This is a genomic window from Neorhizobium populisoli (assembly GCF_019430945.1).
GTDB lineage: Bacteria > Pseudomonadota > Alphaproteobacteria > Rhizobiales > Rhizobiaceae > Neorhizobium > Neorhizobium populisoli.
In genome coordinates this window covers 614,595-670,143 of the sequence record NZ_JAHYCB010000003.1, presented here as the reverse complement: position 1 = coordinate 670,143, position 55,549 = coordinate 614,595, and the positions used below count along the sequence as shown (strand labels likewise).

General features: G+C 61.5%; 54 protein-coding genes and 1 pseudogene (2 of these 55 only partly in view). 28 read left to right on the top strand and 27 right to left on the bottom strand.

From position 1 onward, the window contains the following. Both acuI and KX729_RS11120 read right to left on the bottom strand, forming a co-directional pair. Positions 1 to 442 carry the start of an acrylyl-CoA reductase (NADPH) gene (gene acuI, locus KX729_RS11125; RefSeq protein ID WP_219742486.1) on the bottom strand. Its footprint begins 554 nt before the window's first position, so only the first 442 of its 996 coding nucleotides appear in the window; the start codon lies at positions 440 to 442; the stop codon falls past the left edge of the window. A gap of 26 nt (positions 443 to 468) precedes the next feature. After that, on the bottom strand, positions 469 to 1,224 hold the full coding sequence (locus KX729_RS11120) for a FadR/GntR family transcriptional regulator (protein WP_219742485.1): 756 nt from the start codon (positions 1,222 to 1,224) through the stop codon (positions 469 to 471). A gap of 232 nt (positions 1,225 to 1,456) precedes the next feature. Here KX729_RS11120 and KX729_RS11115 point away from each other — a divergent pair, with 232 nt between their 5' ends. From KX729_RS11115 to KX729_RS11105, 3 genes are read left to right on the top strand one after another with little or no spacing between them, the layout of a single operon-like run. Next, positions 1,457 to 2,884: an FAD-binding oxidoreductase gene (locus KX729_RS11115; RefSeq protein ID WP_246617518.1), complete on the top strand. Its 1,428-nt coding sequence runs from the start codon at positions 1,457 to 1,459 to the stop codon at positions 2,882 to 2,884. After that, positions 2,885 to 6,364 carry an indolepyruvate ferredoxin oxidoreductase family protein gene (locus tag KX729_RS11110; RefSeq protein WP_219742484.1) on the top strand — a complete coding sequence of 1,160 codons (3,480 nt, stop codon included), beginning with the start codon at positions 2,885 to 2,887 and terminating at the stop codon, positions 6,362 to 6,364. It begins immediately after the preceding gene. A gap of 34 nt (positions 6,365 to 6,398) precedes the next feature. Then, positions 6,399 to 7,361 carry a nucleoside hydrolase gene (locus KX729_RS11105; protein WP_219742553.1) on the top strand — a complete coding sequence of 321 codons (963 nt, stop codon included), beginning with the start codon at positions 6,399 to 6,401 and terminating at the stop codon, positions 7,359 to 7,361. A 180-nt stretch (positions 7,362 to 7,541) separates the two neighbouring features. On the opposite strand, the gene KX729_RS11100 is transcribed toward KX729_RS11105, so the two are convergent. The 4 genes from KX729_RS11100 to KX729_RS11085 are packed head-to-tail and all read right to left on the bottom strand — an operon-like array spanning position 7,542 to position 12,615. Continuing rightward, entirely contained in the window at positions 7,542 to 9,650 is a 2,109-nt protein-coding gene (locus KX729_RS11100; protein WP_219742483.1) for an acetate--CoA ligase family protein, read from the bottom strand. Between the two features lie 10 nt (positions 9,651 to 9,660). Further along, positions 9,661 to 10,470 (bottom strand): enoyl-CoA hydratase/isomerase family protein, encoded by an 810-nt coding sequence (locus KX729_RS11095; protein WP_219742482.1) that lies wholly within the window; start codon positions 10,468 to 10,470, stop codon positions 9,661 to 9,663. Between the two features lie 55 nt (positions 10,471 to 10,525). Further along, on the bottom strand, positions 10,526 to 11,455 hold the full coding sequence (locus tag KX729_RS11090; RefSeq protein WP_219742481.1) for a pseudouridine-5'-phosphate glycosidase: 930 nt from the start codon (positions 11,453 to 11,455) through the stop codon (positions 10,526 to 10,528). Between the two features lie 50 nt (positions 11,456 to 11,505). Further along, entirely contained in the window at positions 11,506 to 12,615 is a 1,110-nt protein-coding gene (locus KX729_RS11085) for a carbohydrate kinase (RefSeq protein WP_246617517.1), read from the bottom strand. Between the two features lie 114 nt (positions 12,616 to 12,729). Between KX729_RS11085 and KX729_RS11080 the strand changes: the two genes are divergently transcribed. The 5 genes from KX729_RS11080 (at position 12,730) to KX729_RS11060 (ending at position 17,625) form a co-directional block, all read left to right on the top strand. Then, a complete protein-coding gene (locus KX729_RS11080; protein WP_219742479.1) occupies positions 12,730 to 13,704 on the top strand; it encodes an isopenicillin N synthase family dioxygenase in 975 nt (324 codons plus the stop codon). An 85-nt stretch (positions 13,705 to 13,789) separates the two neighbouring features. Next, complete coding sequence (locus KX729_RS11075; protein ID WP_219742478.1) at positions 13,790 to 14,827, top strand: ABC transporter substrate-binding protein; 1,038 nt, start codon at positions 13,790 to 13,792, stop codon at positions 14,825 to 14,827. Positions 14,828 to 14,938: 111 nt separating this feature from the next. Further along, positions 14,939 to 15,982: an ABC transporter ATP-binding protein gene (locus KX729_RS11070; protein ID WP_219742477.1), complete on the top strand. Its 1,044-nt coding sequence runs from the start codon at positions 14,939 to 14,941 to the stop codon at positions 15,980 to 15,982. Next, positions 15,979 to 16,839 carry an ABC transporter permease gene (locus tag KX729_RS11065; RefSeq protein ID WP_219742476.1) on the top strand — a complete coding sequence of 287 codons (861 nt, stop codon included), beginning with the start codon at positions 15,979 to 15,981 and terminating at the stop codon, positions 16,837 to 16,839. The genes KX729_RS11070 and KX729_RS11065 overlap by 4 nt, the downstream gene beginning before the upstream one ends. 3 nt (positions 16,840 to 16,842) lie before the next feature. Then, entirely contained in the window at positions 16,843 to 17,625 is a 783-nt protein-coding gene (locus KX729_RS11060; RefSeq protein WP_219742475.1) for an ABC transporter permease, read from the top strand. 315 nt (positions 17,626 to 17,940) lie between these two features. Here KX729_RS11060 and KX729_RS11055 read toward each other — a convergent pair whose 3' ends face one another. Continuing rightward, positions 17,941 to 19,092 (bottom strand): DSD1 family PLP-dependent enzyme, encoded by a 1,152-nt coding sequence (locus KX729_RS11055; protein WP_219742474.1) that lies wholly within the window; start codon positions 19,090 to 19,092, stop codon positions 17,941 to 17,943. A gap of 115 nt (positions 19,093 to 19,207) precedes the next feature. Between KX729_RS11055 and KX729_RS11050 the strand changes: the two genes are divergently transcribed. The 3 genes from KX729_RS11050 (at position 19,208) to KX729_RS11040 (ending at position 21,111) form a co-directional block, all read left to right on the top strand. Next, on the top strand, positions 19,208 to 19,819 hold the full coding sequence (locus tag KX729_RS11050) for a LysE family translocator (RefSeq protein ID WP_219742473.1): 612 nt from the start codon (positions 19,208 to 19,210) through the stop codon (positions 19,817 to 19,819). A gap of 96 nt (positions 19,820 to 19,915) precedes the next feature. Then, positions 19,916 to 20,281 (top strand): nuclear transport factor 2 family protein, encoded by a 366-nt coding sequence (locus KX729_RS11045; RefSeq protein ID WP_219742472.1) that lies wholly within the window; start codon positions 19,916 to 19,918, stop codon positions 20,279 to 20,281. Continuing rightward, the gene (locus KX729_RS11040) at positions 20,278 to 21,111 is read left to right on the top strand and encodes a helix-turn-helix domain-containing protein (protein ID WP_219742471.1); all 834 of its coding nucleotides are present in this window, start codon (positions 20,278 to 20,280) and stop codon (positions 21,109 to 21,111) included. Before KX729_RS11045 ends, KX729_RS11040 begins: the two co-directional genes overlap by 4 nt. A gap of 9 nt (positions 21,112 to 21,120) precedes the next feature. On the opposite strand, the gene KX729_RS11035 is transcribed toward KX729_RS11040, so the two are convergent. Both KX729_RS11035 and KX729_RS11030 read right to left on the bottom strand, forming a co-directional pair. Next, complete coding sequence (locus KX729_RS11035; protein ID WP_219742470.1) at positions 21,121 to 23,079, bottom strand: HAMP domain-containing methyl-accepting chemotaxis protein; 1,959 nt, start codon at positions 23,077 to 23,079, stop codon at positions 21,121 to 21,123. 388 nt (positions 23,080 to 23,467) lie between these two features. Then, on the bottom strand, positions 23,468 to 24,076 hold the full coding sequence (locus tag KX729_RS11030) for a TetR/AcrR family transcriptional regulator (protein WP_246617516.1): 609 nt from the start codon (positions 24,074 to 24,076) through the stop codon (positions 23,468 to 23,470). A 258-nt stretch (positions 24,077 to 24,334) separates the two neighbouring features. Between KX729_RS11030 and KX729_RS11025 the strand changes: the two genes are divergently transcribed. Genes KX729_RS11025 through KX729_RS11010 form a run of 4 tightly spaced genes read left to right on the top strand, consistent with a single transcriptional unit; the run spans position 24,335 to position 28,396 of the window. Further along, positions 24,335 to 24,838, top strand: coding sequence for a (2Fe-2S)-binding protein (locus tag KX729_RS11025; protein ID WP_219742468.1), 504 nt, complete (start codon positions 24,335 to 24,337; stop codon positions 24,836 to 24,838). Then, positions 24,838 to 25,851: an FAD binding domain-containing protein gene (locus KX729_RS11020; protein ID WP_219742467.1), complete on the top strand. Its 1,014-nt coding sequence runs from the start codon at positions 24,838 to 24,840 to the stop codon at positions 25,849 to 25,851. Before KX729_RS11025 ends, KX729_RS11020 begins: the two co-directional genes overlap by 1 nt. Beyond that, positions 25,848 to 28,136 (top strand): xanthine dehydrogenase family protein molybdopterin-binding subunit, encoded by a 2,289-nt coding sequence (locus KX729_RS11015; protein ID WP_219742466.1) that lies wholly within the window; start codon positions 25,848 to 25,850, stop codon positions 28,134 to 28,136. The genes KX729_RS11020 and KX729_RS11015 overlap by 4 nt, the downstream gene beginning before the upstream one ends. A gap of 29 nt (positions 28,137 to 28,165) precedes the next feature. Next, a complete protein-coding gene (locus KX729_RS11010; RefSeq protein ID WP_219742465.1) occupies positions 28,166 to 28,396 on the top strand; it encodes a hypothetical protein in 231 nt (76 codons plus the stop codon). Positions 28,397 to 28,432: 36 nt separating this feature from the next. Here the strand turns inward: KX729_RS11010 and KX729_RS11005 are convergent, their stop codons facing one another. Further along, the gene (locus KX729_RS11005; protein WP_219742464.1) at positions 28,433 to 29,380 is read right to left on the bottom strand and encodes a LysR family transcriptional regulator; all 948 of its coding nucleotides are present in this window, start codon (positions 29,378 to 29,380) and stop codon (positions 28,433 to 28,435) included. 69 nt (positions 29,381 to 29,449) lie between these two features. Between KX729_RS11005 and KX729_RS11000 the strand changes: the two genes are divergently transcribed. Beyond that, entirely contained in the window at positions 29,450 to 30,091 is a 642-nt protein-coding gene (locus tag KX729_RS11000) for an NADPH-dependent F420 reductase (RefSeq protein WP_312990803.1), read from the top strand. 2 nt (positions 30,092 to 30,093) lie between these two features. Here the strand turns inward: KX729_RS11000 and KX729_RS10995 are convergent, their stop codons facing one another. After that, positions 30,094 to 30,768: a sulfite oxidase-like oxidoreductase gene (locus KX729_RS10995; protein WP_219742462.1), complete on the bottom strand. Its 675-nt coding sequence runs from the start codon at positions 30,766 to 30,768 to the stop codon at positions 30,094 to 30,096. Positions 30,769 to 30,847: 79 nt separating this feature from the next. Here KX729_RS10995 and KX729_RS10990 point away from each other — a divergent pair, with 79 nt between their 5' ends. Genes KX729_RS10990 through KX729_RS10980 form a run of 3 tightly spaced genes read left to right on the top strand, consistent with a single transcriptional unit; the run spans position 30,848 to position 33,572 of the window. Beyond that, a complete protein-coding gene (locus tag KX729_RS10990) occupies positions 30,848 to 32,020 on the top strand; it encodes an aminotransferase (RefSeq protein WP_219742461.1) in 1,173 nt (390 codons plus the stop codon). A 26-nt stretch (positions 32,021 to 32,046) separates the two neighbouring features. Further along, positions 32,047 to 33,306 (top strand): DUF763 domain-containing protein, encoded by a 1,260-nt coding sequence (locus tag KX729_RS10985; protein ID WP_219742460.1) that lies wholly within the window; start codon positions 32,047 to 32,049, stop codon positions 33,304 to 33,306. A 56-nt stretch (positions 33,307 to 33,362) separates the two neighbouring features. Beyond that, positions 33,363 to 33,572 carry a hypothetical protein gene (locus tag KX729_RS10980; RefSeq protein ID WP_219742459.1) on the top strand — a complete coding sequence of 70 codons (210 nt, stop codon included), beginning with the start codon at positions 33,363 to 33,365 and terminating at the stop codon, positions 33,570 to 33,572. A 109-nt stretch (positions 33,573 to 33,681) separates the two neighbouring features. On the opposite strand, the gene KX729_RS10975 is transcribed toward KX729_RS10980, so the two are convergent. From KX729_RS10975 to KX729_RS10960, 4 genes are read right to left on the bottom strand one after another with little or no spacing between them, the layout of a single operon-like run. Beyond that, complete coding sequence (locus KX729_RS10975; protein WP_219742458.1) at positions 33,682 to 35,298, bottom strand: 5-guanidino-2-oxopentanoate decarboxylase; 1,617 nt, start codon at positions 35,296 to 35,298, stop codon at positions 33,682 to 33,684. Next, complete coding sequence (locus tag KX729_RS10970) at positions 35,288 to 36,490, bottom strand: pyridoxal phosphate-dependent aminotransferase (RefSeq protein WP_219742457.1); 1,203 nt, start codon at positions 36,488 to 36,490, stop codon at positions 35,288 to 35,290. Before KX729_RS10970 ends, KX729_RS10975 begins: the two co-directional genes overlap by 11 nt. A gap of 19 nt (positions 36,491 to 36,509) precedes the next feature. Then, positions 36,510 to 37,148 carry a TetR family transcriptional regulator C-terminal domain-containing protein gene (locus KX729_RS10965; RefSeq protein ID WP_219742456.1) on the bottom strand — a complete coding sequence of 213 codons (639 nt, stop codon included), beginning with the start codon at positions 37,146 to 37,148 and terminating at the stop codon, positions 36,510 to 36,512. A gap of 2 nt (positions 37,149 to 37,150) precedes the next feature. Then, positions 37,151 to 38,023, bottom strand: a complete 873-nt coding sequence (locus KX729_RS10960; protein WP_219742455.1) for a dimethylarginine dimethylaminohydrolase family protein — start codon at positions 38,021 to 38,023, stop codon at positions 37,151 to 37,153. A 212-nt stretch (positions 38,024 to 38,235) separates the two neighbouring features. Here KX729_RS10960 and KX729_RS10955 point away from each other — a divergent pair, with 212 nt between their 5' ends. The 4 genes from KX729_RS10955 to KX729_RS10940 are packed head-to-tail and all read left to right on the top strand — an operon-like array spanning position 38,236 to position 41,380. Then, positions 38,236 to 39,009, top strand: a complete 774-nt coding sequence (locus KX729_RS10955; protein ID WP_219742454.1) for an ABC transporter ATP-binding protein — start codon at positions 38,236 to 38,238, stop codon at positions 39,007 to 39,009. Between the two features lie 42 nt (positions 39,010 to 39,051). Beyond that, positions 39,052 to 39,831 carry a transporter substrate-binding domain-containing protein gene (locus tag KX729_RS10950; RefSeq protein WP_219742453.1) on the top strand — a complete coding sequence of 260 codons (780 nt, stop codon included), beginning with the start codon at positions 39,052 to 39,054 and terminating at the stop codon, positions 39,829 to 39,831. A 15-nt stretch (positions 39,832 to 39,846) separates the two neighbouring features. Further along, positions 39,847 to 40,560, top strand: coding sequence for an ABC transporter permease (locus KX729_RS10945; protein WP_219742452.1), 714 nt, complete (start codon positions 39,847 to 39,849; stop codon positions 40,558 to 40,560). 4 nt (positions 40,561 to 40,564) lie between these two features. After that, positions 40,565 to 41,380: an ABC transporter permease subunit gene (locus KX729_RS10940; protein WP_219742451.1), complete on the top strand. Its 816-nt coding sequence runs from the start codon at positions 40,565 to 40,567 to the stop codon at positions 41,378 to 41,380. Here KX729_RS10940 and KX729_RS33490 read toward each other — a convergent pair whose 3' ends face one another. From KX729_RS33490 to KX729_RS10930, 3 genes are all read right to left on the bottom strand, one after another. Further along, a complete protein-coding gene (locus KX729_RS33490) occupies positions 41,381 to 41,935 on the bottom strand; it encodes an MFS transporter (RefSeq protein ID WP_246617515.1) in 555 nt (184 codons plus the stop codon). 44 nt (positions 41,936 to 41,979) lie between these two features. Next, positions 41,980 to 42,612, bottom strand: a complete 633-nt coding sequence (locus KX729_RS33485) for a YbfB/YjiJ family MFS transporter (RefSeq protein ID WP_246617514.1) — start codon at positions 42,610 to 42,612, stop codon at positions 41,980 to 41,982. A 330-nt stretch (positions 42,613 to 42,942) separates the two neighbouring features. Then, complete coding sequence (locus tag KX729_RS10930; protein ID WP_219742450.1) at positions 42,943 to 44,304, bottom strand: LLM class flavin-dependent oxidoreductase; 1,362 nt, start codon at positions 44,302 to 44,304, stop codon at positions 42,943 to 42,945. Between the two features lie 101 nt (positions 44,305 to 44,405). Here KX729_RS10930 and KX729_RS10925 point away from each other — a divergent pair, with 101 nt between their 5' ends. The 3 genes and pseudogenes from KX729_RS10925 (at position 44,406) to KX729_RS10915 (ending at position 46,607) form a co-directional block, all read left to right on the top strand. Continuing rightward, positions 44,406 to 44,960 (top strand): helix-turn-helix domain-containing protein, encoded by a 555-nt coding sequence (locus KX729_RS10925; protein ID WP_246617513.1) that lies wholly within the window; start codon positions 44,406 to 44,408, stop codon positions 44,958 to 44,960. 75 nt (positions 44,961 to 45,035) lie between these two features. Then, positions 45,036 to 45,647: pseudogene (locus tag KX729_RS10920) on the top strand (flavodoxin family protein). Between the two features lie 243 nt (positions 45,648 to 45,890). Further along, positions 45,891 to 46,607 carry a phosphoribosyltransferase gene (locus KX729_RS10915; RefSeq protein WP_246617512.1) on the top strand — a complete coding sequence of 239 codons (717 nt, stop codon included), beginning with the start codon at positions 45,891 to 45,893 and terminating at the stop codon, positions 46,605 to 46,607. A gap of 3 nt (positions 46,608 to 46,610) precedes the next feature. On the opposite strand, the gene KX729_RS10910 is transcribed toward KX729_RS10915, so the two are convergent. Next, positions 46,611 to 47,378, bottom strand: a complete 768-nt coding sequence (locus KX729_RS10910; RefSeq protein WP_219742448.1) for an endonuclease/exonuclease/phosphatase family protein — start codon at positions 47,376 to 47,378, stop codon at positions 46,611 to 46,613. Positions 47,379 to 47,458: 80 nt separating this feature from the next. On the opposite strand from KX729_RS10910, the gene KX729_RS10905 reads away from it, so the two are divergent. Beyond that, positions 47,459 to 48,400, top strand: a complete 942-nt coding sequence (locus KX729_RS10905) for a putative bifunctional lysylphosphatidylglycerol flippase/synthetase (RefSeq protein WP_219742447.1) — start codon at positions 47,459 to 47,461, stop codon at positions 48,398 to 48,400. On the opposite strand, the gene KX729_RS10900 is transcribed toward KX729_RS10905, so the two are convergent. The 3 genes from KX729_RS10900 to KX729_RS10890 form a co-directional block, all read right to left on the bottom strand. Then, positions 48,380 to 49,879: a phospholipase D-like domain-containing protein gene (locus KX729_RS10900; protein ID WP_312990769.1), complete on the bottom strand. Its 1,500-nt coding sequence runs from the start codon at positions 49,877 to 49,879 to the stop codon at positions 48,380 to 48,382. The two genes, KX729_RS10905 and KX729_RS10900, sit on opposite strands and share 21 nt — an antisense overlap. 87 nt (positions 49,880 to 49,966) lie before the next feature. After that, on the bottom strand, positions 49,967 to 50,167 hold the full coding sequence (locus tag KX729_RS10895) for a hypothetical protein (RefSeq protein ID WP_219742445.1): 201 nt from the start codon (positions 50,165 to 50,167) through the stop codon (positions 49,967 to 49,969). A 285-nt stretch (positions 50,168 to 50,452) separates the two neighbouring features. Next, positions 50,453 to 50,623, bottom strand: a complete 171-nt coding sequence (locus tag KX729_RS10890; RefSeq protein WP_219742444.1) for a hypothetical protein — start codon at positions 50,621 to 50,623, stop codon at positions 50,453 to 50,455. Positions 50,624 to 50,786: 163 nt separating this feature from the next. Between KX729_RS10890 and KX729_RS10885 the strand changes: the two genes are divergently transcribed. Further along, positions 50,787 to 51,299 (top strand): ferritin-like domain-containing protein, encoded by a 513-nt coding sequence (locus tag KX729_RS10885; RefSeq protein ID WP_219742443.1) that lies wholly within the window; start codon positions 50,787 to 50,789, stop codon positions 51,297 to 51,299. Between the two features lie 52 nt (positions 51,300 to 51,351). On the opposite strand, the gene KX729_RS10880 is transcribed toward KX729_RS10885, so the two are convergent. From KX729_RS10880 to KX729_RS10860, 5 genes are all read right to left on the bottom strand, one after another. Beyond that, a complete protein-coding gene (locus KX729_RS10880; RefSeq protein WP_219742442.1) occupies positions 51,352 to 51,564 on the bottom strand; it encodes a hypothetical protein in 213 nt (70 codons plus the stop codon). A gap of 238 nt (positions 51,565 to 51,802) precedes the next feature. Beyond that, positions 51,803 to 52,018: a hypothetical protein gene (locus KX729_RS10875; RefSeq protein WP_219742441.1), complete on the bottom strand. Its 216-nt coding sequence runs from the start codon at positions 52,016 to 52,018 to the stop codon at positions 51,803 to 51,805. Positions 52,019 to 52,107: 89 nt separating this feature from the next. Next, on the bottom strand, positions 52,108 to 54,276 hold the full coding sequence (locus tag KX729_RS10870) for a glycoside hydrolase (protein ID WP_219742440.1): 2,169 nt from the start codon (positions 54,274 to 54,276) through the stop codon (positions 52,108 to 52,110). Further along, the gene (locus KX729_RS10865) at positions 54,203 to 55,270 is read right to left on the bottom strand and encodes a glycosyltransferase family 2 protein (protein ID WP_219742439.1); all 1,068 of its coding nucleotides are present in this window, start codon (positions 55,268 to 55,270) and stop codon (positions 54,203 to 54,205) included. The genes KX729_RS10870 and KX729_RS10865 overlap by 74 nt, the downstream gene beginning before the upstream one ends. Then, positions 55,267 to 55,549 carry the 3' portion of a glycosyltransferase family 4 protein gene (locus KX729_RS10860; protein WP_219742551.1) on the bottom strand. The gene runs 842 nt beyond the window's last position, so 283 of the gene's 1,125 nt are visible here — the last part of the coding sequence; the start codon falls outside the window, past its right edge; the stop codon is at positions 55,267 to 55,269. Before KX729_RS10860 ends, KX729_RS10865 begins: the two co-directional genes overlap by 4 nt.

Sequence of the window (55,549 nt, the reverse complement as noted above, 5' to 3'; positions counted from 1 at the left end):
TCGAGCCCCATTTTTCCAGCGCATCAACGCAGAGTGCCGAGGTGTAACCGGCGGTGCCGATCGCCATGGCCTGTTGCATAGAAAAAGCATCCGGCAGCGGGATCAGCCATTCGGCCTTGACGCGCTGGTAGCGGCCATAGGTGCCCCATTCGGTTTCCGAGAGGCCCCAGCCGTTCAGCACCACCTTGTCGCCGGGCTTCCATTCCGGCGAGCGGGATTCGACGACGGTGCCGGAAAGGTCGATGCCGGCGATCATCGGCATGCGGCGGGCAATGCGACCCTTGCCGGAAATGGCGAGGCCATCCTTGTAGTTCAGCGTCGAATAAGCGATCTCGACGAGGACGTCGTTGTCCGGGAGTTCTGCGATCGAGATGTCGCGGAACACGCCTTTCGGCTTGCCGTCGATGGCGTCGATCACCATGGCTCTGAAGGTCTCTGTCATGAAATCTCTCCCGGTTTTATGATGGTTCAGGCGGAGGCTGGTGTGGCCTCGCGTTTGGCACGCGCTTCAAGCACGGCCGAATATGTTTCCCGCACATAGGCGAGCAGACGGGCCAGAGCATCGGCGGCCTTGGCCGCATCGCGATTGCTTATGGCATCGAGGATTTCCTGATGCAGCGATGCGACCTGCCGGCGCTCGCGGACGCGGAAGACGATCATGTTGGTGATCGGGATGAAGGCCTCGATCACCGTGTACATCATCAGCTTCATCGGGCCATTGCCGGTGGATTCCACCAGCGCGCGGTGAAAGCGCACGTCGGAGGCACAGAAATCCTCGTCGCTGATCGCCTCGTCTTGCTGCACGGCGATTTCCGCCTGCATGGCGGCAAGATCAGTTTCGCTGCGGTTTTCGGTGGCGAGGCGGCAGCAGACGGTTTCCGTTTCCAGCCGAGCGGTGATGATCTCTTCAATATCGAAGGCGCCGATGCCGACCAGCAGTGTGGCGGCACCGGTGATCGCCTTAGACAGGCCTTCCGGATCTGGTCGCTTGACGAAATTGCCGCCGGTCGGGCCGCGCTTGGAGTGGATGAGGTTCTGGGCGGCAAGGCGTTTCAGTGCTTCGCGCACAGTCGGGCGGGAAATACCGAAGCTTTTGGCCAGGTCTTCCTCGGTCGGCAGGCGCTCATCCACCTTCAGGCGGCCATCCATGATCGCCGAGCGGATATTGTCGGCCACCTGTTTGGCAATGCCCGTGCGGACAACCTCGTCATATTTGAGGATCATGTCGTTGCCTTCCCCAAAGCGTGCCGGCCTGTTCCGGCCGTATCTCCCATACAAGTCATGCCACGCCCTAATCCGAAAAGCTATCGCTATTTAAATATAGGTTTGACAAATAGAAGATTGGGAATAACGTCTCTTGCAAAGCCGCCAAGGCAAGGGGAAGAATATGCGCGAAATGGCTGAGGCCCGGCATGATGCCGTGGCCGATCACGCCCGTACAAATGGGAGGGTATCCTTGTCCGATCGCGCATCGTCCGACCGCGTAAACCAGTTGCTTAAAAGCCTTGAAGGCAAGCTCGATTCCGCGGCCATTCTGCTCGGAGATGCGATTTCCGAAGGGTATGCGGCCGATGCGACGGCCAAGGGGGCGATGCCGCTTGCGGTGCTGCGCCCGCGCAATACGCAGGATGTTTCTGTCATTCTCGCCGCCGCCAATGCGGTCGGTCAGCCGATCGTGGTGCAAGGCGGGCGCACGGGCCTGTCCGGGGCTTCGCGGCCGGAGGCGGGTGAGGTGTCGCTGTCGCTGGAGCGGTTGAACGGCGTGGACGCGATCGACAAGGCGGCGCAGACGATCATTGCTGGGGCCGGCACGCCGATGCAGATCATCCAGCAGGCGGCAGATCACGAAAACCTCTATTTCGGCGTCGATATCGGCGCACGCGGCACGGCGACAGTCGGCGGCAATATCGGCACCAATGCCGGCGGTATCCGCGTTTTGCGGTACGGCATGTACCGGGCGCAGGTGATGGGCGTCGAGGCGGTGCTGGCGGATGGCACGATCATCTCGTCGCTCAAAGGCCTGCCGAAGGACAATTCCGGTTATAACCTCAGCCCGCTGTTCATCGGTACGGAAGGCACGATCGGTGTGGTCACCCGCGCCTGCCTGAAACTGCATCCGAAGCCGAAGATCGAGCGCAATGCCTTCGTGGCGCTGCCTTCGCTCGCGGCGGTGCAGGAGCTTCTGGCACGTCTGCGCGTCGAGCTTTCCGGTCTGCTGTCTGCGTTCGAGCTGCTGTTTCCGAACATTTACGAGAAGACCGTCAATTACATGGGCATCCGCCCGCCGGTGGAAACCGGTGCGGGCATGTATGCGATGATTGAGATCCAGGGCCAGTCGCCGGATCAGGACAATGAGCGTTTCGAGGCAGCCCTTGCGCAGGCGATTGAAGATGGGCTGGCGACGGATGTCGTGCTGTCCAACTCGATGCGAGAATCGCAGGCGCTCTGGGCGATCCGCGACGGCATCAACGATTTCCTGTTCAGCAATGGCGTGCTGATCGGCTTCGATATTTCCGTGCCGCTCGGCCGGATGCAGGAATTCTTGGACACGGTGAAGGTGCCGATCGACGCGATCGATCCCGAGAACCAAACCTATATTTTCGGCCATATGGGCGACGGCAACCTGCACTATTGCATGTTCACCGATCACTATGAGGCGATCGCCGAAGTGATCTTCTCCGGTATCCAGAAGGTCGGCGGCGGGGTTTCGGCCGAACATGGCATCGGCACGGACAAGAAGCACTATCTGAAATACGCCCGAAGCGAAGCCGAGATTGCCACGATGCGGCGGATGAAGACGGCGTTCGACCCCAATTATATCCTCAATCGCGGCCGTGTCTTCGAGGCGCCAGCCTCGTTCGGCGGGGCGCTGGAGCAGCACTAGATGTCCATTCACCCGACACCGGATACCCTTTCCCAAGATCGCAAGATAAGTCTTGATGATCGCTATACGCTGGAAAAGGGCCGTATCCTGGTGTCGGGCACGCAAGCGCTGATCCGCCTGCCGATGATCCAGCGGAGCCGAGATCTGACCAAGGGGCTGAATACGGCGGGTTACGTTTCCGGCTATCGCGGCTCGCCCTTGGCGAGCTTCGACCGTGAGATGGGCAAGGCGAAAAAGTATCTCGACGCGGCGCATATCAAGTTCCAGCCAGGCCTCAACGAGGACATGGCGGCGACCGCCGTCTGGGGCACGCAGCAGACCGGCATGTTCCAGGGCGCGCGTTACGACGGCGTGTTTGCCATGTGGTACGGCAAGGGGCCGGGCGTCGATCGCAGCATGGACGTGATCCGGCATGCGAATGCCGTCGGCACCGATCCGAATGGCGGCGTGCTGCTTCTTGTCGGCGACGATCACGGTGCGGTGTCCTCGACGCTGCCGCATCAGAGCGAGCACAATCTGATCTCCGCCATGGTGCCGCTGCTCTCGCCAGCCGGTGTGGGCGAATATGTCGAATACGGGCTGCTTGGCATTGCCATGAGCCGCTATTCCGGTGCCTGGATCGGTTTCAAATGCCAGACGGAAATCGTCGAATGTTCGGCGACGGTGGATCTCGATCCTGAGAGTCCCAAGATCATCGTTCCGGATGAGACGTTTGCGCCGGATGGGCTGTCGCTGCGCTGGCCGGACGGGCCGCATGCGATGGAGCTTCGGCTGGAGCGGAAGATGCTGGCCGTGCAGGCTTTTGCGCGCGCCAACAAGATCGATCGCTCTATTTGGGGTGGGGATGGTCGGGTAAAACTCGGCATCGTCTCGACCGGAAAATCCTGGCTTGATCTGATGGGTGCGCTGGCGTTGCTCGGCATCGACGAGGTTCGCGCGAGGCAGCTTGGCATCCGGCTTTACAAGGTCGGCATGGTCTGGCCGCTGGAGCCACAGGGCATTGCGGAGTTTGCGGCCGGCGTTGATGACGTGCTGGTGGTGGAAGAGAAGCGCTCTATCCTCGAAGACCAGATCAAGGCGCAGCTCTTCAACCTGCCGGATAGCCAGCGTCCTCGCGTGTTCGGCAAGGTTGGCGAAACGAATGAAACGCTGCTGCAGGCGATCGGTGAGATCAACACGCTCTCCGTCGCCCGCGCCATTCTCTCGCGGCTTGGTGTGCTGGATGACGATCTGGCCGCCAAGGCGCGTTTCGTGGATGAGATGACGGCGGCGCTTGGCCTAGAGGCGACGGCGTTGAAGCGCGAGGCGTATTTTTGTTCCGGCTGTCCGCACAGTGTTTCCACCCGCCTGCCGGCCGGTAGTCGTGCCTCTACCGGTATCGGCTGTCACATGATGATCATCGGCAACGAGGATCGCAACACCTCGACCTTTACCCAGATGGGGGGTGAGGGCGGGGCGTGGATCGGGCTTTCGCAATTCACCGACGAGAAGCATATTTTCGTCAACATGGGCGACGGCACCTATTTCCATTCCGGCCTGCTCGCCATCCGCGCCGGGATCGCCGCGAAGGTGAATGCCACCTACAAGATCCTTTATAACGACGCCGTCGCGATGACCGGCGGACAGAAGCATGACGGTGACGTCACGGTGCCCGGCATTGTCGGGCAGATGCTGGCGGAAGGGGCAAAGCGCGTCGTGGTTGTCGCCGAGCGGCCGGAAGTCTGGCAGGGCAACCTGCCGCGCGAAGTTTCCGTCCATCACCGTGATGAGCTGGATGCCGTGCAGCGGGAGTTGCGGGAAATTCCAGGCGTTACCGTGCTGATCTACGATCAGGTCTGTGCCGCCGAAAAGCGCCGCCGCCGCAAGCGCGGCGCGTTTCCGGTTTCCGACAAACGCGCGTTCATCAACGAACTGGTCTGCGAAGGATGCGGCGATTGTTCCGCCGTTTCCAACTGCATCTCGATCGAGCCGCAGGAAACCGAGTTCGGCCGCAAGCGGCGGATCAACCAGTCCAGCTGCAATACCGATCTGTCCTGCATCAAGGGTTTCTGTCCGAGCTTCGTCACCGTCGAAGGCGGCAGTGTCCGCAAGCCGGCGGTGAAGTCGAAACAGGTGAAGATGGACGATCTGCCGTTGCCAGTGTTCACGACGGATTTTTCAAAGCCCTACAGCATGCTGCTCGCCGGCATCGGTGGCACGGGTGTCATCACGGTCAGCGCAATCCTCGCTCAGGCGGCGCTGCTCGACGGTTTGGCGCTGGTGACGCTGGACCAGACGGGATTGGCGCAGAAAAACGGCTCCGTCGTGTCGCATATCCGGCTGGCGAAGGACCCGGCGCAGATCAACGCGGCGCGGGTCGGGCCGGGCGAGAGCGATCTGGTGCTTGGCTTCGATATCGTCGTGGCGGCGCAGAAGAATTCGTTGGCCTCGTTTGCCAGGAACAGGACGCGGGCGGTGATCGACGATCATTTCGCGCCGACCGCTTCCTTCGTGAAGGACACGACAATCGATTTCCGGCAGGAGGCGACGCTGAAATCGCTGCGCCGTGCGGCGGGCGACGAGGCGGTGGAGACCGTTGCGGCGACCGATCTGGCGACGGCGCTGATGGGCGATGCGATTGCCGCCAACATGTTGCTGCTCGGCCATGCCTGGCAACGCGGGCTGGTGCCGATCAGCCTTGAGGCGATCGACAAGGCGATCGAGCTGAACGGTACGGGCATCGCCATGAACCGCGCCGCTTTCGGCTGGGGTCGGCGGGCGGCTGTGGATGTCGCGGCCGTTGCGCGCGAGGCCGGTCTTGTGAAGGCGGAGCCGAAGGCCGACATGCCGGAAGAGATTGTTGCGAAGCGCGTTGCTTTCCTCACCGATTATCAGGATGCGGCTTATGCCAAGCGTTATGCCGATCTGGTTGTCGTTGCCCAAAATGCCGAAACGTGCTTGCGCGGCATGACCGGATTTGCCGAAGCGGTGGCGAAAAACGCCTTCAAGCTGATGGCCTACAAGGACGAATACGAGGTTGCCCGGCTGCATAGGGATCGCAGCTTTGAAAAGAAGCTTGCCGAGCAGTTCGAGGGTGATTTTAGGATCAAGCACCACCTCGCGCCGCCGCTTTTCTCGCGCAAGATCGATGGGCGCACCGGCCATCCGGCCAAGATCGCCTTTGGCGGCTGGATCAGATCTGCCTTCGCAGTGCTGGAAAAGCTGAAATTCCTGCGCGGCACTGCCTTCGATCCGTTCGGCCGCACCGCCGAGCGGCGCATGGAGCGGCAGCTGATCGAGGATTATTTTGCGCTGGTGGCCGAGCTTTCGTCCGGACTGGAAGCCGGCAATCATGCGCTTGCCGTCGAACTCGCCGGCCTGCCGGATATGGTTCGCGGTTTCGGCCCCGTCAAACTCTCCTCCGTCGAACGGTTCGACAAGCGTAAGGCCGAGCTTCTGGCCAAATTGCGTGCCAGCGAACCGATGACTCATGTAGCCTGAATTCCCGAAAGCGAGTTTCCTTAAAATGACCGGCATGACCCAGAAGATCATCATCGACACCGATCCCGGCCAAGACGACGCGCTGGCCATTCTGCTGGCGCTGGGAAGTCCGGAAATCGACGTGCTGGGCATCGTCGCGGCGGCCGGCAACGTGCCGCTGTCGCTGACCAATGTGAACATCCGCAAGGTTTGCGAGCTTGCAGGCCGGCCGGATGTCAAGGTGTTTGCAGGCTGCAGCCAGCCGATGTCGGGCACATTAGTCACGGCAGAATACGTGCATGGCGCGACCGGCATGGATGGCGCCGACCTGCCCGATCCGGTGATGCCGCTACAGGAGCAGCACGGCGTCGATTTCATCATCGAGAAGCTGATGACCGAGCCTACCGGCACGGTGACCGTCTGCACGCTCGGGCCGATGACCAATCTCGGCAAGGCGATTACCAAGGCGCCTGAAATCGTCGGCCGCATCAAGCAGGTCGTATTGATGGGCGGCGGCTGTTTCGAAGGCGGCAACATCACGCCGGCGGCGGAATTCAACATCTATGTCGATCCGCAGGCGGCGGCCGTGGTGTTTGGGTCGGGCGTGCCGATCGTGATGATGCCGCTCGACGTGACGCACAAAACGCTGACGACGCGCGCCCGTGTCGATGCCTTCCGGGCGATCGGCGGGCATTTTGCCGAGGTTCTGGTCGGTTGGCTGGATTATTTCGAGCGTTTCGACGTAGCGAAATACGGCAGCGAGGGCGGGCCGCTGCATGATCCGAACGTGATCGCCTATCTGTTGAAGCCGGAGCTTTATTCCGGCCGGCTCTGCAATGTGGAGATCGAGACGGAATCCGAACTGACCAAAGGCATGACGGTTGCCGACTGGTGGGGCGTGACCGGCCGGCCGAAGAACGCGATGTTCATGCGGGATGTGGATGCGGATGGGTTTTATGCGCTGCTGACGGAGCGGCTGGCGGGGATTGCGGCGCGGCGGGCGGCTGCGTCTGCTTGATGCTTCGCCAAGCCTTTTCTCTGCGTCATCTCTGTGCTTGTCACAGAGATCCAGCCCGCTCAAGTCTTTGAGCTGAAAAGAGTCTTTCGCCGGGCAGACGCGCGTCGGCTGGATTCCTATGACAAGCAAAGGAATGACGGAGAATGGGACGAGCGTCTCCCTCCAACAATGACGTCGGCTCTATTGCTGAGTATTTCTTGGAATGATCAGCGCATCCAGCACCCGCACGCTCTTATCTTCCGGCAATACCGCGACCGGATTAAGATCGATCGCCTCGATATCGTCGCCGTACTTCGCCGCAAGATCCGAGAGCTTAACCAGCAATTCGGCCAGCGCCTTGCGATCGGCTTTTGGTGCACCGCGATAGCCTTCCAGCAGCGCGGCCAGTTTTGTCTCGCCGATCATTGCGTCGGCGCGGGCGAGGTCGATGGGCAGCAGGTCGAACGCACTGTCCTTGACCAGTTCCACCATCACCCCACCGATGCCGACCACGAGGCCAAAACCGAAGGGGTCGTGGCGGACGAGGCCGACCAAGGCTTCGACGCCGTCCGAGATCATTTCCTGCACGGAGACGCCGCGCAGATCGGCACCCGGGGCGTATTCATGGGCGCTCGCCATGATCGTCTCGAAGGCGGTGCGGGCCTCGGCTTCGGAAGAGATACCGAGCTTCACACCACCGGCTTCGGTCTTGTGAAGGATATCCGGAGATTCGATCTTCATCACCACTGGGAAGCCGAGCCGGGTTGCGGCTTCGGCGGCGGCATTGGCCGTGGTGACGAGCTCTTCCTTCGGAACGGGCAAGCCTTCGGCGGCAAGCAGGGTCTTGGCTTCGCGCTCGGTGAGGGCATCGGCGGGCAGGGATTTCGTTTCCGGAGCGGTTCTGCCGGGCCATGAGACGGTTCGATCCTGAGCGATCAGGCTGGCAATCGCGGTCAGCGTGCTTCTCGTTCCTCGCAGAACCGGCACGTTCGGCAGTTTTGCCTCGACGTCGGAATGATGGCCGGAGGAGAGGTTGCTCATGAAAACGACGGGGGCTTTGCCGGTCTCGGCATAGGTGGAAATTGCCTCTGCGATGCCGAGATATTCGGAGGCGCAGAGGTCGTCGAGGCCGGCGGGCGCGTCCTGCGCGGCGACGATCAGGCCGATCGACCGGTCGTCGGCGAGGGCATGCAGCACGTCGCGGTAGATATCGCCATTGGCGAAGACAACGCCCGTTGTGTCGAGCGGGTTCTGAGGTGTCGCGAAGGGCGGCAGCAGGGTTTTGATCTTGGCCATGGTTTCCGGCTGCAGGTCGGGCAGCGACAGGCCGGTTTCATCGGCAATATCGGAGACATGCGCCACACCGCCACCGGAGACGCCGACGATGGCAACGCCGGGTTTGATGGGGCGCTGCTTCAGGTTCAGGCAGAGTGTTGCCGTTTCCATGAAACCGTCCATGTCCGGCACTTCGATAATGCCGACCCGCTTGAAGAAGGAGCGATAGGCCTCGTTGCTGCCGGCGAGCGAGCCGGTATGGGCTGCAGTCGCCTGTGCGCCGCGGGCGGAGCGGCCGGCGCGCAGAGCGATGACCGGTTTGCCGGCGGCGTGCATCTTTTCCATCGCGGCAGCCAGTTTTTCCGGTTCGCGAATGGCTTCGAGTACGATGCCGACGGCGCTGGTGGCTTCATCGGTCGCCAGGAATTCCAGATAGTCGGGAATATCGGTTGCGGCGCTGTTGCCGGAAGAGACGATATGGCTCAGCCCGAAGCGGCCGGTATTGCCGAGCGCGATAGCGCTGGCGCCGGAATGGGAAAGGATCGCGAAGCGGCCTTTTTCCAGATTGGTCGACAGGCTTGAGGAATAGAGCGCGGCGCCCGAGCCTAGGTTGAAGAGGCCAAGGCAGTTCGGGCCGCAGATCGCCATGCCGTAGCGGTCGGCGATTTCGATCAATTGGCTTTGGCGTTCGCGGCCGGCTTCGTCCAGTTCGGCGAAACCGGAAGCGAGCACGACGGCGGCTTTGACGCCGATGCTGCCGGCTTCTTCAAGCGCTGAGATGACCTTATCGGCGGCGATGCCGATGACGGCGACGTCGGGAGGCGTGTCGAGGGCGGAAAGGGAGGGGGCGGCCTGGTAGCCGAAGACATTTTCAGCCTTCGGATGAACCGGGATGATCTTTCCCTGATAACCAAAGCGCATCAGGTTTTTCATCACGTAGCTGGAGGAGGCGTCGGCGCGCTCGGTGGCGCCGACGACCGCGACGGATTGCGGTGCCATCAAAGCCCGCATCGAATGGATCGTGTTTGCGGGCATTGGTGCTTCCTTAGTCGAGACCCTTGAAGGGGTTGTCGCGGAAGGCGAGGTATTCCTTCAGCGACATCTTTGCGAGGTTGGCCATCCAGTCGCGGCCCTGCTTGGTCACGTGAAGGGCGGCGATCGCCTCGATATTGTACTGGAAGGACGGCATCAGCCCGGCGACCATCTGTTGGTTGTTGATCGAGGCCTTGGTGTATTTCAGTGCCGGCAGCGGCATGCGGGCGAGCTTGCGGGCCAGGTTCTCGGTCTTTTCCTTCAGCTGATCGGCAGGAACGACCTTGTTGATCAGGTGCATGCGCAACGCCTCGTCGGCATCCACCATGTCGCCGGTGAACATCAGCCAGCGCACGTCGCGGGTGGCGAGCAGCCAGGGCATCATCAGTGCCGGCGGGCCGGAATTGTGGCGTACTTCCGGCTCACCGAACTTGGCGTTATCGGCGGCGATGGCGAGGTCGCAGGACATCATCAATTCGAGAGCCCCGGCCAGAGCGTAACCGTTGACTGACGCAATGACCGGGATCGGGGCGCGCCAGATGTTGAGCAGCGCCTCGGCATTTTCGGTCATATCCTCGCGCCAGAAATCGATATCGACATCGAAATCGCCGCCCTGCAGGTCATAACCGGAGGAAAAGGCGCGGCCGGCGCCGGTGATGACCAGCGCGTTGACATCCGGATCCTCCACGGCGCTTTTCAGCGCCGCGTCGATCTCGCGGATCACCGTCTTGTTCATCGCGTTCATCTTTTCGGGGCGATTGATGGTGATCGTCGCGAACTTGTCAGTCTTGTCCTTCTCGTAAAGGATCGTTTCGTACGTCATGGCAGTTCCCCTTTTATTGAATGACTTGCCCTGATTTCGGAACTGATCGTCCGGCCTATTTGCCGGACTTCTTCAGCTCCGCATAAGCGACGGCCATTTTGGCGGCCAGCCGGGCATTGTTCTTTACCAGTTCGATATTGGCCTTCAGGCTTTCGCCCTTGGAAAGCTCGTTGATGCGGGCGAGCAGGAAGGGCGTCAGCTCCTTGCGGCCGATGCCCTTTTCGTCGGCTTCGCGCACGGCATCGTTGATGGTGCCGTCGATGAATTCCGGGGTGAGGGCGGCCGCTTCCGGGATCGGATTGGCGATCATCAGGCCGGTGTCGGTGCCGAGCTTGTGGTGCAGGAACATGGCCTCTGCGATCTCTTCCGGCGTGTCGAGCCGATGGTCGGCCTTGTAACCGCTTTTACGGGTGAAGAAGGCCGGGAAATCCTCGGTGCCGTAAGCGATGACGGGCACGCGCTGGGTTTCGAGGAATTCGAGCGTCTTGGCGATGTCGAGGATCGACTTCACACCGGCGCAGACGACGGTTGTTCTGGTGCGGCCGAGTTCGGTCAGGTCGGCAGAAATGTCGAAGGTCTGTTCGGCGCCGCGATGCACGCCGCCGACGCCGCCGGTGGCGAAAATCTCGATGCCGGCGAGATCGGCAAGCAGCATGGTGGCGGACACGGTGGTGCCGGCCGACTGTTTCTTGACCATGGCGACAGCGAGGTCGCGGCCGGAAGCCTTTACCACGCCCTTGGCCTGGGCGAGAGCGTCCAGTTCATGGCGTTCGAGGCCGACGCGGAGTTCACCGTCGATGACGGCGATGGTTGCCGGGATCGCGCCGTTTTCGCGGATCACGGCTTCGACGCCAAGCGCGGTTTCGAGATTGGCCGGGTAGGGCATGCCGTGGGTGATGATTGTCGATTCCAGCGCCACGACCGGGCCGTCGGCGGCGATGGCATCGGCGACTTCGCGGCTGAGCTTGGGTTTCAAAAGGGTCATCGGGGTATTCCTCAAGTGTTATTTTGGAAGCATTTTTCTGGCCCGGGCGCTTATCCGGCGAGACGGTGCATATTGGCTTCCAGGAAGCGTTCGGAAAGTTCGGTATGGACGCTGGCCGTGCTTTCGATCGTCAGCGTGCCGAGCAGCGCGCCGGTGCGGGCGGCGGTGTAAATGTCTTCGCCATTCAGGATGCGGTGCAGCGTGCCGGCGATCATCGCGTCGCCTGCGCCGGTGATATCGACCGGCGTGGCGCGCACGGCGTTGAAAGTGCGCACACCTTCGATGCCGGCTACGGCGATACCGCGCGGACCCATGGTGACGACGGCCTCGCGAGCGCCGGCGGCCTGCAGGGCAAGGGCCGCTTCCTTGGCGTCGTCGATCGTCTCATGCGCCTTGCGATGCAGGACGGCATTCGCCTCGTCGATATTCATGAACAGAAGATCGATGCCGGAAAGGTCTTTTGGCAGGCGGGCGGCCTTGGGCGTCGAGACGGCGTCTATGGCCAGCTTGAAACGCGCTCCCTGGCGCTTGGCGATCAGGGCGGCCAGCGTCTCTGCCGGCACGTTGGTATCGCAGAAAACCCAGCTGGCGGCGGCGAGATGTGGCCAGATGCGCTCGAAATGGGTGGGCAGAAGCAGGTCGAAAATGCCCATGTCGGCAATGCCGAGCACGAGGTCGCCCTTGGTGTCGAGGATCGCCGCGTATTCCGCCGTCGGGCGCTCGGTCGTGGTGACCATCTGGCTGATATCGATGCCGCGGTCGCGCATATATTTGAGCAGCGCGTGTCCGCCTTCGTCATCCCCGACGATCGAGACGAAGCTCGTCGTGGTGCCGAGAAGGGCGAGGTTTTCCGCCACGTTGCGGGCAACGCCGCCCATGGAGCGGATGCCATCAACCGGATTGGAGGTTTCGAAAACCAGATCCGCCTTGGCGCGATATTTCCGGTCCAGCACCGCGCCGCCGATGCAGACGGCCCGGGTTTCCGCCGGCATCAGGTAGCCGCGGCCGAGGATATAACCCTTCTGCATGAGCTGGACGATATGCGCTGCAACCGTAGAGCGCGCCAGACCCAGCTGGCTGGCGATTTCCTGTTGGCCGGCGAACGGGTTGTCCCTGATGATCGCCAGGACCGCAGCTTCCTGGGGGGCGAGGTCATCCATCTTGAGTTGTCTTTCCGGCAAAGCACGCCTTAAAACTTTCGTTATTTTTGATATGGACAACAACAGATGTTTTTGTCAACATCTGTTTGTCAGATGACGTGATGGAGGTGTGCGATGTCGAATTCGAGTGCCAACCCCGTATCATCCGGAGCCGCCGTTCCCGGCATTCCGGTCATCGATGTCGGTCCCTTCATCAGACAAGAAGCCGGCGCTGCTGCTGTGGTGAAAGCCATCGAGACCGCCTGCCGCGATACCGGTTTCTTCCTCGTCACCGGCCACGGCGTTTCGCCGGAGATCACGTCCCGGCTCTACAATCTGGCCCGCGCTTTCTTCGACGAACCACAGGACTGGAAGAAGACGATCGGCCGCGGAACTGGCGTGAACGGCGGCGTCGCCTTCTCGCCGATCGCCGAAGAGGCGCTCGCTGCGACGCTCGGCATCAAGACGCCGGGCGACTACAAGGAAAGCCTGAATTTCGGGCAGAACCTGCCGGGCGATGCCTGGCCGAGTGTACCGGCCGGGCTGGAGCAGGCGTTTCGCGACTATTTCAAGGAAATGGAAACGCTGTCGAAGCACATGCGCCGCATCTTCTGCCAGGCGATCGGGCTCGACCAGGATTATTTCGAACCGTCCTTCGAAAATCACGGGTCGGCGCTGCGGGTGATCAATTATCCGGAACAGAGCGAAGCACCGCTGCCGGGCCAGATGCGCGCCGGGGTGCATACCGACTACGGCTTCATGACCATTCTGCGCTCCGAAGCTTCCGCTGGCGGCCTGCAGGTTCGCAACCGCGAAGGTGAGTGGCTGGATGCGCCATCTATTGATGGCGCCTACGTGATCAACATTGCCGATGCCTTCATGCGCTGGACGAATGACGAATGGGTTTCGACCCCGCATCGCGTCGCCAATCCGCCGAGTGGGTTCAAGGGTACGGCGCGCCGTCAGTCGATCCCGTTTTTCCTCAATCCGTCGAAGGAGACGGTGATCGAATGCCTGGCCCCGTTCGTAAAAGACGGAGCAAAATACGAGCCAATCACCTATGGCGAGTATATCGACCTGAAGACGAAACAGGCTTTCTCGAAAGGCTGAGGACGCACTAATCTGAAACAACGCAAGGGCTGAAGCGGAATACCGCCAGCCCGACCGATCAAGGATCGAAAAAAGGGGAACTGCCATGATGGATTTGACAAGGCGGCAGACGCTCGCCGGAATGGGTGCATTCGCTGCGGCCGGTATGATGGGCCTTCCCGCGCGGGCGCAGCAGAAAACGCTGGTCGTGCCGACGCTCGGCGGGGTTTGGGAACAGTATTGGCGTTCGACGGTGGGGCCAGCCTTCACCAAACAATCCGGTGCCGCGGTGACGCTCGATGTCGGCAACGGTCGCGTTTTCGGCGCCAACCTGCGCGCTGCCGGCGTCGCCAAGCCGCCCTATTCGATCGTGATGACCAATGAGGTCTTCGCTTCCGGCCTGCGCAAGGAAGGTTTCTTCGAAAAACTCGACCTCACCAAGCTGCCGAACTATGCGGACCTTTATCCGCTCGCCAAGAAGACGGATGGCTGGGGCGCGATCGGTGCCGTTTCTCCGATCGGCATCGGCTACCGTACCGATCTCGTGAAGACGCCGCCGAAGAGCTGGAAGGATCTCTGGAGCAATCCGGAATTCAAGGGCAAGATCGGCCTCTATAATTTCGCTAACAGCGCCGGCAAGATGGAATTGCTGCTGTTCTCGAAGATCTTCGGCAAGGACCAGTATGATGTCGATGCCGGCTTTGCGGCGCTTGCCAAGCTCGGTTCGGTGATTCAGGTCGACTTCAACCTCTCGACCGGTCTTGCTTCCGGCGAAATCGTCGTGGCGCCGTTCGATTTCGGCGAGATCGCCCGCCTCAAGAAGCAGGGCCTGCCGGTCGATTGCATCATTCCGGAAGAGGGGATGATCATGTTCGACCAGACGATCAACATCCTCGCCAACGCGCCGGAAAAGGAACTGGCCTATCAATACGCCAACTTCCTGCTGTCGCCCGAAGTCCAGACGATGATGGCGAAGGAGTTCTTCGTCTCTCCGACCAATTCCAAGGTGGCGATCCCGGCCGATCTCAAGGCCGACGTGCCGATTTCCGGCGCCGATATGGACAAGATCCTCACCTGGGACTGGAATTTCGTCAACGAAAAGCAGGGCGAACTCGCCGAACGCTGGGCGAAGACCATCAAGTGATTACTCCGCTTGATTTTCTCCAGACGTCTTTCCCCCGCTGCGGTCATGGCTCGTCGTCCCAATCGACGGGCTGTGGTCGGCTTTTTGGGCACGAATTGAAAGTGGAATTCCATGACAGAGGTTAGCATCGAAAAGCTGACCAAGGACTACGGGCAGGGTCCCGCGGTCAACGCCATCTCGCTGAAGATCGCCGAGGGCGAGTTCATCTCGCTGCTTGGGCCTTCCGGTTGCGGCAAGACGACGACATTGAAAATGATCGCCGGGTTCGAAGATGCGACCGCGGGTGCAATCCGCTTCGATGGGCGCGATGTGGTGCATGTGCCGGTCGAAAAGCGCGATATCGGCATGGTCTTCCAGAACTATGCGCTGTTTCCGCATATGACAGTGGAGCAGAACCTCGCCTTCGGGCTGGAGATGCGCAAAATCCCCAAGCCGCAAATCCGCGAGAAGATCGCCAAGGTGCTGGATATGGTGCAGCTCGCCGGTTACGCCGAGCGTTATCCGCGCCAGCTTTCCGGCGGTCAGCAGCAGCGTGTGGCGCTTGCCCGCGCATTGGTCATCGAGCCGAAAATCCTGCTGCTCGACGAGCCGCTCGCCAATCTGGATGCCAAGCTGCGTGAGGAGATGCGGGTCTTCATTCGCGACCTGCAGCGGCGCGTCGGGATCACGACGGTCTATGTGACGCATGATCAGGCGGAAGCCATGACCATGTCCGACCGCGTCGTCGTGATGTTCGGCGGGCGTATCGCGCAGATGGGCACGCCGTCCGATATCTACGAGCGGCCGGCCAATCTGGAGGTTGCCGAATTCGTCGGGCAGGTGAATATAGTTCGCGGCAAGGTCGGCGGCGGGATGGTTTCCACGGCTTTTGGCGATGTGCCGGTGACCGGTGGGCATGCCGATGGCACGGAGCTGATGCTGGCGCTGCGGCCGGAAGCCGTCGAGCTTCTGCCGGTCAATTCCGGTGCTGCCGGCGTGCCGGCCAAGGTTCTTTCCAGCTATTATTCCGGCAGTCTGGTGGATTACCGGCTGGAGCTTGCGGGTGGTGCGACGGTCAACGTGCAGACCTTTCCGCGCACACGGTTTGCGGATGGGGAGCAGGTGCTGGTGCATGCGCCGGCTGAGCGTTTCTGGCCGTTGGGAAGTGCCGCATGAATGCCGCTCCCGCCAAAAAGGGTCTCGGACCGCTCTTGCTGATCGCGCCCGCTGCGGTGCTGATCGGCGTGTTCCTCGTGCTGCCCTATCTCAATATCGTGGTGATGAGCTTTCGCATGCCGGGGCAGGGCACGCCCTATGCGCCGGGCTTTACCTTCGGCAATTACGGCAAGTTCTTTGCCGACAGCTTTTACATCATGCAGGTGGTCAACACGCTGTGGATCGGCTTCCTGACGACGTTTCTCTGCCTGGTGCTGGGTTATCCGGTTGCGTGGCAGCTGGCGCGGGGCAATTCGGCGTTTCGGGCTCTGGGATACGCACTGGTTCTGTCGCCGCTGCTGGTCGGCATCGTCATCCGCAGTTACGGCTGGACGATCCTGCTCGGCAATAACGGCATCATCAACCGGACGCTCTCGAGCTGGGGCGTGATCGATGGGCCGTTGCCGCTGATGTATAATGCGCTCGGCATCATCATCGCGCTGGTGCATGTCTTCCTGCCATTCATGATCCTGCCGATCATGAGCGCCATTCAGGGCATCGATCCCTCGCTGGAATTGGCGGCACGATCGCTCGGTGCCTCCAAGCTCACCGCGTTTCGCCGTATCACGCTGCCGTTGTCGCTGCCTGGCATGCAGGCGGGCTGCATCCTCGTGTTCGTGCTGTCGCTCAGCGCCTATGTGACGCCGTCACTGATCGGCGGCCTGCGCGTGAAAACCATGGCGGTGACGGTGGTCGATGCCTTGATCGATACGTTCCAGTGGCCTTTCGGTTCGGCCATGGCGCTGATGCTGTCGGTTACCGGCGCGGTCGTGGTGATCATCTTCGGGCGGCTGACCGTCATGAAATGGAAGGCTTGAGCCATGTCGAAACCCTTCCTCACCCTCTATTGCCTGATCATCTACGCTTTCCTGCTGGCGCCGATCGCGGTCGTCGTGATCGCCTCGTTCAACTCCGGCGCGTTCCTGACCTTCCCGCCGCAGGGCTATTCGTTCCGCTGGTATGTGGTGTTCTTCAACAACGAGGTGTTCATGCGGGCAATCCGCACCTCGCTGGGGATCGCGGCGATCACAATGGTGATTTCCGGTATCATCGGCACGATGGCGGCGATGTTCTATGTCAGCCACGCGGGGCGGCTGAAGGAAACAGTGCGCATCGCGATGCTGGCGCCGCTGCTGCTGCCGGAGGTGCTGACCGCGATCGCGCTGCTTTTCTTCGTCTATTCGGTCGGCATCGGCACGCAGACCATGTTCGGCATGGTCGTGGGCCATGTGCTGATCACGCTGCCGTTCATGTTCATCAACGTCTCTGCCTCGATGGAAAGCTATGATCCGTCCTGGAGCATGGCGGCGCAGAGCCTCGGGGCAGGGCGGTTCACCCGCTTCCGGCGGATCATGCTGCCGCTGATCAAGCCGGGCGTCATCGGCGGCTGCCTCTTCGCCTTCATCATCTCTTTCGATGTCTTCACCATTTCCTTCCTGCTGAAGGGCGTGGGCATGTCGACATTGCCGATCCAGCTTTTCGATTATCTCAGGACGAATTTCACGCCGGAAGCGGCGGCCGTTTCGACCTGCTCGATCGTGCTGACGATGGCGGTAGTAGTTATTTCGGAGAAGGTGCTGGGGTTGAGGATTCATCGGTTTTAGGGCGCCGGATGAGAGCTGCGCCCTATTGGCTTTTCTGCATCTTCTCCCGTTCTTCCGGCAGAGCTATCACATACGGAATGCGTAAGGTGCGTAGGGCTCCGAATGATCTCCCCCCTTGAGGGGGAGATGTCACGATAGTGACAGAGGGGGGTATCGTCGGTTCTACAAATTCAGTGCCCAGCGGATGTGAGACACCCCCCTCTGCCCTGCCGGGCATCTCCCCCTCAAGGGGGGAGATAGGCTAGGCGCGCCGTCGCAATCTCCATGGACTATCGCCTTCCGCGTATGGGTAGGGGCAGTCACCTGGCGTGAAGCTCAATAAACCTTCCCACGTGCCGTCACCGGCCAAAGCACCTCCACCCGACCATCCCTCACCCCGACATACCAGTCGTAGAGATTGCAGGTCGGATCACAGTGTCCCGGCACGAGGCGGAGCTTGTCGTTGAGCTTCAGCGCGTCGTTCGGGTCCTCGATCTTGCCGTGCTCGTCGGAAGCACCGACGAATTTCAGGTCGGAGCGGTCAAAGACGCTCGGCAGGCCGCTGTCGATCGAGTGAGCCTTCAGGCCAGCATCGCAAACGGCGCGGCCGGAAGCGGGTTTGCTCATGATCGAGGTCAACACGAACAGCGCGTGTTCGAAGCCGCCGACGGTGCCGTTGCCTTCGTCGGTGCGGACGCGGGCATAATCGGCATCCATGAAGATGTAGGAGCCCGGCTGGATTTCGTTATAGAGGCCGGAAGCGGCCTCGATCGGATGCGTGCCGGTGCCGGCGCCGGTGACGATCTTCGGCTCCAGGCCGGCTTCTTTCAGCAGATCGGCAGTCAGGCGAGCCATGCCGGTGGATTTATCGATCGCTGCGCGGCGGTCGGCGGGGTCATAAATGTGCTGCGCGCTGCCGTGATAGGCCTGGATGCCGATGAAGGCGATGTTGGGGGCGGCAGCCACCACCTTGGCCAGTTCGACGGCCGGGGCGCCGGCCTCGACACCGCAGCGGCGGGCGCCGCAATCGATTTCCACCAGAACGTCCAGTGTCACGCCATGCCGGCCGGCGGCTTCGGAGAGGGTCGGGACGACCGCGGCGTCATCGACGCAGACGGCGACCTTGGCGAGTTTTGTCAACCGTGCCAGCCGGTCGATCTTCTTCGGGTCGGAGACTTCGTTGGCGACCAGCACATCCGTGACGCCACCCCGTACCAGCGCTTCGGCTTCCGAAACCTTCTGGCAGCAGATGCCCACCGCGCCGCCCTTTTCCATCAGGTAGAGCGCGATATCCGCCGATTTATGCGTCTTGGCATGGGCGCGCAGTTTCACGCCCATCTTCTCCGCATAGTCCCTCATTCGGGCGACGTTGCGCTCGAAGGCGTCGAGATCGATGATCAGGGCCGGCGTCTGAATGTCGTCGATCGAGGCGCCGATTTCGGCCGGTACGTCGAAGCCGATTTCAAGGTCTTTGGGGGAAGCGGTCATGGGGAATATCCGTGATGTGATGCGCCGACGATAGGGGGCTTGCCGGATGCAGGCAATCCCTGCAATCTCCGCAGCATTCGCGTCCGTCCTCCGATAATCCTCGAAAGGATCGTCCATGACCCCCGAATTCCTGATCACGTCCCTGATCGTCGTCGCGTCACCCGGAACCGGCGTGCTGATAACGCTCGCCGCCGGTCTTTCCCGTGGTGCAAGGGCGAGCCTCATCGCCGCCTTCGGCTGTACGCTCGGCATCCTGCCGCATATGGCGGCAGCGATTTCCGGTCTTGCCGCGCTCCTGCATGCCAGCGCGCTCGCCTTCGAATTCATCAAATATCTCGGCGTCGCTTACCTTCTCTACATGGCCTGGCAGGTGCTGAAGGAGAAGGGCGCTCTGACCGTCGAGACGGACAGTGTGCCGAAATCCAATATGCAGGTCATAGTGTCTTCGGTGCTGGCCAATGTGCTCAATCCGAAACTGTCGATCTTCTTCTTCGCTTTCCTGCCGCAGTTTGTCGGCAAGGACGAAGCGACGCCGATCCTGCAGATGACGGAACTCAGCCTCGTCTTCATGCTGATGACCTTTGGTGTGTTCGTGGTCTACGGCCTGTTCGCGTCCTCCGTGCGCAACCAGATCATCTCCCGCCCGGCGATCCTCGCCTGGATGCGCCGCACGTTTGCCGCAGCCTTCGTGTTGCTCGGTGCCCGGCTGGCGCTGACGGAGCGTTGATAACATTCTATTACCTGGCGCGTAATTGAGACGGCGCGCCGGCTCCCGCATGATCGCCTTGTTCTCAGAAAACGAGACGACAACAGGAGATAAGACATGACCGACACGACCACACATGCCAAACGTTATATCGCCATCTGGAACGAAACGGATGTCGCGCGCCGCAAGGAAATGATCGCCGATGCCTGGACGACGGATGCTGTCTATGTCGATCCGCTGATGCGCGGCGAAGGCCATGATCAGGTCAATGGGCTGGTCGAGGTCGTGCAGAACCGCTTTCCGGGTTTTCGCTTCGAGCTGCTCGGCACGGCCGACGGTTATGGCGACAACCTTCGCTTCTCCTGGGGTCTCGGCCCGGCCGGTGCCGACCCGATCATCAAGGGCACAGACTTTGCCGTGCTGGAAGGCGGCCGGCTGAAGGCGGTGCATGGTTTCCTCGATCTGGTGCCGGCTGCCGCATGACGACGCTGACCGCCGCTCTTCCGAAAAGCCGTCCGCTCGGTGATTTCCTGCGCGACTGGCGCCGCCGTCGGCGCATGAGCCAGCTCGATCTGGCGCTGGAGGCGGACATCTCGCAGCGCCACCTGAGCTTCATCGAGAGCGGCCGGTCAGCGCCCAGCCGCGATATGCTTCTGCATCTGGCGGAGCGGCTTGGCGTGCCGCTTCGCGAACGAAATCCGATGCTGATTGCGGCGGGTTTCGCGCCGGTCTTTACGGAGCGAAAGCTCGACGATCCGGCACTGGCGCCGGCGCGTCGGGCGATCGATATGGTGCTGAAAGGGCATGAGCCGTTTCCGGCGCTGGCGATCGACCGACACTGGACGGTCGTCGCCATGAACGCCGCTTTGCCCCCATTGCTGACCGGCGTCGAAGATAAGTCGCTGCTCGAAGGACCGGTCAACGCCTTGCGGCTCAGCCTGCATCCGCAGGGACTGGCGCCCGATATTGCCAACCTTCGCGAATGGCGCGACCATCTGTTGGAGCGGCTGCATCAGCAGATTGCGGCAACGGGCGATCCAGTTCTGCGCAGGCTGCTCGATGAGTTAGCGGCCTATCCGGTGCCGGAAAACGCGCAGAAGCCCAGCCGGGATTTCGCCGGCATCGCCGTGCCGATGGAGCTTCGTACCGAGAGAGGGCTTCTGTCTTTCATCTCGACCACGACCGTGTTCGGCACGCCGGTGGATGTAACGCTGTCGGAGCTTGCGGTGGAATCCTTCTTCCCCGCCAATGACGAAACGGCCCGGCTGCTGCGCGAGATGGCAGAGGCCGGGCCGTCGAAAATCAGCGAATAGTTTAGCGGATCAGAATTCCGTCCACTGGTTCTCTGCCGTCGCGGCTGCAGCGGCACTGCCGCCGAAGGACTTCGTGACGCGCTGGGCAAGCCGGCGGGCTGGGGATTCCTGCGGGGCGGCATTGCGGCCGGCAGGAGCCGGAGCCGAGCCATAGGCCGGGCGCTGGGCGTTGAAGCGCTGGCCGCTTTCGGCAAGTTTGAAGCGCTCGATCAGTTCGCGCAGCTTGGTGCTTTCGGTGGCGAGGTTGGCGCCGGCGGCGTTGGTCTCTTCCACCATCGCGGCGTTCTGCTGGGTCACCTGGTCCATCTGGTTGACGGCCGAGTTGACTTCGGCGAGGCCGACCGACTGTTCGCGGGCGGCGGTGGCGATCGCGTTGATATGCTCGTTGATCGTCACGACATGGCCTTCGATCGTCTTCAGCGCATCACCGGTTTCGCGCACCAGCTTCACGCCGTTCTGAACCTCGACGCCGGAATTGCGGATGAGGTCCTTGATTTCCTTCGCCGCATTGGCGGAACGCTGTGCGAGTTCGCGGACTTCCTGGGCGACGACGGCAAAACCCTTGCCGGCTTCACCGGCGCGTGCCGCTTCGACGCCTGCGTTGAGGGCGAGAAGGTTGGTCTGGAAGGCGATCTCGTCGATGACGCCGATGATGTTGGAAATCTGGCCGGACGACTGTTCGATGCGCTGCATGGCATCGACCGCGTTGGCGACCACCGTGCCGGACTTGGCGGCACTGGAATTGGCTTCGAGAGCGATCGCCTTCGCCTCGTCGGCGCGCTTCGAGGAGTTGGAGACGTTGGCAGTGATCTCGTCGAGCGCGGCGGCGGTCTGTTCCAGCGAGGCGGCCTGCTGTTCCGTCCGCTTGGAAAGATCGTCGGCGCTCTTGCTGACTTCACGCGAACCGCCGTCGATCGAGCCGGCGGAGGTCGAGACTTCCGAAAGGGCGGAGCCGAGGCGGGAGACGGCAGCGTTCAGGTCCTCACGCAGCGCTTCGAAATCCGGTGCGAACGGTTCGGTGAGCTGGAAGGCGAGGTCGCCGGAGGCGAGACGGCGCAGACCGGCGGCGAGGCCGGAAGTCGCTTCCTGCAGGCGGCCCTGGGCAGCGGCTTCAGCCTCTTGCTGAAGGTTGACGCGGTCGGCTTCCGCCTGCGTACGGGCGGCTTCGGCTTGCCTCTGCAGATCGTGGTTGGAGATCGCGGCCTGGCGGAAGACTTCGACAGCGCCGGCCATCGCGCCGACTTCGTCCCTGCGGCCCGCGAAGGGGATCTCGGTTACGGTGTCGCCGGCAGCGAGGTTGCTCATCGAGGCGGTGATTTTCTGGATCGGGCGTGCAATGCCGGTCAAAACATAGATGGCCGAGCCTGCAATCAGCACGAAGACCACACCGAGGATGACTTCCATGGTGACGAGTGCAGAGGCGTAGGTGGTTTTCGCCTTGATCGTTTCGTCCGCTGCCTCGTCGGTATTCGTCTTCACCAGCTTGTTCACGGCTTCCATGACCGGCTGGATGGTGATGCGCATCTTTTCCATCTCGACGCGGGCGCGAGCATCGGAAGCCTTGCGCGAGAAGCCGAGCATTCTTTCGCCGGCCTGCTGATATTTGTCGACGCCGCCCTGGATCTTGTCGATAAACTGCTTTTCCTCATCCGAGGAGATCAGCGGGCGATAGACATCAAGCGCCTTTTTCAGCGTCTCGGACTGCTGAGCTATCAGCTTTTCGGCGGCTTCCATGCCGAAATCCGAGGTCGTGGTCAGATGTCCCATATAGGCCACCGTCATGCCGAGGATCGCGGTCTCGATATTCTTCGAGGCTTGCACGCTCGGCAGCGAATTCTCGGAAATCGTATCTAGATTGCCGGCGACGTTCGACAGCGAGGAAATGGCTGCCCAGGCGAGAACGGCGATCAACGCCGCAATCGCGCCGAAGACGGCGATCAGCGAGCTGCGGATGGAAAGGCGGGACATGATGCGGCTCCGGAATGGTGAAGCCAAGGCGGTTGGCTTCGCGTTTCTCACGCCGAGATCTGATATCCGGCCGTGCGGGGAGGTGAGCCAGCCTCATGCCAACCCTTGGCGCCACACCGGACGGTAGAGGCGCGATGGTTGCGGAAGCTAGGCGAAACTGTTTAACGACAGCTTGCCATTTTGATATTATAAAACGCATTTTGTTGAAATTTTAAGGGAAGATCGCAAAATCCCGGTTCGGGTATCTCTTTCATTTAAAAGAGCAATATTCGGACCAGCGAGGTTCGAGTAGCAGGATACCTGTTATTTGACGGATGATTGAGAATTCGTTCAGTCGCGATGCGAAATCTAGCCATCGCTCACTACCCAAAGCTGAATGGAAACCGGTTTATTTTCCGGCCCTGAGCCCGTCCATCAGGAGGCCGATCAGCCGCAGCGAGCGGTCGCGCCATTCGGGCGAATCCGGGATCGAATAGATGCTGGCGAGCGCGTGCATGACGTCGGCCGTATCCATGTCGCTGCGGATATAGCCCTGTTGGCTCGCCGTCTTCAGCAGGCTGTCGAGCGCGCCGCGCATATTGCCGAAACCTTCGGCAAACAGCGAGGAATTGCTGGTCATCAGGATGCGCAGGCTGTTCGACATGCCACGCTTGGTGGCGATGTAACCGACGAAACGGCGCATCCACTCTTCCAGCGCCACATCCGGCGAATGTTTTTCGGCGAGTTCGCGAGCGGCTGCGGCAAGGCTTTCCAGCTCTCGGCGATAGACGACTTCGACCAGATGTTCGCGGGTCGGAAAATGCCGGTAGAGCGTGCCGATGCCGACGCCTGCCTGTCGCGCGATATCTTCCAGCGAAGTCTCGACGCCCTTTTGCGGAAACACGACGGCGGCCACCTCGATCAGCTTGTCGCGGTTGCGGCGCGCATCGGCACGCAGCTTTGTCGGTTCGGCTGCGGTTGCTGCTGTTTCAGTCGTTTTCGGCTCGGCCGAGTCCAAAATCACGGCTCCTTCGGGATCGGGGCTTGACGAATTTCGCCAAGCCATTAGTTTAATCGGAGGCGCCTCCGTTTATTTGGAGTGCCTTCCTCTTCTTAATCCAGAAGTCTGCAGGATGTCATTCCTAAAGTCAGTCGGGCCGAAACGCACTCGGCGCGTCCTTCGGAGAAAGACCAATATAGCGCTTGGTCGACCGTAGACCAGACCTAGTTATACCTGAGATATCTCATTCTCGTGAAAATGGCAGGAGCTTGATCCATGACACGAACCATCCATCTTTCGCTCGACATCAATGGCGAGCGGCGCGAGCTCGATGTCGAGCCGCGCGTCACGCTGCTCGATGCGCTGCGCGACCATCTGGCTTTGACCGGCACCAAGAAGGGCTGCGACCAGGGCCAGTGCGGCGCCTGCACCTGTCATGTGGACGACAAGCGCGTGCTCTCCTGTCTCACCCTGGCGGCCCAGGTCGAGGGCCGTCAGGTGACCACGATCGAGGGACTGGCAGACGAAAATGGCGTGCTGCATGCCGTCCAATCCGCCTTTATCGAACATGACGCCTTCCAGTGCGGTTATTGCACGCCGGGCCAGATCATGTCGGCGGTTGCCTGCATCCGCGAAGGCCATGCGGGTTCGGACGCGGAAATCCGCGAATACATGTCCGGAAATCTCTGTCGGTGCGGGGCCTATAACAACATCGTCGTGGCGGTTCGCGAGGCTGCAAAAGCCGTCTCCGCGCCGGCAAGAATGGTGGAGGTGGCCTGATGCGCGATTTTTCCTATCTCCGCGCCGCTTCCACGGAAGAAGCAAGCCAAGCCGCGCGTGAGGCCGGCGCCATGCTGCTGGCCGGCGGCACGACCCTGCTCGATCTCGCCAAATGCGGTGTGGCCGAGCCTGATACCGTGATCGATATCACTCACCTTTCCGGTCTCGGCGGCATTGCCGTCGATGCAAACGGCGCGATGATCGGCGCGCTTGCCAAGATGGGCGAGGTCGCCGACGATCCCTTGATCAAGGCGGCATTCCCGGCGGTGGCCGAATCCCTGTCGCTTGCCGCTTCGCAGCAATTGCGGAACATGGCGACGATCGGCGGCAATCTCTTGCAACGCACCCGTTGCACCTATTTCCGCGATCCGGCCGTTTTCCCGGCCTGCAACAAACGCAATCCGGGATCCGGCTGTTCGGCCATGGGCGGTGTGACGCGCAATCATGCGGTTTTGGGCACCAGCGAGGCCTGCATCGCCAGCAATCCGGGCGATCTGGCCTTGGCACTGGTGGCGTTCGACGCGGTGATCGAAACCGGTAGCCGCAAGGTAGCGGCCGACGATTTCTTCCTGCTGCCGGGTCATACGCCGGAGAAGGAAACCGTGCTTCAGCCCGGCGAGATCATCACGGGCATCAGCATTCCGGCTTCGGCGGCTGCGAAGAACTCGACCTATCTGAAGGTCCGCGACCGGCAGTCTTATGAATTTGCTGCGGCAAGTGCGGCGGTCGGCCTGGAATTCGAGATGGATGGCAAGACGGTGCGGGATATCCGCGTCGCGCTCGGTGGCGTCGCCACAAAGCCGTGGCGGGCACGGGCAGTCGAGAAGGCATTGATCGGCAAGGTTCTCGACCTAGTGGCGATCGAGAAGGCCACGAAGCTTGCGATGGAGGGCGCCGTCTCGCATGGCGACAATCATTACAAGATCGATCTCGCGCCGCGTGTCATCGCCCGCGCCATCATGAAAGTTGCCACGTCGAATGTTGCCCCCTCGAATGTTGGAGGTCTCGCATGACCATCATGGAACCCCGCAAACACGGCGATGCCTCTGACGGCATGATTGGCGGCCGCCAGTCTCGCTTCGAAGGCAGCCTGAAGGTGACCGGTGCTGCGACCTATGCGCTGGAATATCCCGCCGAAAACCTCGCCCATGCCATCCTGGTGCAGGCCACGATCCCGGCCGGCAAGGTTGTTTCGGTCGACAAGGCCGCGGCGCTCGCAGCGCCGGGCGTGTTGATGATCCTGACGCCGGAAGACGATTTCGGCATGACGGTCGCGACTGACTGGGGCGGCAACCGGCCGGACAACCAGCCCTATTACCCGCTGCCGCGTGACGTGAAATACAACGGCGAACCGATCGTCGCCGTTGTGGCGGAAAGCCGCGAACAGGCCTTCGAGGCCGCCAAGCTGATCTGCATCCGCTACGAGGCCGCGCCGCATGTCGCAAGCATTGCCGATCCGAAGGCCGGCGAAGGTCAGGTGATGGACAACCTCACCACGAAATGGGGCGATGCCGAGGCCGCTTTCGCCGCAGCTCCTGTCAAGATCGAGGGCGAATATCGGACACCCCGCGAATACCATGTCGCCATGGAGCCGCACGGGCTGACGGCGAAATGGGATGGCAACGAGCTGACGATTTGGGAGCCCAGCCAGTGGTCGCACGGCATGGCGCGCACCTATTCGGAATGGTTCAACATTCCCTATGAGGATGTGCGGCTGATTTCGCCGTTCATCGGCGGCGGTTTCGGCTCGAAGGGCGGCGCGCTGGCGCATGGTGCGGTCGCAGCCTTTGCGTCTCGCAAGCTCGGCCGGCCGATCAGGCTGGCGTTGACCCGTCCGCAGAATTTCACCAATTACGGTGGTCGTGCCGCGACCTATCAGTCGATCAAGCTCGGCGCGACGGAAGACGGCATTCTCCAGTCGATCATTCATCGCGGCGCCAGCGAAACTTCGACCTATGCGACATGGCCGGAGCAAACCGGGGCGGCGACGCCGATCCTCTACAAGGTGGAGAACTTTTCCTCGCAGCATCGCGTCGTGCCGGTGAATTCGGTCACGCCCGGCGCGCTGCGTGGGCCGGGCAAGAACCCGAGCTCCTTCGGTATCGAAAGCGCCATGGAAGAGCTTGCCTACAAGCTTAACATGGACCCGCTGGACATCCGCCTGAAGAACTATAACGACTTCGACCGTCAGTCGAACAAGCCGTGGTCGACGCGCCGGCTGCGCGAGGCGCTGACAGAAGGCGCGGAAGCGTTCGGCTGGTCGAAGCGCAGCCATGCTCCGCGCTCGATGCGCGAGGGCAAGACGCTGATTGGCTGGGGCATCGGCTGCGGCACGTTCCCGGTCATCCAGGCGCCGAGCGAGGCGATGATCCGCATTCTCGGCAATGGCCGTGTCGAGGTCGTCAGCGGCGCGATCGACATGGGGCAGGGGACCTATACGATCCTGGCCCAGACGGCAGCCGACGTGTTCGGCATTCCGGTCGATCAGGTCGAAGTGCATCTCGGCGATTCCCGCCTGCCGGGTGCGGCGATTGCCGGCGGTTCGATGTTGGCCGGTTCGATCCTCGGCGCCGTCCACAAAGCGGCGACTGCGGCGCGCGACGAGTTGATCGGACTGGCGCTGAGCGACGCGAAATCGCCGCTGCGTGATACCGGTGCCAATACGCTCGCCTTCGCCGGTGGACGCATCACCCCGCCGCGCGGCGAGGGGCCGTCGCTGACCCTGCCGGAACTGATGGCCGCCCTTGGCCGCGAGCAGCTGGAAACCACCCGCAACACCCTGCCGGACGGCGCCAGCGCCGAAGAGCAGCGGCAGGCTTGGACCACCATGGCCAAGGTGCAGGGGCCGACCATGGGCGAATTTTCCATGCACAGCTGGTGCGCCCATTTCGCCGAAGTCCGCGTCGACGAGGATTTCGGCACGGTGCGGGTCTCCCGCATGGTTTCCGCCTTCGATTGCGGCCGGCTCTACAATCCGCGCCTCGTCGAAAGCCAGTGGCGCGGCGGAATCATCATGGGCATCGGTCAGGCGCTTCTCGAAGAGGGTCTTGTCGACCTGCGCAACGGCCGTACGGTCAATGGGAATGCCGGAGACTATCTGGTGCCGACCAATTCGGACATTCCGGATATTCAGACGATCTCCGTCGGCGTACCGGATTACAATGCATCCGCCTTGGGAGGCAAAGGTGTCGGTGAGGTCGGTATCGTCGGCGTTGCAGCCTCGATTGCCAATGCGGTGTATCACGCGACCGGCAAGCGGGTGCGGGATTTGCCGATCACGCTGGAGAAGCTGATCTGATAGGCCCACAGACAGCATCAGAGGTATGAATGCGATACCAAATTCAAAGGCTGATTCTGAAGAACGGGAACCTGTTGAAGGAGAAAGATCTGGAAAGCGAGTGTCCCGTCTTAGAGGCCGATATTGCTCCAGTCGTAGGCGATACTATGGAGGTGACGGCCTTTGGTCGTCATTTCCCGGTTGAGGTCGTTTGGGGGAATTGGCCGGGTCGCGAACACGATCCGGCCTTTGTGATCCGTTTGCGCGTGAAGGAAATCTAGTTTTCCGCCCGGAGGGTATTCCAGCAGGGCGTAAGATTATGTCGGGTTTGGTATTTGCAAGATACCCCCGGCAAACCGTTCGGCCAGTCGTTCCTTGCGAAAATGCTCGGTCACGAAGTCGACGAAGGCGCGGGTCTTTGCCGGCAGTAGCGTCCTGTTGGCATAATAGATCGAGATCGGTCCGATATCCGCATACCAATCCGGCAGAAGCCGGATGAGCGTGCCGTTTTCGAAATGCGGCAGAGCATCCGCCATGACGATCATGGCGACACCGACGCCAAGGCATGCGGCGCGGGCGATCGCGGCGGGATCGTTCAGCACGATTTTTTCCGGCAGCAGCGTCTGCATTTCCTCGCCGCGCATGTTGCGCATGGTCCATTGACGGACGCGGCCGGTATTGGCCGAGCGAAGATGGATTCCGTCCATATCGGCTAGGCCTGCGGGGGCGACAGGCATGTTTCGGCCCGCCATATAGCCGGGAGACGCGACGGCGACGATATGCGCCGGCCCCAGAACCCGGGCAATGACGCCGGATGCAAGTTCGAAGCCGCCACCGATCGCCGCGTCATATCCTTCTGCAATCAGATCGACCTGCCGGTTTTCAAACGTCCATTCGGGACGGATCAGCGGGTAACGTGCCAAGAAATCCGGCAGGAGCGGCAGGATGTAGTCGGTGCCGAAATGCGGGCTCATGCTGACCTTGAGCAGGCCGGACGGTTCCGGGCCTTGCGAAGAGGCGCCGGCGATCGCCGTCTGCAGTGCTCCGACATGGTCGCGGATTTCCAGCAGAAAACGTTCTCCGGCCTCCGTCAGCGCAAGCCTTCGCGTGCTGCGCTGGAAGAGGCGGATGCCGAGGTTTCGCTCCAGCATCGCGACATTGCGGCTGACGGCGGCAGGCGTCAGCGACAACCGGCGCGCTGCAGCCGAAAAACTGCCGTGTTCGGCGCTGCGGATGAACGATTCGAGATTGGCGAGGTTTTCCATAAGTCGATCATTTCAATGATTGCTTGAAGATGATCTCCATTATTAGCGTCTAATCGGCAAGTGATCCAGATACGATATCCGGTTCATCGAAACGCGAACGGAGTATCGCATATGTCCATCGGTATCATCGGCGCCGGCAATATCGGCAAGGCTTTCGCGCGGGTCCTCGCACGCAACGGCATCCGCGCCACGATCGCAAACAGCCGCGGTCCGGCCTCGCTCGAGGGCCTGACGACAGAATTATCTCCCTGGATTTCTGCAGGCACAGTTGAAGAGGCGGCTGCCGCCGATATCGTGCTGGTTGCCGTTCCCTGGGGGAAGTTGCAAGAGGCGCTGGCAGGGTTGCCGGGCTGGAATGGCAGGATCGTGATCGATGCCAATAACCCGGTGGTCATGCCCGGTTATCAGCTGGCGGAACTTGGCGGGCGTACTTCCAGCGAAGTGTTTGCCGATTTCGTGCCGGGCGCCCGGGTGGTGAAGGCTTTCAATCATCTCTTTGCGAAATTATTGGAAGCGGATCCCGCCGCCGAAGGCGGCAAGCGGACGGTGTTTTATTCGGGTGATGATGCCGCTGCCAAAACCGACGTCGCGACGCTGATCGACAAGCTCGGTTTCTTCAGCATCGACCTCGGATCATTGGCCGTCGGCGCCAAGCTGGCGCAGTTCCCCGGCGGTCCGTTGCCGGGGCTGAATCTTGTTAAATTTGGCTGATATCAGTCGTCCGAATAACGCTGTTCAGCCCATGGATCGCCGCGCATGTGATAGCCGTTCTTCTCCCAGAAGCCGGCGTGATCCATGCCGACGAAATCGATCCGCTGCAGCCATTTGGCGCTTTTCCAGAAATAGAGGTGCGGCACGACGAGCCGCACCGGCCCGCCATGCTCTTCCGTCAACGGCTGACCTTCCCATTCGGTGACGATGATCGCATCGGACGAGGCGAAATCGGAGAGCAGAAGATTGGTCGTGTAACCGTCATAGCTGGTCAGCATCACGGCGACGGCCTGATCCATGGGGTCGACGATATCGAGGAAATCGTGGGTGGAGACGCCTTTCCAGTTGTTGTCGTAGCGCGACCATGTCGTCACGCAGTGGATGTCGGAGCGCATCTCGCTCTGCGGCAAAGCCTGGAAGGCGGCCCAATCGAAGGTCTTCGGATTGTTGACGAAGCCGCGGACGTCGAGTTTCCATTGGCGGGTCGAGATGCTCGGCTGCTGGCCGAGATCGAGCACCGGCCAGTTCTTGACGAGGTGTTGGCCGGGCGGCAGGCGATCGGTTTCCGGGCGCGTGATGCGGCCGGTCAGGAACTTGCCCTGTTCGGCCCATTTGCGCTTGGTGATGGTAAGCTTCGAATCCGCTGCTTCTCCGGGAGAAGAGATTTCGTCGGCCATATGCGATCCTCATGTCCTTGCGTTCACCGATAATCTGTTAAACAAGAGGGGCAATCAATCGTTCTGCCTGGATATATCGATGCCCGCATTCAATCCTCTGGTCGAGAAACTCTCCCCGCCGCCCGTACCGTCCGTTGCCGCCTGGGGGCGTGCCTATGACGGATCGAAGGGGCCGCTGATCGACCTGTCGCAGGCGGTGCCGGGTTATCCGGCGCATGCGGAAATGCTGCGGCTGCTCGGCGAGGCGTCGTCATCCACCGCTTATACCGGCTACGGTCCGATCGAGGGCGAGACGGAGTTGCGGCGCGTTTATGCGGAACATGTTTCGGAGGTCTACGGCGCGTCGCTCGGGCTCGAAAATACCCACATCACCTCCGGCTGCAACCAGGCCTTCGTCTGCGCGGCGATGACGGTGGCAGGTCCCGGCAATACGGTGCTGATGACCGAGCCGTTCTATTTCAACCACGAAACGACGCTGGCGATGGTGGGCGTCAAGACCGCCTTCGTGCCCTGCGCGGCGGAAAACGGTTTCCTGCCGGATCTGGTTGGCATCGAAACTGCGATCACACCGGAAGTGCGCGCGCTGGCGCTGGTTTCGCCCAACAACCCGACTGGCGCGATCTATCCGCCGTCGCTGCTCGAAGCGATCTTTAAGATCTGCCGCGAAAAGGGCATCTGGCTGATCCTCGACGAGACCTATCGCGATTTCCTGCCGGTGGCAGGCCAAGCACCGCACGGCCTTTTCAGCCTTTCCGGCTGGGAAGAGACGTTGATCAGCCTCTACAGCTTTTCCAAATCCTTCTGCATTCCGGGTCACCGCCTCGGCGCGATCACGGCGGGCGTCGAGACGGTCAACCAGATTGCCAAGATCATGGATAATCTGCAGATCTGCGCCCCGCGCGCCGCGCAAGGGGCGGTTGCCAAGGCGCTGCCGTTGCTCGCCGATTGGCGCGAGGAAAACCGCAAGGAGATCGGTCGCCGGGCCGCCGCACTGAAATCGGTCTTGCGCGCCGTCAACGACTGGAAGCTCGATGCCATCGGCGCCTATTTCGCCTTCGTGCGCCATCCATTCCCGGACAGAAGCTCGGCGGAAGTGGCGGAAAAGCTAGCGAAACAGGCCGGTATCGTCTGCATTCCGGGCGCCTATTTCGGTGACGCTCAGCAGGATTATCTGCGCTTCGCCTTCGCCAATGCGGATGTCGAGACCATAACGCGGCTGGAAGAACGTTTGAAGAACTTTTCGCTGTCTTGAGGACCGTGGCCCGTATATAACGGGGCATGGTTCAAAGAGCAGGCAGCGCCGATCTTCCGCTTCATGGCGGCCGGGTTCCCCGGTGGCTGGGCGAGCGCATGACCAAGCTTGGGGCGATCATCACCCAGGCGATCGTTTTGGAATATGGCCGCGACGAGTTGCTTCGGCGGCTGGCGCATCCGTTCTGGTTCCAGTCCTTCGGCTGCGTGATGGGCATGGACTGGCATTCGTCCGGCATCACCACCAGCGTCATCGGCGCCTTGAAGCGCGGGCTGACGCCGATGGCCGGCGAGCTCGGCATCCATGTCTGCGGTGGGCGCGGCAAGAACTCGCGGCAGACGCCGGACGAGCTGATCGCCATCGGCAACCGGGTTGGCATCGATGGCGGAGCGCTGGCGCAGACCAGCAAGCTGGTCGCCAAGGTGGATAGCGCGGCGGTTCAGGACGGGTTCGACCTTTACCTGCACGGTTTCATCGTCACCGACGATGGCAAATGGGTGGTGGTGCAGCAGGGCATGAACGGCGATACGCAACAAGCCCGGCGCTATCACTGGCTGTCGGAAGGCATTACCAGTTTCGTGGATTCCCCTCATGCGGCGATCGAGGGGCGCAAACAGGGCGAGATCGTCAATCTTGCCGACCACCGAGCTGATCAATCGCGAAAAGGCCAGCTCGATCTTCTCGCTACGCTTGGGCCGGATCGTATCGTGCGCGAAGTCGTCGCGCTTGATCCCTTATTGAAGCCGAAGGAAAGCGCGCAGCCGATGCTGCCGCATCTTATCATGCCGGCGCACCACGATGTTCGCGAAGAGAACGTCAACATGAAGCGGCTGCACGGGACGCTTGCGGCAGCCGCCGATCGTGGGCCGGAGGACTTCGAGCAGTTGCTGCTGATGCCGGGCGTTGGTGCGCGCACCGTCAAGGCTTTGGCGATGGTGGCGGAAGTGGTGCATGGCGCGCCCTGCCGTTTTTCCGATCCGGCGCGATTTTCGCTGGCGCATGGCGGCAAGGATCGCGAGCCATTTCCCGTGCCGATCAAGGTCTATGACGAGACGATCCGAGTAATGAAATCAGCCGTCGGCAAGGCGCGGCTGGGGCGCACGGAAGAGTTCGAGGCGCTGAAACGGCTGGACGATCAGGCGCGGCAGCTGGAGCGGTATGTGACGGGGCCGGACCTCAAGGAAATCATTGCCGGCGAATACCGTCATTCGCATGAATGGGGCGGGCGCAGCGTCTTCGGTTTCGAGCCGCCGCCGGAGGATGGTGTCGAGAAGCGTCGCGGCTGATCCGGAACGATGGTCAATCCGGCGGGTTCTCCTGAATATCTGAAGGGAGAACCGTGATGGAAAGCAAGGATACCAGCCGGGAGGCAACCCGCTTCGGCAGCAGCCAGCCAAGCGTCGCCAAGAGCTCAGGCACAGGCGAAAGTCCCTCCAAAAAATCGGCTAACCCCTCGACGCTTCAAATCAACAAGGCGCGAAAAGATCGTGGGGTAGAGAGTGCCGTAAAACGGGAAGATCGTGTGGCGGACGCAGGCGACGCAGGAAGCTGACAGGCTCACCTGCAGCGCTCCGCTTTTCTTTGAATTGCGAAGCCGCTCAGGATATTTGCTTGTGCGCAATGCCGGAAGTGCAGCCTTTCGCACGTCTGTTGGAATTGTTCTAGGCCGTCGCGCCGACGGTATTCGTCTGGTGGATTTCGATCAGCGACGGACCTTTGTGCTGCCGGAATTTCTGTAGCGCGGCCGGAAGCTCCTCGACATCGGCCAGCCGCATTGCAGGCAAGCCGAAGGCTTCGGCGATCTTCAGGAAATCCGGCGCAGACGGGTTCACACCTTCCGGCTCGATGCCGTTATCGACCATATAGGTCTCGATTTCCTGGTAACCGTCATTGTTCCAGACGAGGAAGATGACGTTGGCGCCGGCGTCCTTCGCGGCACCGATTTCCGCGATGGTAAACTGGAGGCCGCCGTCGCCGGTCAGGCAGACAACCGGCGTTTCCGGCTCGGCGATCGCAGCGCCTAGGGCGGCCGGCGGGCCGTAGCCCAGCGCGCCATAACCCGTTGCGGCATTGAACCAACCATGCGGCCGACCGGCTTCGTAATAGAGGTTGCCGGCATAAACGGCCTGCGTACTGTCGCCCACGATGATCGCACCGGGCAGGGTATCACGGATCGTATCCAGAATGCCGATCTCGACGCGCATCTTTGGCGTCAGTTCCGTCTGTGCCGCCGCGCGGGTTTTGGCTGCACGCGCCGCGCCGTTGGCCTGCGGACGGTTGCCGGTGCCGACCGCGGTTAGCAAGTCCACCGCGGCATTTTCCGCTGAGGAGAGGATGGAAAGTGCTGCCTGCGGACCGCGGGCGAGCTGGGCGGCGTCGATATCGATGCGGATCAGGTTTTCGAGGTCGGGAAAGCCGTTATCGGCATACATGTCGTAATCGGTCTGGCCCATCTGGGTGCCGAAGGCGAGGACGAGGTCGGCATCAGCGATCAGCGTGCGGACGGATTTGAGGCTCGGGCTGGCAGGCACGGAGAGCGGATGATGGGCGAAGGCACCGCGGGCGTTGGTGGTGGTGACCAGCGGTGCGTCCAGCCGTTCAGCGAGTGCTAGAATCTCCTTTGCGGCAGGGACGGCGCCGCCGCCGACTAATATAACCGGCTTTTTCGACGAGAGGCAGCGGGAGGCGGCTTCGTTGATCGTCGCTGCATCGGCACGCGGGCGGGCCGGCGCGATATTGCGCAGGCGCGGCGGCCTGATCGGGGCGACCATAACGTCGGTGGGGATTTCAATATGCACCGGTCCCGGCCGGCCGGAGCGGAGGATGGCGAAGGCGCGTTCCATCACGTCGGCCAGGTCTTCGGGTTCATGCAGCGTGTGTGACATCAGCGCTAGCGTCGCCATCATGCCGCGCTGGTCGGGCAATTCATGCAGGCGGCCGCGGCCGTGGCCGAGTGTGGCGCGGGCGTTGACGCCGGAGATGACCAGCATCGGCACCGAATCCTGATAGGCCTGCGCCATCGGCGTGATGATGTTGGTGAGGCCTGGCCCTGTGATGACGAGGCAGACGCCCGGTTTGCCGCTGATGCGGGCATAACCATCCGCCATGAAACCCGCACCCTGTTCGTGGCGCGGGGTGATGTGGCGGATCTTCGAGGCGGCGAGGCCGCGATAAAGCTCGACGGTGTGGACGCCGGGAATGCCGAACACGACATCCACGCCATTGACCTCCAGGAGGTCGATCAATGTTTCGCCGACCGTCTTGAGCTTATCGGACATGCGGGGCTGCCTCCTTGCGCGAGGCGATGCGGCTTGCGAGATCGCCGACGCGGCCCATGGCGGTCGCGACGACATCTTCCGGCACCGTCAGCGAGATGCGCAGGAAGCCCGCGGCCTGATCGCCAAACGAGGTTCCGGGCATGACTGCGACCTTTTCCTCGCGCAGCAGTTCCCAGGCGAATTCTTCGCCGTTCAGGCCGGTGGCGGTGACGTCGAGGAGGATGAACATGCCGCCTTCCGGCGCCATCGGCTTGACGAGATTGCTGCCGGCAAAGGCCTTTTCGACGATCGCGGCGCGGCGGCGATAGTTTTCGCGCATCACGTCGGCGGTGTCGAAATGTTCGGACAGCGCCTTGGCAGTCATGTCGGAAATGAAGGGCTGCACGCCGAACAGCATGGTTTCGGACACCGGCAGCAGCCTTTCGCAGAATTCTTCCGGTCCGGCCGCCCAGCCGGAGCGGAAGCCCGGAGCGGCATGGGATTTCGAGATGGACGAAACGACGATGGTGCGTTCGGCAAGCTGTGGCATGTCGAAGGGCGAGGCAAACGCGATGCCTTCGAAGATCAGCTGTTCATAGACTTCGTCGCAGACGATCCACAGATCGTGCTTGCGGCAGATTTCGCCGATCGCAGCGATTTCGGACGCCTTCAGCACGGCACCGGTCGGATTGTGCGGAGTGTTGAGCAGCAGAACGCGGGCTTCCGGCGTGATCGCCCGTTCCAGGTCTTCGGCCTGCAGGTGGAACTTCTTTTCCGGGCGGAGCGGCACGGGGATCATATGCGCGCCGGTGGAGGCGATGACACCTTCGTAGGTGGCGTAAAGCGGATCGCCGACCAGCACACCGTCGCCGGCTTCGACGAGGCCGGTCATGACACTGTAAAGCGCGGTCTGGGTGCCGGGGAAACAGAGGAAATTGCGTTCTGTGACGCCGGCGCGGCGCTTTGAATATTTCTCCACCAGCGCGTCCAGCACTTTCGGCTCGCCGCGGCCGTTGGAATAACGGGTGCGGCCGGCATACATGGCGCGGGAGGCTTCATCGAGCAACGCCTTGTCGGGGGCCACGTCCGGTTCGCCGATCGTCAGCTCGATGATCTCCTCGCCGGCTGCCTTCATGCGCCGGGCGGTGGTATGGAGCGCCCAGCGGCCGGAGCCGAGATGGGCGAGGCGGTCGGTGATCGAGGCATAACGCATCGAGTATTTCCTTATACTGTCATTGTTCTGCGGAGAGCTCGCCGGGTGCAAGGCGCAGCAGCGCCTCCACGGAGGCAAGCGCGTTATCCGCCAGTTCTCGGTCGCCGAACAAGTCGGCGGCCAGCGTTCCTTCCAGCCACAATCCGTCGACCAGCGCGCTCAGCGCGATCGTCTGGGCGCGGCATTGCTGTTTGCTCACCTCGCGGTTTTCCTCGCGGAAAAAGGCGACGAGCAGGGTTTCCAGCGCCTCAAGAAAGGCGAGATAGTTTTCGCGATGGATCGCCGCAAATGTCGGGTCGATCTGGATATGGCTGATGAAGGCCGCCCAGAGCGACAGCGTGCGCGGATCGGTGACCGGCGGGGTGACATTGGCGATAATGAAGCGGCGCAGGCGCGATTTCGCCGTCTCGCCTTCGATCGCTGCCGCGATGGCGGTCTCGGTCATGCCCATCATCACCTTGCGATAGGCGGCTTGCAGCATCTGGTCCTTGCCGGCGAAATAATGCCGGATCAGCCCGCCGGTGACGCCGGCACGCATGGCGATCTGGCGCACCGTCGCACCCTGGATGCCGAATTCGGCAATGCAGTCCAGCGTCGCGGCGATCAGGTCCTCGCGCCGCTCGGCCTCGCTCGCCCGGTGGTAGGTGCGGCGGTTCACCGTCATCTCCTGAGGACGGGGCGGGTGAGGCAGGTCGGGCCGCCCTCGCAGGCGATGCAGAGCGCGTCCGCCTCGAAGGTCTCGACGACGCAGCCATGTGCTTCCATCACTTCCCTGGTGATCGAGAAACCGTCGACCATGATGACGTGACCGGGGCTTGTCGGCAGGACGTTGAGGTTCAGGCCGTTGCTGTCGTGGAACTCGCTTTCGGGAGCGTGGATCAGCGTATAACCGCGATCCTGCAGCATCAGGTAGAGAGCGGCCGGCATCAGGGGCGCGTGGACGAGAGCCAGCCTTTCGGCGAGCGGGCTGATCACCGACATCAGATGCAGGCAGGCTTCGACACCCTGCCAGAGCGGCAGGTCGAACCCGAGCACGGTGACGCCGAGCGGTTTCAGGATGTCCTGAAGCTGGTCGATGCCGGATTGGTTGGTGCGCACGCCGCGGCCTACCGCGAGAGTATGCTGATCGACCCAGACGCAGTCACCACCTTCGACGGTACCGGGTGCCACGATGCGGCCGAGCACCGGCACGCCGGCTGCGGCATAGGCCTTTTCATGCAGGTCCGGTTCGACCGAGCGCAGCGGTTTGCCCATGCGCAGCAGGATTGCGCCGTGATCCGTCATCAGCGAAGGGTCGTGGGTGAACATGGAGTCGGCCAGGCCATCGCCATCGTCTTCCATCCAGATGATCTCGGCACCGGACTTTTCCACCAGGCCGGTAAATTCTGCGTGCTGGAGGATCGCCTTTTCCGCATCGAAGGTCGGCCCGTAATGCCATTCCTGTGCTTCGGCCCTGCGCAGGCTGTCGCCGGGGCGGCGCATCAGGACACGCAGAAGCGGCGTCGACATGGCTTGAGAGCCGTAGGCGTTCATCAGGTTCTCCCCCTCAGGAAATGGCGACGGCAGTTGCCCGTCTCTTTTTCGGAATTGAGGCTTATTATACGCTTGAATAATTGCCGCACAAGTGCCAGACTTCTTTTCACAGGGCCGCGAAACCAGCGTCGCGAGCACCATAAAACATAAGCTGGGGGAACAGTGAAAATCAGCGGACTGGGTGCTCACGCGCCCGGCGGTTACGGTATTTCATGGCAGATTCGGCGCAAGCCATAGAAGTCTCCAACCTCCACAAACGTTTCGGGCCTCTCGAAGTGCTGAAAGGCGTTTCGCTGACGGCGCGGCAGGGCGATGTTATCGCCATTATCGGCGGCTCCGGCTCCGGCAAATCCACCTTTCTGCGCTGCATCAACATGCTCGAACTGCCGAGCGCCGGCACGGTGACCATTCACGGTGAAACGATCGCCATGAAGAAGGACGGGCATGGCGGGCTGATGCCGGCCGACCGGCGTCAGGTGCAGCGGCTGCGGTCGCAGCTCGGCATGGTGTTCCAGAGCTTCAATCTGTGGCAGCACATGACGGTGCTGCAGAATGTGATCGAAGTGCCGGTGCATGTGCTGAAAGTGCCGAAGGACAAGGCGATCGAGACCGCCGAGGCGCTGCTGCGCCGTGTCGGGCTTTACGAGAAGCGCGATGCCTATCCGGCCTTCCTTTCCGGCGGGCAGCAGCAGCGGGCGGCGATTGCCCGGGCGCTCGCCATCCAGCCGCTTGTCATGCTGTTCGACGAACCGACCTCGGCGCTCGATCCGGAACTGGTTGGCGAGGTGCTGACCGTCATCGGCGATCTGGCGCGCGAAAAGCGCACGATGATCCTCGTCACCCATGAAATGAAATTTGCCCGCGAAGTCTCCAACCACGTCGTGTTCCTGCATGGCGGGGTCATCGAGGAACAGGGACCGCCGGACGCCATTTTCGGCGCGCCGAAATCGGAGCGCCTGAAGAAGTTCATCAGTTCAATTCACTGACCAAACCGCAAAACACAACAATACCAAAACAGGGGAAAGATCATGAAGACCATTATCAAGACAGTCGCCCTCGCAATCGTCCTCGGTACCGCCGCTCTCGGCGTGGCGCAGGCCCAGGAAGTCAAGGTCGGCTTTGCCGCCGAGCCCTATCCGCCCTTCACCTCGCCGGACGCGAGCGGCAAATGGGTCGGCTGGGAAGTGGATTTCATGGACGCGATCTGTGCTGAAGCGAAGCTTAAATGCGTCATCACCCCGGTTGCCTGGGACGGCATCATCCCGGCGCTGACGACGAAGAAGATCGACATGATCATCGGCTCGATGTCGATCACCGACGAGCGCCTGAAGACGATCGATTTCTCCGACAAATATTACAACACGCCAACTGGCGTCATCGGCCAGAAGACCGACAAGTTCGAAGCGACGCCAGCAGGCCTGAAGGGCAAGATCATCGGCGTGCAGGTCTCGACCATCCATCAGGACTACGCTACCAAATATTTCGGACCGGGCGCCGCCGAGATCAAGGAATACCAGACGCAGGATGAAGCGAACCAGGATCTGGCCGCCGGCCGCGTCGATGCGGTGCAGGCGGATTCCATCGCGCTCGACGCCTTCCTGAAATCGGATGCCGGCAAGTGCTGCGATCTGAAGGGCTATGTGAAGGACGATCCGGCCATCCTCGGCCAGGGCGTCGGTGTCGGCCTGCGCAAGGGCGAAGCGGATCTAAAGACCAAGATCAATGCCGCGATCAAGACGATCCGTTCCAACGGCACCTATGAGAAGTTCTCGAAGAAGTATTTCACCTTCGACGTCTACGGCAAGTAAGCGCCAGTTCCCCGGATGCCGTCCGGTCTCGAACTCCTTTCTTTATCGCCGCCCGGCTGGGGCGGCGTCATGCTGGCCGGGCTTGCCGCTTCGCTGCAGCTTGCAGTCGGCGGGTATCTGCTTGGTCTTCTGATCGGCATCGGCGGGGCTTTCGGCAAGCTTTATGGCGGGCCGATCCTGCGTGACCTGCTGGAGGTCTATACGACGGTCATCCGCGCCGTGCCGGAACTGGTGCTGATCCTGCTCCTCTATTATGCGGGCACGGATGCGGTGAGCCAGCTCTTCCTGCTCGTCGGTCTGCCGGCAGTGGATATCAGCGGGCTGGCGGCCGGTATTTTCGTCATCGGCGTGGTGCAGGGCGCCTATTCCACCGAGGTCTTGCGCGGCGCGATCAAGGCCGTACCGCCGGGACAGATCGAGGCGGCGCGGGCCTACGGCATGTCGCCGCTTCAGGCATTGCGACGAGTGACGCTGCCGGCGATGCTGCCCTATGCCATTCCCGGCCTCGCCAATCTATGGATGATCGCCACCAAGGATACGGCGCTGCTTGCCGTCGTCGGTTTCAGCGAGTTGACGCTGGTGACGCGTCAGGCGGCGGGTTCGACCAAGGCCTATATGACCTTCTTCCTGGCGGCCGGGGCGCTCTATCTCCTCGTGACGCTTGTCTCGAATATCATCATCGCGCTGATAGAGAGGCACGCCCGGCGCGGCATGCCGAGGACGGGGTGAGGTCATGAGCGAAGAAACCTCCATTCTGCCGGCCTATATTCCGCCCAAGGCGCGCAGCCTGTTCGAGCCGCACCGGCTGTTTCTGATGGCGGTGTTTGCGGTCATCATATTCTGCGCCGCATGGTTTATGCGCTGGGACTGGCTGCCGCGATATGGGGGACGGCTGGCCTATGGTGTGTGGCAGACGTTGGTCATGCTGTTCTGGAGTTCGATTGTCGGTTTCCTGCTGGCGGTGCCGATCGGGCTCGTGCAGGTGACCGGGCCGCGGCCGCTGGCCTGGCTTGCCAAGGGGTTCTGCAGCATCATCCGCGGCACGCCGCTGCTCCTGCAGCTTTGGCTGCTTTATTACGGGCTCGGCTCGGTTTTCTCACAATATCCGGAGCTGAAATCCTCGTTTCTCTGGCCCTATCTGCGGCAGGCCTGGCCCTATGGTTTCGTCACGCTGATGATCTCGTTTGCCGCCTATGAGGGTGAGGTGATGCGCGGGGCATTTGCCGGCGTGCCGCGCGGCGAGCTGGAGGCGGCGCGGGCTTTCGGTATGGGACGCTTCACCATGTTCCGGCGTATCTGGCTGCCGCGGGCGATCCACAGGGCGCTGCCGACGCTGGCCGGTGAGACCGTGCTGCAGCTGAAATCGACGCCGCTGGTGGCGACGATCACGGTGATCGATGTCTATGCGATTATCTCGCGCGTCCGGCAGGATACGTTCCTGACCTATGAGCCGCTGCTGCTCCTGGCGCTGATCTATCTCTGCCTCACCGGCATTCTCGTCGCTGCCTTCCGTTTCCTCGAAAGCCGCATCCCGACCCGGGAGGCTTGATCAGCGACGCCCGCCGGCAAGTCTTGCCGCTTCCGGCCTTCGTCTGAGGATCAGCATCGAGGCCGCGCCGAAGGCCGGGCCGACCGCGAGCAGTACGAAAGTCCAGCGCCAGCCGCCAAGCAAGGCGGCAATATGCGGCATCAGCCAGATCATGAAGATGGTGAGCGCAAAGCCCATGCCCATCTGCAGCGATAAGGCAGTACCGATATAGTTGCGGTCGGCAAGTTCGGTGACGGCGGCCGAGAACTGCGCGGAATCGCCGATGATCGAGATGCCCCAGACGATCACCACCAGCGCCAGCAGCCAGAACGGGCCGTCGAAGACGAAGCCGATCAGGAGTGCGCAGATTCCGGAGACGATCATCATGCCGGCCGTGGTAGCGGTGCGGCCGAAACGATCCGACAGCACGCCGCCGGCAAAACAGCCGGCCACGCCTGAGGCGACGGCGATGAAGGTCAGGAGCGAGGCCTCATGGCTCATGCCGGTGCCGCCATCGCCGAGTGCAGCTGTCAGATAGGCGAGCAGCCAGGCCCACATGGCGTAGAGTTCCCACATATGACCGAGGTAACCGCCGTTGACGAGAATGAGGTTGCGGTCCTTCAGAACCCTGCCGATTTGGCGCGGGTCGAACAGCGCCTTGCCGAACGGGTAGGGACCTTCGCGGGTGAAGATGAGGAAGATGACAGCGCCGATGATGGTCGCGCCGCTCGAAAGGCGATGACATTGTGCCAGTCGACGGTGGACGACACGCCACGGAAGAGGTGCGGCAGCGACGAGCCGGCGGTGATCGCGCCGATGACGCCCGCCAAAGCCAGTCCGCGGCCGGAGATGAACCAGGTGGAGACGAGCTTCAGCGCCGGCGGATAGACGCCAGCGAGGGCAAAGCCGGTGACGACGCGGCAAAGGATTGCGCCAGTCGGGCCGGGTTCGAGCAGCATGGCGGCGTTGGACAGGCCGGCGAGCAGCGCGGAGGAAGCCATCAGCCGGTTCATGCGGATGAGGTCCGGCAGGTTGAAGAAGCTGGCGGAGAGCGCGCCGATGACGAAGCCGATCTGGACGCCATTGGTGAGCCAGGCGGCGGCACTTTCAGAGAGCGACCATGCGCGCTTGAGTTCCGGTGCGATGGCGTTGGCGGAGAACCACGTGGCGAAGGAGAGGACGACGGCGATGCAGAGGATGGCGAGCATGCACCAGCGGTGGGGGGTGGGGGTGTCGGCGGGGAGCGGGGTCAATGCCGGGTCCCTTCTGCTGCTTCGTCGATTATGTTGGGGCTGGTGAGGCGAGCTCCCTTCTTCCCCCTTGCGGGGAAGATGTCAGCGGAGCTGACAGATGGGGGCGGTGCCACGAATTCGACGGTCGCATATGCTGCACCACCCCCCTCTGTCCTGCCGGACATCTCCCCCACAAGGGGGGAGATTGAATCGTGGCACGGCTTTGCCCAACTCGACCTTTGCTGTTGGAGCGAGGTTGGCGCTTCCAGCCAATCTCCCTCCTTGTGGGGGAGATGCCCGGCAGGGCAGAGGGGGGTATGACACGGCACGCCCTGCAAGATCATCGAACCTCTACACCCGATACTTCGCCGCCACATGCCGTCCCGGCAGTCTCGGCGCCCCGAACAGCTTCTCCCGGAACGTACCATCCCGATAACCGGTCTTGTAAAGCCCGCGCTCCTGCAGGATCGGGATCACCAGTTCGATCACATCGTCAAAGCATTCCGGCACCACCGTCCGAGACAGATTGAACCCATCCACCCCGGCATTGTCCATCCAGGCCGCCAGATTATCGGCAATCTGTTCTGCCGAACCGATCATCGGCGCCTGACGGCTACCGAGCACCATCTGTTCGAGCAGCTTGCGCTTCGTCCATTGCGGGCCAGCGGTGCGGGTCATCGCCTCGACATTCGAGACGATCGCCGTGCTCTTTCCTGTCTCGATCGGCTCGTCGAGATCGTATTTGGCGAAGTCGATGCCGAGCGAGGCGGCGGCATGCACCAGCGCGCCTTCCGAGCTGGCATAGGCGCGGTAATCCTCGAATTTTTCGCGCGCTTCCTTCTCCGTGCGGCCGGTGACGATGGTGGCGCCGACGAAGACCTGCACATCATCCGCCTCGCGGCCGTATTCCACCGCACGGGCGCGGATGTCGTTGACGATGCTCTTGACGCCCTCGACCTTCTGGCCGTTGACGAAGATGCATTCCGCATGGGTGGCGGCGAATTGCCGGCCGCGGGTGGAGGAGCCGGCCTGATAGAGAACCGGGGTGCGCTGCGGCGAGGGTTCGCAGAGATGCAGGGCGTCGAGATTGTACTGCTTGCCCTTGTGGGTCACTTTGTGGACCTTGGACGGGTCGATATAGGTGTGGCCGGCACGATCGAAGACGACCGCGTCGTCCGCCCAGCTGCCTTCCCAGAGCCGGTACATGATTTCCATATACTCGTCGGCCAGATCGTAGCGATCGTCATGGGCGGCCATGCCGTCGAGGCCGATCGCCTTGGCGGCGCTGTCGAGATAACCGGTGACGATGTTCCAGCCGATCCGGCCGCCGGTCAGATGATCGAGTGTGGACATGCGGCGCGCGAAAAGGAAGGGCGGTTCGTAGGTGAGGTTCACGGTGACGCCGAAGGCGAGGTGCTCGGTGACCGCCGCCATGGCCGGCACCAGCATCATCGGGTCGTTGACCGGCACCTGTACCGCTCCCTTCAGAGCCGCCGCGCTGCTGCCGCCATAAACGTCGTTGATGCCGACCACGTCGGCCAGGAAGATGCCGTCGAACAGGCCGGCTTCCAGCTTCTTCGCATAATCCGTCCAGTAGCGCAGTTCGGCATAACGGTGCGACTGGTCGCGCGGATGCGCCCACAGCCCCTGCTGGATATGCCCGACCGTGTTCATGTCGAAAGCGTTGAAACGGATTTCGCGCTTATTCCCCATAACATCTTCCCCTATTGTAATTGCGGACGAATGGCGTCTCTTATAAGATGTATTTGTCTACTATAGAAGACGATCGGCGAAAGGCAAGCGGCTTGCGAGAGATGGAAAAAGACCCGGGTCAGGCGATCGCCATGCGTGTGAAGATCGAGCGCGAGGCCCGCGGCTGGTCGTTGGCGGAGCTTGCGGAACGATCCGGGGTCTCCAAGGCAATGATCAGCAAGATCGAGCGTAGCGAAGCCAGCCCGACGGCAACGGTGCTTGGCCGTCTTTCCGGGGCTTTTGGTCTGCCGCTTTCGGTCCTGCTGGCATTGGCGGAGCGAGAGCAGGAACGCGTGGCGCTGGCTGACGAACAGCCCGTGTGGAAGGACCCGGAAACCGGCTATACCCGCCGGGCCGTATCGCCGCCGAATTCGCTGCTGGAATTGATCGAAGTTTCGCTGCCTCCGGGCGTGCGGGTGCCCTATCCTGCCTCCGCCTTTGCCTTTCAGCACCAGCAGGTCTGGGTGCTTTCAGGGGTGCTGGATTTTCAGGAAGGGGCTGCGCGGCATCATCTGAAGGAAGGCGATTGTCTGCTGCTCGGCCCGCCGGCCGATTGCGTCTTTCATAATCCTGGCATGGAGCCTGCCCGCTATGTGGTGGCGCTGACGCGGCGTTGATCTTCTCCGGGGGAACAAGGGGCTGGCCGGCTTGTTAACAGCCCGCACCTTTCTTTCCAGACACGGAGAATCCCCATGGTCCTCAGAGCGATCGCCTTTAATGCCACGTAGAAATCCAGCGATGGCGAACCTTCCTCTACCGATCGCATGATCGATCTGATCGCGGTGGCGCTGCGGGATGAGGGGATCGAAACCGAGACGATCCGGCTGGCCGACCATAACATCAAGCCAGGGGTGATGTCCGATGAAGGTCCGGGCGATGCGTGGCCGGCGATCCGCAAGATGGTTCTCGATGCAGATATCCTGATCTTCGGTACGCCGATCTGGATGGGTCAGACCTCCAGCATCGCCAAGCGGGCGCTGGAGCGCATGGATGCCTTCCTCGAAGAAAAGGACGAGCAGGGCCGCATGGTCTCCTATGGCAAGGTCGCGGCGGTCGCCGTGGTCGGCAACGAGGATGGTGCGCATCACGTTTCGGCGGAAATCTATCAGGCGCTCAACGATGTCGGTTTCACGATCCCGGCGAATGCGGTCGCCTATTGGGTCGGCGAGGCAATGGGCAGTACCAATTTCGTCGATCTCGAGGAGGTGCCGGAAGTGGTGACAACCACCGTCGACATGCTGGCAAAAAACACCGCGCATCTCGCCCGTCTCTTGAAACAGCAGCAATATCCGAGCCTGACATGAGCCCCAAAGAAAAGGCGCTTCCCGGTGAAGGGAAGCGCCAGTCGGGGAGGGTACTTATGACGCGTCGGCTGCGTGGAGGTTCAGCAGCCAACACGGCCTGAACACATGATCGTGAGTTTTGTTCCCGGTCTCGATCACAATCTTGCGTCTGTGTCGCGCCTGCAATGGAACCGAAATCATCCCCTCAAGGTTGTCGGATGCCGGGCTGCTGTTATGGTGCCAGCGGGGCCGGGAAACGCGGGCATGGCAGAAAGCCACGCCGTCATCTGGGAGGATGAGATGTTCGGATCGAAGCCTACTTTTTCCGATCGCGAGGATGCCGGACGACAACTGGCCGAGGCCATGCTGGCTCATCCGATGCATGATCCGGTCGTGATGGCCCTACCGCGCGGTGGCGTGCCCGTTGCCTTCGAGGTGGCGCAGCGACTGGGTATTCCACTCGACCTGCTGATCGTCCGCAAGATCGGCGCACCCGGTCATCCGGAATATGGTATCGGCGCGGTGGTGGACGGCAAGGAGCCGCATGTGGTGATCAGCGAAGAGGCGGCCCGGCATTTCCATATTCCACCAGGCTATATCGCCACGGAGCGCGACCATCAGGTAGCCGAGATCGAGCGGCGGCACCGGATGTATTTCGGCGAGGACGAGCCGGAACAGCACGATCATTCGGGCCGCGATATCATCCTTGTCGATGACGGCATTGCCAATGGCGGCTCGATCCGCGCCGGCATTCATGCACTGAAGGAGATGGGGGTCGGTACGATCCGTATCGCGGTACCGGTCGCGCCGCGGGATCTGCTCGAGACGCTGAAGGAGGAGGTAGACGAGATCGTCTGCCTTTCAGCACCCGAGAGGCTTGAGGCCGTCAGCCGCCACTATGGCGATTTTTCCGAAACGACGGATCAGGATGTGGTTCGTTTGCTGAAGGAAGCGCGGCGGGTCAACAGAATGATCCACTGACGCTCAGACCTCGACCGTCACCATCAAGGGCAGATGATCTGACGCAAGGCGCGCAAGTGGCGTGGATATGACGCGCGCCTCGACCGGAGTCACCTCGTCCGACACAAAGACATGATCGAGCCGCATGAACGGGAAGCGGGAGGGATATGTGGCTTTCGGCTTTTCGTTTACCGCGGCGACGGCGTCCGTCATGCGACGGGCGAGCGCCCTGTAGGTCGCCGTAATGGACGGCGCGTTGAAGTCGCCGATCAGGATTTTCGGCCTGGCCCGGCAATCGGGGTGGCTGAGCCATGAGGAGCCGAGAAGGGCGCCCACCTGGCGCATGCGGTCGCCGCCGAGCAGGCCGAGATGCGTATTGAAAATCTGCACCTTGCATTCGCCGATCTCGACTTCCACCCAGACCGCGCCGCGCTGCTCGCCATGCGAAGGCAATTCGCCGCCCTTCACCATCCTTGCCGGCAATGCGGTGAGGATCGCATCGCCATATTTTTCCTCGGCGACCGTGAGGGCGGGGTGGAAATGGAAGCCCATCTCCACCAGCGATGCTATGGCGTGTGCCTGGTCGATGCCGCCGGTGCGGCCACGGCCGACATCCAATTCCTGCAGACCGATGACGTCCGGTTGTTCGGCAGCGATGACCTTGGCGATGCGCGCAGGATCGAGCTTGCGATCCGTGCCGATGCAGCTGTGGACGTTATAGCTGAGAATTTTCAGGCGCTGCTTTCCGGCCGGAACCGGAAGAGCGGAGACGGAGGGCGTCGGTTGGATCATAGCGCTGGGAACACCTTCGCCCTGTTTTCGTTCCGTTTAACAGAGGGCTGCCTGATGCAGAGCCTGTTGCCGGAGTGACCATGATAGCCAGACGCCATGCCATCAAATTCCTTGTCTGCGCAGCCGTGTGTCTTGCCGTGTTTCTCGTGTATCGCAGCCTTGGCCGCTATTCGGTCGACGAGATCGAGCAAAGCGTCCGGTCGATCGCCGGCCTGCGGCTCGCATCCGCCTTTGTCTTCGTCATCCTGTCCTATTTCTGCCTGACCATGTTCGACGCGCTTGCCGTGCGTTATGCCGGCAAGCCGCTGCCCTATGCGAACACGGCGCTCGCATCGTTCACGGCACTGTCGATCGGCCACAATGTCGGAATGGCGGCACTGAGCAGTGGCGCCGTCCGATATCGTTTCTATACCCGCTGGGGGCTGACAGGCGAGGATATCGCCAAGGTGATCATCTTCTGCGGCGTCACCGTCGGTCTCGGTCTTATGACGCTGGCCGGACTGGCCCTGCTGCTTCAAGGCGGTGGCGCGCCGGATTTCCTCGGGCTCGATCGCGACATGCGGATCGCCCTCGGCTTGGCCTGTCTTGCCGGCCCGGCCGCCTATCTCGCGCTGTGCGCTTTCGTTCGCCGGCCGCTGAAGATCAGGACCTGGCGTTTCGAACCGCCGCGGCTTTCCCTGGCCCTCGGCCAGATCGCGATTGGCACGCTGAATTTCGCCTGCGTTACCGCTGCCATCCACCAACTGCTCGCAAGCTTTACGGACGCGGGTTATCTGCAGGTCGCGAGCGCCTATGTGACCGCCAATATCGCCTCGCTGATCAGCCACGTGCCGGGTGGGCTTGGCGTGCTGGAGGCGACGATGCTCGGTATCCTGCCGTCTACGGCTTCGATCGGCGCGCTGGTGGCGTTCCGGGTCTTGTATTTCTTCGTGCCGCTGACGGTCGGCGTGCCGACCTTCCTGATTTCGGAAGCCTATTATCGCCATCGAGGGGGCCGCTATTCAGAGCAGACGGTGATGTGAGAAGCGTGCAAAGACGCGCCGGAACCAGGTCTGGATTTCCGGAATGGGCCAGAAAGGCTGTTTCGGATCGACGATGCCGGTGCCGAACAGCGAGACCGTTTCACCCTTTGCAAGATCGACATCGAAGGATCGAAGGCCGCGCGGCTTGACGTTCAGCCGGTCGACCGCTTCCACCATCGAGCCGGTCTCCTCGATCAGACGTGCGACCTCGGCCGGTTCGGTATCGAGATGTTCGGCGAGCAGGTCGTTGCGCAACGCCAGGATGGCTTTGCGAGATCTGAAATCGCTGGTCTCGAAAGCAAGGTCGGATTCCGTATCCAGGCCCTCGGAACGATTATTGAGGTTGGACGATCCGACGCGGACGAAACGGTCATCGACGATGATCAGTTTCGAATGGACGATGATTTCCTGCTCGCCGCCCTTGCCGTCCGGAACCGCGGCGTAAAAGACGCGCAGACGGTTGTAGCGATCGGCGCGCTTGAGGCGGCGGATCAGGCGATTTCGATTGTTGCCCATCATCAGCTTTTCAAGGAAGCCGTGGGATTCCCGCGTGACGATGACGATGATTTCCGGACCGTCAGTTTTGCGCAGGCGCTTCGCCAGCGTTCGCGCGACGCCGAAAGAGGCGAGATATTGCGTCTCGATATAAAGATGGCGTTTGGCGGCCTTCAGCGCATCATGCGTCAGGCGGATCGCCTCGCGGTGGCCGCGGCGACCTTTCCACTTCCAGGGTTCGGTGAGGGCCAAGCCCGTATTGCAGTCGGTGACAGTCGGCTCGAGGTGGTCAGGCCAGGGGTTTTCGCCCGGCACCTCGAAAGGTTCGAGCACTTCATGGGTCGCCTTTCTCCAGCGACGGCGCACCAGATCACCGATCAGCTTGGCCGTGCCGCCGGTGATGATGGTCTGCATGTCGTGGACGGGACCGTAGGGCGTGCCATCCGGCTGCTTGCGGAGCGGATTGATGACAGCATGGCTGCGGTCGTCCCAGCGACGTGCGGTCAGGTCGATACCGCCGAGAAAAGCGGTCTTGTCATCGATCGCAACGATCTTCTGATGATGGCTGGCACGCAGCGGATGGTCGAAATCGAATTCCAGCCGAATGCGCGGATGGTCGCTCCAGTCCATCTTGCCGAACATTCTGAGGCTTTTGCCGGAATAGACCGGCCCCATGCCCCAGACGAGCACGCGGACTTCCAATGCAGGTTTTTGCTCGACCAGCCGGCGCAACAGCATTCCAACCGTCTCGCTCCCCGGATCGCGGGGATCAAGACGGATGTCGGGATTGAAATCCCAGCCGACGATGAAGATCGAACGTTCCGCTCGCGGCAGAACCTGTGAAAGGCGGCGGAAATAATCCTCGCCATCAATCAGCACGGCGAGCTTTTCGGCTCGCGCGCTGCGCCAGGCATTGCGGCCGGGCTTGATGATAGGGTCGAATGAGATTTCCGCTTCCCGGAAAGGAATCGTCTGATTTGTCACGTCCACCTGCGCCACCTCGTCATATTCTGACGGATGAACGCAGGAGATTTGAGCTTTGTTCCAGAGACGCGGATTGGCCGACGAGGCTTATTCAACCAGCGTCGTCAGCTGCGGGTGGTCTGCAGCGAAGTTGCTGTTTCTGCCGCCGAAGAATTCGATCGCGGCAACCAGACCGGCGAGGATCAGGACTGCTGCGACCAACAGTTTCCAAAGTCCGGCTTTCGGGGGTTTTTCGGTCGTGACGTGGTTGGTACTATTTTCTATTCGCATGTGACTGTGCATGTTCATCATGTACCTCGCGGCGCTTAGACGCGCCAGCTTTTCTCAATCGATCGCTCAATTGCCCGGCGGCTGTAGGCCGGCGGATTCGGGTTTTCATCCGGATTGGGCAAGGGCGCTTCGTCCGGAAGTCGGTCCGGTTCCGGTTCGTTGATCGGTGGCTCCGGTGTCCAGCCAGGTGGCGGCATCGGCGGTTGCTCGCTTGGTTCGCGAGGATTAGGGATCATGGATATACTCCTTATTCCTAAATCCACAACAGCCCTGTTGGGGCATTGTTCCCCGCAAATTGTCGCATCAGCGATTGATCGAACCCGTCTGGGTCTGATCGGTGGCCGGTGCCGGGTTCGGTTGGGGATTCTGGGCCGTTTCCGTCGAAGGACCGGTCACGTAATAACCGACCGCGAGCATCAGAAATACGACGATGATTGCGCCGAGAACGGTATTTGCCTTGGTGGTGCGTGTCATAATCCTAGCCTCTTTGGCTGTTCAATACGCATCGGGACAATTCATGACAGGCGGCAAATGTTCCGTATCGGAGGCCATAAACGGAACCTCGCCTTCGTTCAGGGGTTGAAGCTCCGCAATTGTGCCATCCGCCTTCCGAGCACGAAACGACGTGGAGATGCGAATGACCCATGCCCGAGACAATTTCCTGGCCTGGCTGCGCGCGGCGCACGCCATGGAAGAGCAGGCAATCACCATGCTTACCGCCCAGTCGCGGCGGATCGAGAGCTATCCGGAGTTTAAGCAGCGCATCGACGATCATCTCGCCGAAACCATCAAACATGCGCAGGTTCTGAAGGAAATGCTCGACCGGTATTCCGCGACAAATGGGGTCCTCGTCTTGAAAGACATGGCCGCACGGCTTGCCGCGCGGGCACAAGGGGTCGGCGGCATGTTGAACAATGACGAGGTGGTGAAAGGTGCGATGAACGGTTATGCGTTCTCGCACCTGCAGATCGCGCAATATCGCGTGCTGATCGCCACTGCCGACGAACTGGACGAGCATCAGGCAAGAGATGTGTTTGAAGGTATCCTGGCCGAAGAGGTCGCCATGGCTGACTGGCTTGAGACCAATCTCGACGTCATTACCCGCGTGTTCCTGATGCGCGATGAGCGCGATCTGCTGGCGAAGAGATAGTCGCCATATGGAAAGTCAGCCGGCCGCTATTGGACTTAGCGGCCAGCACGGGTCAACTGCGTGATACAAGGCCATCCAGCTGGATTTGCAGGTCCTTTTCCTCCCGCACGCCTTGCTGGTAAAGCTGTATGATCTGAGCTGCGAGGTTGCTTGCACTCAAGCTTCCGCCTGTAATGCCGCGTTCCACGCACCAGCCGTCGAAGATGCGTTGCAGGAACGCCAGTTCATTCGGCTCGAAAGTATTCATTGCGGGTGCCGGGTTCATTTTCCGTCTCCCCTGAATGGGGGCGAAAGCGCGTTCGGTCTTCCAGTCGCCAGCGCCCTTTTCCCATAGCTGGCAATGACAGGAGTCTACTCCTTATCCCCCCTGTTGCAAGGGAGGATATGTCGCATGCGGGATATCGGGCGGGTTTTGGACCCTTCTCACCCAGTCGTGAATGCCTGTGTTTTTCGAGATTTCCCAGGCCCAATCTGGTTATTCGTTCAACCATCAGGACGGCTGTTTACTCGTCCAGATGATTGGATTCGTGATCGTGGTATTGTTCGGTCTGTACCGTCTTGCCATCCAGCCCGCGCTCACGCGAATGCTGCGCCTTGTCGCGGTTTGAAAGCACCATGTTTTCGGGGAGGATATCCTTATCGATATCCGTCATCGCGCCGCTTCCGCTGCTTTTGCCGTGACCTGCGGCACCCATGTGTTTCGAGCTGGCATGTGCCATGAGGTTTGCCTCCTGGGTTTTTTCTTCATCCAAAGACGAAACAGCCAAGCCGCTATTTTGATCCGGTAATTTTTTTCGAAAGGCGAAGATCAGTCGGTTTCCAGCAGGAAATAGGTGGTCGGGCCGGAAGGGGTATCATTGGTCAGGTCGAAGCGTAGCGGACCGTTGCCGCTTCTGAGCGGCGCCTGAACGGTGCCTTCCAGACTGACCGGCGAGAGCCGCCAGCGGCCGGTGCGCTTCGGGAAATCGACGGAAACGGTTCCCTTTCGGATCAAAGCCGGCAGGTGGCCGAAATCCCCGATCACCTTCTCGTCCTTGTCGCGAAAACGCATGCCGGTATTGCGTGCGTCTGTTGCGAAGATCAGCAGCATGCGTTTGCTGTCCGCCAGCGAGGCGGCGTCGTCGATGGCCGAGGCGGAGAATAATGCTGCGCCATCGGCACGTTCCAGTCTCGTGGCGCCAAGATCGATCGGGGCATCGAGCGCGGTGAAGGCAGCAGCCTCGGTATGCGGCGTCGAGAGCGTCAGGCGCCGCTTGTCGCGGTCGAGCAGCAATTGGCCGGTATCGCTCTCGGCAATGCCCTTGTCGAAATCCGTGCGGTTGTTGGCCGGCAGAAGGCCTGCCTTCTTGAGTTCGCCGAGCGTTTCGACGGCATCGGCCTGATCGCGCGGCTGGTTGATGGCGAGCGGTTCGCGCAATCCGTCGGATTGTTTGAGGCCGATGCCGGAAACGAGCGACAGAACCGTCAGCACGCTCGGCTCATAGGCCTGCATATTGTTGCTCAGGTCTTCCTCGCCGCGCACCATGAACGGGATGCGGGTCGGCGATGTTGCGACGTCACCGCGGCGGAAGAGCAGGGCGCCCAGCGTTTCCCCGGCCCGGGCGACCGGGTCGAGCGCAATGGCGTAAGGCAGCATGGCGCGCTTGTGAGGATAAGGTTCGCCATAGGCGAGCGCGATCGGACCATGGGCGTGGCGACAAAGCGCGTCCCAGCCCTGCAGCGCCGCATAGGCCGGCATGACGAGGCCGCCTTCGTAGCGGTATTTATTCCAGAACAGGTGGTCCCATTCGCTGATCATGAACGGCTTGCCGAGCCAGCGGCTGGCGGCGGCGGCGCGCATGTAATTGGCGGCATCGGCGAGCGAGCTTTCGCCCTTGATGCTGGCGCCCGGCTCGTAGCTCATCACCCCGTCCTGATAGGTATTCATGGTGACGGCTTGCAGGTCCTTGCGGGTGAGGCCTGTCTGGATGGTCGGCCAGTTGTTGTAGTCGCTGATGATGCCGCGATAACCGAGATCGCGGACGACCTTGGTCATGCGGGCGATATTGGCTTTTTCGGCCTCCACATAAAAAGCCTGCAGGTCGCGCAGGCGCGGGTTCGGAACATAGCGCTCTGCCGGCATGCGCACTGAGGCATTTTCCAGCCGCTCGTTCGCCTTCAGATCGGGCCAGACGGCGCGCAATGCCTGGGTCGAGCCGTATTTCTTGCGCAGCCATTCGTTGAACGGCTTTTCGAGACTGTCAGGATAGGCGCGGCCGGGCTTGTCATGCACGACCGTCTCGAATTCCATGCTGTTTTCGTTGGCGAGGATGAAGACGCTCAGCGCATCGTCGCGGATGGGAGCGACGCCGGTATAGGGATTGACCTTGGTGAAGATCGCCGTGACCAGCTTCTTCCAGTGTTCGAAGGGCTTGTCTTCGAAATTGACCTCAAGCTTCAGGCCTTCGGAAGGTGACCAGCGGTCGTCGAAATTGCCGTAGCCGCCGCGCCAGGAAGTCAGGCCTTCGACCATCCAGTAGATGCCGTTCTTCTTCAGCGCCGCCATGAGATACTGGATGCGGTCGAGGATTTCCGGGTTGAAGTCGAAATCCTTCTTCTGGCCGTACATCAGGCTTCCATCGAGAAAATGGAAACGCGCCATGTTGTAGCCGTGCATGGCCAACTGCCTGGCGTAGATGTCGGCGTCCGCATGGTTCGGAAAACCGCCGGAAGCAGGGCTCCAGGCCAGCGAGGCGCACATCATCGGGGCGGGTTTGTCAGGGGTGTCGGCGCGCGCCAGACGGCCGTTCGCGCCGATCGTCAGCCGGTTGGCCGGGCCGATCGGGTCATTGGCCAGGAAACCGGAAAAATCGAGCGGGCTGCCGGGCGAGATGGTCAGCGAGACTTCGCGGACCGGCAGCCAGTCAGCCGGCCAGGCTGCGGTTGCCGAGGCCGTGAGCGCCAGCGTCGCCGTCAGGAGCTGCACCAGTCTTGTCATCCGCATCTCCGATCTGCCGGCTTTCCACCCAAGCGCCGGGATCGCGCCGCGGGCCGAAAAAGCCGAAGGGGATCGCCGCGGTGTGAAACAGCCAGGCGACGACCGTATAAAGCCCAAGCGCGAAACCGCGCTTGCGCCAGGACATCAATGCCACGATCGCGGCAAATATTCCTATAACAGTTGCGAGAGCAGCAAGTTTGTTCGCGATGAACAATAGCAGGCCGAGCGAGAACAGGATCCAGCAGGAGACCAGCGCCCAGAGCTTCAGCTCGGGCAATTCCTTGATCAACTGGCCAAAATACGGTTTTCCGGCGGAAGCGCGTAGCAATTCGCCGATGCCGAACATGTATTTGGTCTGCCAGCGGCGGACCAGCAGCTTGTAGGAATTGACCGCATGGCCGTAATGCCGCACGAACCGGCGGTCGAGGCGGTAGAGCTGCCAGCCGGAATAGCGCAGCCTGACCCCGAGATCGAATTCCTCGTAGCCATGCAGGTTGCGGTCGGTGAGATAACCACTGGTTTCGATCGCGGCACGGCGGTAGAGCCCACCGCCGTTCATGCGATCGATCACGCCGATGCGGTTTTCCGGCGCATTGCGCTGGACGCGGCGGGTGTATTCGAGATTGTCGAGCATCATCTCCTCGACATGACCCGTCACGCCGCCGGCCTTCGGGTGTTTTTCGAGATAGGCGATCGCTTCGGGCAGAAAATCGGGGTCGAGATCCATGTCGCCATCAAGCAGGCAGACGAGGTCGAAACGCGCGTACTGATAACCGAGTTGCGGACCGATGCCGCAGCTCGGCCTGGCCGGGCTTTCGATCTGGACGATGCGCACGGGATAACGCGAGGCGATCTCGATCGTCGCATCGGAAGAGCCACTGTCCGCAACGATCACCTCGCCCTGACCGCCCGGAAGGCCGGCCAGCGCGAATTCGACCGTGCGGGCAATGCGTTTCGCTTCGTTCAGCGTCTTGATGATGACGGATACGCTCAAGGCTTTTCCTTCGTCTTCTTCTTTCCGACCACCGAATTATAGACTGCCAGCGTGCTTCTGGTGATGGAAGACCAGGCATAGGTCTTCTCTACCTCGCGAATGCGCGCGAGCGCCACATCCTGACCGAATGGTTCGTCGATCTTGCGTTCCAGCGCCTCGGCAAGGGCGTCCACATTGCCGGCCGGGAAATAGTCTTCAGGCGGCAGATCGACTTCGTGATTGGCGACGATATCGCTGGCCAGAACCGGCAGGCCGTAGCTCATCGCTTCGAGCAGCGAG

What these genes read in the sequence shown, in the direction of transcription:
- KX729_RS11120 (WP_219742485.1), bottom strand. Translation starts at nt 1,224, where the DNA reads ATGATCCTCAAATATGACGAGGTTGTCCGCACGGGCATTGCCAAACAG.
- KX729_RS11110 (WP_219742484.1), top strand. Translation starts at nt 2,885, where the DNA reads ATGTCCATTCACCCGACACCGGATACCCTTTCCCAAGATCGCAAGATA.
- KX729_RS11105 (WP_219742553.1), top strand. Translation starts at nt 6,399, where the DNA reads ATGACCCAGAAGATCATCATCGACACCGATCCCGGCCAAGACGACGCG.
- KX729_RS11100 (WP_219742483.1), bottom strand. Translation starts at nt 9,650, where the DNA reads ATGCCCGCAAACACGATCCATTCGATGCGGGCTTTGATGGCACCGCAA.
- KX729_RS11095 (WP_219742482.1), bottom strand. Translation starts at nt 10,470, where the DNA reads ATGACGTACGAAACGATCCTTTACGAGAAGGACAAGACTGACAAGTTC.
- KX729_RS11090 (WP_219742481.1), bottom strand. Translation starts at nt 11,455, where the DNA reads ATGACCCTTTTGAAACCCAAGCTCAGCCGCGAAGTCGCCGATGCCATC.
- KX729_RS11085 (WP_246617517.1), bottom strand. Translation starts at nt 12,615, where the DNA reads ATGGATGACCTCGCCCCCCAGGAAGCTGCGGTCCTGGCGATCATCAGG.
- KX729_RS11080 (WP_219742479.1), top strand. Translation starts at nt 12,730, where the DNA reads ATGTCGAATTCGAGTGCCAACCCCGTATCATCCGGAGCCGCCGTTCCC.
- KX729_RS11075 (WP_219742478.1), top strand. Translation starts at nt 13,790, where the DNA reads ATGATGGATTTGACAAGGCGGCAGACGCTCGCCGGAATGGGTGCATTC.
- KX729_RS11070 (WP_219742477.1), top strand. Translation starts at nt 14,939, where the DNA reads ATGACAGAGGTTAGCATCGAAAAGCTGACCAAGGACTACGGGCAGGGT.
- KX729_RS11065 (WP_219742476.1), top strand. Translation starts at nt 15,979, where the DNA reads ATGAATGCCGCTCCCGCCAAAAAGGGTCTCGGACCGCTCTTGCTGATC.
- KX729_RS11060 (WP_219742475.1), top strand. Translation starts at nt 16,843, where the DNA reads ATGTCGAAACCCTTCCTCACCCTCTATTGCCTGATCATCTACGCTTTC.
- KX729_RS11055 (WP_219742474.1), bottom strand. Translation starts at nt 19,092, where the DNA reads ATGACCGCTTCCCCCAAAGACCTTGAAATCGGCTTCGACGTACCGGCC.
- KX729_RS11050 (WP_219742473.1), top strand. Translation starts at nt 19,208, where the DNA reads ATGACCCCCGAATTCCTGATCACGTCCCTGATCGTCGTCGCGTCACCC.
- KX729_RS11045 (WP_219742472.1), top strand. Translation starts at nt 19,916, where the DNA reads ATGACCGACACGACCACACATGCCAAACGTTATATCGCCATCTGGAAC.
- KX729_RS11040 (WP_219742471.1), top strand. Translation starts at nt 20,278, where the DNA reads ATGACGACGCTGACCGCCGCTCTTCCGAAAAGCCGTCCGCTCGGTGAT.
- KX729_RS11035 (WP_219742470.1), bottom strand. Translation starts at nt 23,079, where the DNA reads ATGTCCCGCCTTTCCATCCGCAGCTCGCTGATCGCCGTCTTCGGCGCG.
- KX729_RS11025 (WP_219742468.1), top strand. Translation starts at nt 24,335, where the DNA reads ATGACACGAACCATCCATCTTTCGCTCGACATCAATGGCGAGCGGCGC.
- KX729_RS11020 (WP_219742467.1), top strand. Translation starts at nt 24,838, where the DNA reads ATGCGCGATTTTTCCTATCTCCGCGCCGCTTCCACGGAAGAAGCAAGC.
- KX729_RS11015 (WP_219742466.1), top strand. Translation starts at nt 25,848, where the DNA reads ATGACCATCATGGAACCCCGCAAACACGGCGATGCCTCTGACGGCATG.
- KX729_RS11010 (WP_219742465.1), top strand. Translation starts at nt 28,166, where the DNA reads ATGCGATACCAAATTCAAAGGCTGATTCTGAAGAACGGGAACCTGTTG.
- KX729_RS11005 (WP_219742464.1), bottom strand. Translation starts at nt 29,380, where the DNA reads ATGGAAAACCTCGCCAATCTCGAATCGTTCATCCGCAGCGCCGAACAC.
- KX729_RS10995 (WP_219742462.1), bottom strand. Translation starts at nt 30,768, where the DNA reads ATGGCCGACGAAATCTCTTCTCCCGGAGAAGCAGCGGATTCGAAGCTT.
- KX729_RS10990 (WP_219742461.1), top strand. Translation starts at nt 30,848, where the DNA reads ATGCCCGCATTCAATCCTCTGGTCGAGAAACTCTCCCCGCCGCCCGTA.
- KX729_RS10985 (WP_219742460.1), top strand. Translation starts at nt 32,047, where the DNA reads ATGGTTCAAAGAGCAGGCAGCGCCGATCTTCCGCTTCATGGCGGCCGG.
- KX729_RS10980 (WP_219742459.1), top strand. Translation starts at nt 33,363, where the DNA reads ATGGAAAGCAAGGATACCAGCCGGGAGGCAACCCGCTTCGGCAGCAGC.
- KX729_RS10975 (WP_219742458.1), bottom strand. Translation starts at nt 35,298, where the DNA reads ATGTCCGATAAGCTCAAGACGGTCGGCGAAACATTGATCGACCTCCTG.
- KX729_RS10970 (WP_219742457.1), bottom strand. Translation starts at nt 36,490, where the DNA reads ATGCGTTATGCCTCGATCACCGACCGCCTCGCCCATCTCGGCTCCGGC.
- KX729_RS10960 (WP_219742455.1), bottom strand. Translation starts at nt 38,023, where the DNA reads ATGAACGCCTACGGCTCTCAAGCCATGTCGACGCCGCTTCTGCGTGTC.
- KX729_RS10955 (WP_219742454.1), top strand. Translation starts at nt 38,236, where the DNA reads ATGGCAGATTCGGCGCAAGCCATAGAAGTCTCCAACCTCCACAAACGT.
- KX729_RS10950 (WP_219742453.1), top strand. Translation starts at nt 39,052, where the DNA reads ATGAAGACCATTATCAAGACAGTCGCCCTCGCAATCGTCCTCGGTACC.
- KX729_RS10945 (WP_219742452.1), top strand. Translation starts at nt 39,847, where the DNA reads ATGCCGTCCGGTCTCGAACTCCTTTCTTTATCGCCGCCCGGCTGGGGC.
- KX729_RS10940 (WP_219742451.1), top strand. Translation starts at nt 40,565, where the DNA reads ATGAGCGAAGAAACCTCCATTCTGCCGGCCTATATTCCGCCCAAGGCG.
- KX729_RS33490 (WP_246617515.1), bottom strand. Translation starts at nt 41,935, where the DNA reads ATGTGGGAACTCTACGCCATGTGGGCCTGGCTGCTCGCCTATCTGACA.
- KX729_RS10930 (WP_219742450.1), bottom strand. Translation starts at nt 44,304, where the DNA reads ATGGGGAATAAGCGCGAAATCCGTTTCAACGCTTTCGACATGAACACG.
- KX729_RS10925 (WP_246617513.1), top strand. Translation starts at nt 44,406, where the DNA reads ATGGAAAAAGACCCGGGTCAGGCGATCGCCATGCGTGTGAAGATCGAG.
- KX729_RS10915 (WP_246617512.1), top strand. Translation starts at nt 45,891, where the DNA reads ATGGCAGAAAGCCACGCCGTCATCTGGGAGGATGAGATGTTCGGATCG.
- KX729_RS10910 (WP_219742448.1), bottom strand. Translation starts at nt 47,378, where the DNA reads ATGATCCAACCGACGCCCTCCGTCTCCGCTCTTCCGGTTCCGGCCGGA.
- KX729_RS10905 (WP_219742447.1), top strand. Translation starts at nt 47,459, where the DNA reads ATGATAGCCAGACGCCATGCCATCAAATTCCTTGTCTGCGCAGCCGTG.
- KX729_RS10895 (WP_219742445.1), bottom strand. Translation starts at nt 50,167, where the DNA reads ATGAACATGCACAGTCACATGCGAATAGAAAATAGTACCAACCACGTC.
- KX729_RS10890 (WP_219742444.1), bottom strand. Translation starts at nt 50,623, where the DNA reads ATGACACGCACCACCAAGGCAAATACCGTTCTCGGCGCAATCATCGTC.
- KX729_RS10885 (WP_219742443.1), top strand. Translation starts at nt 50,787, where the DNA reads ATGACCCATGCCCGAGACAATTTCCTGGCCTGGCTGCGCGCGGCGCAC.
- KX729_RS10880 (WP_219742442.1), bottom strand. Translation starts at nt 51,564, where the DNA reads ATGAACCCGGCACCCGCAATGAATACTTTCGAGCCGAATGAACTGGCG.
- KX729_RS10875 (WP_219742441.1), bottom strand. Translation starts at nt 52,018, where the DNA reads ATGGCACATGCCAGCTCGAAACACATGGGTGCCGCAGGTCACGGCAAA.
- KX729_RS10870 (WP_219742440.1), bottom strand. Translation starts at nt 54,276, where the DNA reads ATGACAAGACTGGTGCAGCTCCTGACGGCGACGCTGGCGCTCACGGCC.